Below are 42,475 nucleotides of genomic sequence, written 5' to 3' on the forward strand. Positions count from 1 at the left end.
AAATGCCCTTCGCTGTCTTGTACGCCATACTTCGCTGTTCCAATCTGGAACACAATGTCACAGCCACCTTCTAGATGGTAAGGGGATAAGCCACCCTCACCCGTGTTCATCCATACTCCTGCTTTAGCCGCGCCAATAGACAAGGCTCTCACCGCAGGCTCAGACAAGGCACCAAAACTCATCCCCGAGATATTAACAATCGAATTAGTGCTGTAAGGGTGTCGGGCTGTGTGCTCACCGAAGGTAATTGCTTTAGGCTCCACAGCTTCGCTGGCCAACTTTGGAAACGCGCTACTGACGAAAAATACATCGCCTTTTTGATTAAGTGCACGCGTTGAACCAAAGCCCTGGGTGGTATCTTCGTGTTTGGCGGCACGATATACCCAAGAACGCTCCGCTCGGTCAAAAGGCAGTTCATCGCGATCAAAAGCAAAAAAGTACTGGCGAAAGAACTCGCCCAGATGCTCAAGTGTATAGCGCATCCGCCCGATCAAAGGGTAATTACGACGAATGGTGTGTTTAGTTTGACGAATGTCGATCAAATACAAGATGCTAAAGTACACAAACACCAGTAGCAGCAGCGCAAAAACAATGATCGCGCCCCAATGTATTATCCAATTTGAAATAGTAAGAATCTGGTCCATAACGGTTCCGAATAGATTTTTTTATAAACGTGTTATTAGCGAAGAAAGTTATCTTTAAGCAGATCCGTTACTTCATCCATACGACCATTCAAGATCGCTTTAATACCAAACAAGGCCGTTGAAGCGACTTGTCCGGCTTCGATTTTAGGCGGCATCACCAGCTCCATTGGGCTGACTTTCACATCCAGTAGCGCCGGTTTATCCGAGGCCAACCATTGCGCCATGGCATTGTCGATGTCCTCTGGCGATTCCACGCGCCACGAATCCAATCCCATGGCTTTGGCCACTTCAGAGAAGTCTGGATTTTGCAATTTCGTAAAGCTGTCTAACTGCCCTTCTACACGTTGCTCCATTTCCACAAAGCCCAATGTTTCGTTGTTATAGATTAGCAACTTAACCGGTGTATTTTCTTGTATTAGAGTTAGTAAATCGCCCATCAACATGGTCATGCCGCCATCACCACATAGGGCGATAACAGGACGCTCGGGATACGCTTTGGCAATCCCCATCGCTTGCGGATACGCGTTCGCCATGGTGCCGTGGGATAAGCTGGTAAGAAAACGGCGTGAGCCTTTTGCCTCCAAATGACGCAGCAACCAAACCATGGGCGAACCACCATCCGCGGTGAAGATCGCGTCGTCACCCGCTAACTCATTTAACCGGCGAGTCACCGTTTGTGGGTGAATCAACGAATGATCCGAGACCTCTTCTTTACGATAGCCGTCTAAATCTTTCTGCCACTGTTTTAATGCCTTATTCAGATGCCCTTCATCGCTGCGTTGACTCAGTTTGGGAAGCAACTGCTGGATAGTGGCTTTAACATCGCCCGTTAACCCCAAATCAATCGGACAACGTTTGCCTAGATGTGTGGTTTCAACGTTTATCTGCGCGATTTTGGCGTGGGTTGGGTAAAATTGCGTGTAGGCAAAATCGGTTCCCAAGCAGATAAGCAGATCGCAGTCTAATACGGATTCCATACCGGCTTTGTTGCCTAAGATGCCCGTCATGCCCACCTGATAAGGGTTGTTAGGTTCAATGAATTCTTTGGAGCGAGAGCTGTGCACGATAGGGGCTTTTAAGTAATTTGCTAATTCCATCAACTCTTGATTGGCGCCTTTTGCGCCAATACCAGCGTAAAGGGTAATGTTATCAGCGTCATTAATCAGCTCTACCAAGGCGTCGAGTTCAGCCGGGTTAGGATGAATAACAGGCTGTGTGCGATGCACTGACCAACGGGTATCACTGTGTACCTTTTCTTTAAACATGTCGCCGTTTACGACGACAACCGCTACGCCTTGATGCGCCAGAGCGGCTTGAGCCGCTTGGGTGACGATTCGCTGAGCTTGATCAGGGTGAGAAATGCGTTCACAAAACACTGAGCATTGCTCGTAAAGCTTGGTTTGATCGACTTCTTGGGGGAAATTAAGTCCCTCTTCTTGGCGATCAACATTGGAAGCGATGAACACCATTGGGGAACCGTTTCGATGAGATTCAAAAATGCCATTGATGAAATGCAAGCTACCTGGGCCACAGGTACCCGCACACAAGGCGAGTTCTTGGGTCATATATGCCTCGGCACCTGCGGCAAATGCCCCCACCTCTTCGTGACGAACATGCACCCAATCAATATCGGAGGTCCGAATCTTATCCGTTAAGTGATTGATGGTATCGCCGACCACGCCATAGCAGCGTTTTGCGCCAGCATCAGCCAATGTTTCAACGATCACCTCAGCAACATCTTTACTCATCTTCCTTTACTCCTTTGTTAGCCTCTTCCGACATAATGGCGTAAGCGCTGCTCGGTGTCTCAATAATGGCGACACTTTCTCTAAATATGCAAAGAAGCATGTTTGCAACACAATGTTCAAGAAAAACGCTATCGTCGCTTTCAGCATGTTTTTTCAAAGTGAGCCTCTCGATTAAACGAGCACGCTCGATTAGAATTCGCCAAAAATCTGAAGTGATTGAAATGCATCTGACTAAAAAAGAGTTCTTTGAAGCCATTAACTTAGCTAGACCGTTACTGATAATTTTTATTTGTATTGCCCATATCCCAGAGGTAAAAGGCTACATTTCCACCTCAGATCAGTGGCTAGAATTTGGCAGCTTGGTACCCGTATTCATTTTGGATTTCTTGGCACGAGGCGCGGTGCCAATTTTGACCGCTATTTCTGGCTATCTCGCCTATCACTCCTATCAGAAACGGGCCTACGCTAATCTGGTCAGAGAAAAATCTATCCGCTTATTGTGGCCATACATTGTCTGGAACTTTATCGCGATCTGCGTCTATTGGCTGGTGTTTTATAATTTTGACCATGAAATCGCCAATGTTTCTCAGATCGTTGACAACGTTAATGCCTTCTCAACGGCGCTTTTGGGGCTAAATCTCAATATGCCCATTAACGTCTCGACCTACTTTGTACGTGACCTATTTGTCATTATTTTATTCATTCCATTCATCGATATTCTAACGCGCTATTGGAGCTTAACCGCTATTGTCTTGCTGTCCGTTGTGGCTGTTTTGTGGCAAGTGCCCAGTATTGTTCTCCATATCGGAGAGTTTCGAGAAACAATTCTGTTTCGAGTGGATATGATTTTTTTCTTTATCCTAGGGTACATACTTTCTAGGAATAAAATTTTGCCAAAGAATCTCTCAACAGCATTCCTTGTACTATCGATAACGCTCATAGTAGTCGTTGGCACGCTAGTCAGTATGTGCTTATCTTACTTTGAGCCATCAGCTTCAGTCTTCAATCGTTTAAGACTGTTGATGGGCTTGTTTTTCATTGTCATGATCCCAGCGATATTTAAGCTTCTATTATTGAGCCAAAAGACCAAGATTGGCTCAGTTTTAAACTTCTTATCTCCCTACTCCTTCACGCTATTTTTATCTCATATCGTGATTACACAATTATTCCAATATGTATTCTGGAACCTACTGGGTTGGAAGGAAAACGGAAAGCTCCCCTTTCTTACTGTTTATAAGCTATATATTTAGCTATATAGGTTTTCTGGTCATGGGAGCGATCTTGATTCGCAATGGCTGGCTTTGGTTACAGTCGAAACTGATCAGGCTTAAACTTACCGCCTTGGCAAGATCAAAACCTAAGGAATTGAACAAAGCTGGATAACCATTAAGCAACTGGTGTCCTAACCTATCAATGTGCCTTCGTCAACGACACGCATCGTATCCAACTTCCACTCTCAAAAGTGAGAATCTTTAAGATTTAAGCCGTCAGAATAAACGTCGATTTTATTCAATTATTCAGCAATCTTCGCACTTATACTGCCTTTCAAACCTAACGGAGAAAAGCAATGAAAAGAGCTGATTACGTCAATTTACCCTCTACTCTACTAAAACACCTTTTTGATCAAGAAGTATTAATCAAGCAAAATGTGGAAGAGACTTTTGGTCTCACGATTTGGGAGTTAGTTAAGCTGCGCTCATCACAAATAAATCAATGTGCCTACTGTATTGCAATGCACACTAAGCAAGCACGACAGTATGGGGAAAATGATAATAGAATTATTGGATTGAGTGCATGGCGTGATATGCCCTTTTACACCGCTAAAGAATGCCTAGCGCTTGAGTTGTGTGAAAAGCTAACGCAATCTGAAGCCATTGACGATATGTTTTATGCAAAACTGACCCAAGAATTCGATGATAAGGCTTTATTGACTCTAACGATTGCTATTAATGCGATCAATAGCTGGAACAGAGTCGTCAAAATGTTTAAGCCAAATGTGGATTTCAATGACTGAAGCGCTTTCTCTCGATATAGAAACACCTCAAGGTGATGCCAGTAAGTATGTGCAGGCCATATGGCTTGCACGTAGCGCTTCGGCTGGTGAGGTATGGCTTCCAAGTGATGCGGGGACAGGAGTCACATTTTTAATAAAGGGAAGCGCCCTCGTTGACGGTGCCCCAATCAAACACGGCTATGACATTCAACGACGCTCGATACAATCAAAAAAGCTTTGTTACTCATCCGAAATGTTGCTTTTTGGGCTTCGCTTTCAACCAGCGGGATTCACTCAATTAGAATCTTTTGAACATCCTTTAACTGATCCTATAAACCTAGCTTTTGTTGCGGAAAAAGTAAGATGTTGCTCCGATTTATCAGACTTTAAAAAAATCTTAGAGCCCTTTTTTGACTTTAGCCAAACGCATGATCATATCGCCGATTTCACGCGAGCTTTTATCCAACAACTCAATGAGCACACCTCGCTTGTTGACGCCCTTGAAAAAATCCCCCTCAGTCAGCGTCAACTAGAAAGACATATCAAACATCAGTGTGGCATTACACCAAAGCATTTGGAGCGGATATACCGTGTTCGCCACGCAATGAACGCAATCAAAACAAACACAGACAGGACTCTAACTCAAATCGCTTTGGAGTGCGGTTTCTCTGACCAGTCTCATTTAGTAAGAGAATTTAACAGCATCGTTAAGATCACACCTGCTAAGTATCGAACACTTATTGCGGCGCAGAAAAACAATATAGATCCAGTGCTCGCCCGCCATTAAGTCGGAAAATCTACGAAATAGCCCCCCTTTGCCAATTTAGAGAATAGGCCCGAGCTAATAAGAAGTTAGTTCAAGTCACTTTTTAAGGCGAGTGTCCTAAGTTACTCGATCACAACTCCAATAAAAATAATTAAAAAAATTTAATTATCAAATATATCTATAAACTTGGCTCTCTGACTAGTAAATACCCATATTGCCATTTCTCTTAGTTTATCCCTTTTCAACAAGACTAAGAAAATAATTAGATCTCTAACCATACTCAACTTACTTTAGTTGCCTTCCTGCGTCGCTTTTGTAAACTTTTAATAAAGGAGGATCGTCTATGAATCAAATAAAAAAGGCAGGGACGGGGGTAATGCTGCTACCAGTTTTTGTCCCAACCGCTGTTATCACATTACTTCTAATTATTGGTACTCTAAGCAATCCTGAGCTTGCAGGCAAAGCTTTTCAGGGTGCCTTGACTTGGATAACCAACACTTTTGGCTGGTTCTACATGTTAGCAACGGCAGTGTTTCTGGTGTTTCTTGTGTGCATCGGATTCAGTCGTTGGGGTAACATACGCTTAGGAGCCGATCACGGTGATCCTGATTACAGCTTCCCAGCTTGGTTCGCCATGCTATTTTCTGCTGGTTATGGTATTGCGTTGCTATTCTTTGGCGTCGCAGAGCCAGTCCTGCATTTTTCACAACCACCTAGCGCCACGCCTGAAACCATCAATGCAGCGCGAGAAGCGATGCAAATTGCCTATTTCCATTGGGGGCTGCACATTTGGGGAATCTACGGTCTAATGGGGCTAGTGTTAGCTTACTTCACCTTCCGCCATGGCTTACCATTATCCGTCCGCTCAGCCTTGTACCCTTTAATTGGCGATCGCATCCATGGACCTATTGGTCACACGGTTGATGTGTTTGCCATATTAGGCACACTATTTGGCTTAGCGACAACGCTTGGCCTATCCGTCACACAAATAAATGCCGGTTTACACTATCTATGGAACGATATTCCAATCAGCACAACCGTTCAAATTACCGCTATTGGTTTAATCACATTAGCAGCAATCGGTTCAGTAGTGGCTGGTATGGATAAAGGGGTTAAAAACCTATCCATTTTAAATATGGGCTTAGCCGTATTCATTATGACGATTGTGTTCTTTGTGGGACCAAGCATCCATATCCTTGATGCGTTTGTTCAAAACACAGGTGCCTACCTGAGCAACATTGTTGAACGTACTTTCAACCTACAAGCTTATACTCAAAGCGATTGGATCGGTAACTGGACACTGTTTATCTTCGCATGGACGATCGCTTGGGCACCTTTTGTTGGGCTGTTTATTGCCAAAATTAGTCGAGGAAGAACAATCCGCCAGTTTATTTTCGGCGTACTTGCGGTACCGACCATCTTTACTTTTCTTTGGTTCTCGATCTTTGGGGATACGGCCCTACACTTGATCATGGAAGAAGGTAAAAGCGTACTGATTGGCGAAGTTCAGGCGGATCACTCAGTCGCCCTATTCCAATTCTATGACTTACTACCAGGCTCAACATTCTTGTCTGTTGTGACAGTTTTCTTGATCATCACCTTTTTCGTCACCTCCTCCGACTCTGGTTCATTAGTCGTTGATTCATTGGCTTCTGGTGGAGCACTGGAAACTCCGATCTGGCAACGTGTTTTTTGGGCGTCACTAGAGGGTGTCATTGCCGCCACATTACTATTAGCGGGCGGTTTGAGCGCATTACAAACCATGAGCATTCTGGCTGCCTTGCCGTTTGCCATTATTATGCTGATCGCCGCAGCAGGCTTGTGGCGAGCGCTGGTAATTGAAGGACATCGAGGCGCGGCAGTTGAAGCCGCAGCAACACCTACTCGGGCCTTTAGCAATGAAGGCAACTGGCGTAAACGTCTAAGCACTCTGTTTAAATTCCCAGGTGAAGCCAAGGTCACGCACTTTATTAAAGAAGTGGTTGAGCCCGCCATGGTAGAAGTACAAAAAGAGCTTGCAGTTCATGGCTGGAATGCCAACATCACGCGTGAAGATAATGGCGTTACATTTCAATTGGAACGTGATGACAAATTAGACTTTTATTACCAAGTCCTCGCTACAGAGCATGAGATACCTGAAGCGCACAGCGAGAATTCAAAGTACGACACTCACTGGCAGGCCGATGTCTACATTAGAAATGGCGCTCTAGGTTATGAGCTGTTTGGCTGCAGTCAAGATGAAGTTATCCGTGATCTGATTGACCAGCTAGAGCAGTATTTCAACTTTGTGGATGCCGCACCAGGACACCTTCCTTGGAATACGGTTTCAGACTAACGTGAAACAAAATGGGAGCTAAATTAGCTCCCATTTTTTACATTACCGCTAGCACTTATAACGCCACTTATAGGTGAGTATCTTTTTAATGAGTCGGATGAAGCCGCACTCATGGCCTATGTTGACCGAAACCCAATCCGCGCCATGATCATCAGATGAACATTTACGTGTTTATGTCATTTGCCGCTTCGTTAGTGCTAGATCTAAATAAGCCTTCGAACCTTGTGTTGTAGGCCTCTAAAAATGCGTTACTCAAAGTATTTTTGATAGTCTGCCAAGTACCAATCTCAGGGTTATCAAGTTGCCCAGAAAAATCCAATCTCGTTGCCACTTTGTCACTATCGCTATTGGTCAGAATACCAGCCACACCGCCACCAATAGCCTCCCAAGCCATCTGAAATGGGTTGTCGTTCTGATCCTCAACATCTTGTTCCCAGTCAAAGATATCTACATCCTTAAAAAGGGGTTTTACATAGCCACTTAAAGCTCCATCCTTCGCTTGTATTTCACTCACTAACTGACCTGTACCACCGTTAAAATCTAGACCTGCATAAGCCCTAGACAGGTCGTTGAACATAGGCAAACTTAACTCTTCACAGCGTAAGGCGACAATAAAGTCATCATCTACAAATGGATCTAACTCCGCATTAACAATCACTTTGGCATCATTTAATGCATTGGCCGTCACATCTAAGGTAGCCACCCTACCGTTGCCTTGATCGACGTTCGTTAAATTATTCAGCGTTGCTTCGATATTGTTAATTTGAATGTTAACAGGTGGTGTTGATTGAAAGTTGCGAAAAGCAATCGTGCCACCATGAACCTCTACTTTATTAATAACGATAGGCGTTAGGTCATTGACCGCTTTGCGCCAATCAGCACCTTGGCCAGATTGGCTTTGCTGCTTGGACTCACCATCAACAAAATTAACCTCTGGCTCATTAAAGACAAAATCAGCAACCACAGCACCTTTAAATAACGCGCTCCAGCTCAACGAGATATCGACTTTATCCACCCTTACAAAAGGAACCTGCTTCGTACCATCGACCTTTACAATGGATAGCTCATGAAGCTGGTATGCCCCTCTGTATAATTGCAGTGAAACATGATCAATATGCCCCTTGTAGCCTTCCATATTCTCAAGCCGTTTATTCAAAAACTTGGTCAACCAGTAAGGTAATGTCAGGTGAATCATCAGCAAAACTAGAGCAATAACACCAACCCAAATCAGGGTTCCATTTATTCTTCGCTTAGTCATAAAAATCCCTCTTTTGCCACAACATTAGATGGATCGGGTGTATCCAAGCAACTAAGAAGGCTAAAACCCTCAATTAAGATGCATTATTTGCACATAACGGAGTCAATCAACTTCCAATTTTCGAGTGGGCAGATCAGAGCTAATACTGGACCAAAAACCATGACTGTATATTTATACAGATATGATTTAAACTTACCCAAACACCTCAAGGATAGAGGATTTGAGTATGCCAAAACCCAGAAAGCAACTGATCAGCATTGCTGATACCCCCTACTACCACTGCGTTTCCCGATGTGTACGCAGAGCCTTTTTATGTGGTGAAGACCCAGTTACAGGCCAAAGCTATGAGCATCGAAGGGATTGGGTCGAGAAACGATTGCTATTTCTAAGCCGTATCTTTGCCATCAAGGTCTGCGCTTACGCCGTAATGAGTAACCACACTCACCTAGTGTTGTTTATCGACCATGAAACCGTTGAAAGCTGGACAACCGAAGAAGTCTTAACCCGCTGGCACGCCATCCATAAAGGCACCATGATCACCCAGCAATATATGTTGCAAGGCCAAGTGCCCGACTACTTACAGCCATTACTGGATGCAACCGTTGAAACCTACCGACAGAGGCTAATGGATATCAGCTGGTTTCTGAGAGAATTGAATGAAAACATCGCAAGGCAAGCGAATTTCGAAGATTGCTGTACAGGTAGATTTTGGGAGGGACGCTTTAAATCCCAAGCATTGCTAGATGAGGCAGCGCTAATGGCCTGTATGGCATACGTTGATCTAAACCCAGTCCGCGCTATGATGGCAGACACACCCGAAATGTCAGATTACACCAGCATCAAAAAACGCATTCATAACGCAAAGCAAAACCAACAACCAAAAGTACTGCATCCGTTTGTTAGTAACCCACGAGCAGAACAACCCAAAGGCTTACCCTTTAAACTCGAAGATTATCTTGAACTTGTCGATCTGACTGGTCGAATTGTGCGACAAGATAAACGCGGCAGTATCGACCTATCCTTTGCACCGATACTGCAACGCCTCAACATCCCATCGGAAAACTGGCTCACCATCGCCACACAGTTTGAACAAGTTACACATTGCGCCGTTGGCACCGAAACCATCCTATCTAACTACTATCAAAATGCAGGCTACAAACGAAGGCCCAAGATCAGCAAAGCGAAACAGCTACTCGCCTAACTCCACTCCATTCTCTCCTTTCTATATTGCTTTCCTTGCAGGGTAATCACTCGCCTTTAATTCGTTAAAATCTACGAAATAACCCCCTTAAGTGTCAATTCAGACGTAAAAAAGCCAGTTTCGACTGAATCTGGCTAGGCGTTTGGCACTGGTTAGAATTGAAGTAACAGTCACTTTTTATGGTGGGTGTCTTGATTAACTTAAGGTGGGTGTCTTATTTAAACTTGTTTCGACTGAAACTGGCTGCTTGTTTGGTGCTGGTAAGAATTGAAGTGCCAATCACTTTTTAAGGTGGGTGTCTTGATTAAACAAGGGTGGGTGTCTCAATTAACTTTTACTGAATCTGGCTAGGCGTTTGGCACTGGTTAGAATTGAAGTAAGAGTCACTTTTTAAGGTGGGTGTCCTAATAACTTACTAATAACTTACTCGCCTAACTCCCTCCATTCTCTCCTTTCTATATTGCTTTCCTTGCAGGGTAATCACTCGCCTTTAATTCGTTAAAATCTACGAAATACCCCCCCTTAAGTGTCAATTCAGACGTAAAAAAGCCAGTTTCGACCGAATCTGGCTAGGCGTTTGGCACTGGTTAGAATTGAAGTAACAGTCACTTTTTAAGGTAGGTGTCTCAATTAATCGAGGAACTGATTAAAACTGAGCTGCGAGTCACTTTTTTAGGTGGGTATCTTAATAACCTATAAATTAACTCTTTTCTTATTATTTCCTATTTTCATAGCCTTTAATTTTTAGATTCCTGCACTATTAAAAAATAAAATCTTTGGAGAACAACTTTGAAACTTAATAATTTAGAATTACATGAATTTTTATCTAGTAAAAATATAACCCATTTTTTTCACGCTAACACAGTTGCTACTAGCTCTTTTTTTATTAAAGCTGGCGGATTATTGTCACGAGGTGATGTAGAAAAAATGGGGGGTAAGCAGACCGAACAAAGCTCTGATGACCTAGACAAGAATTTTGACGTCTGGTTCGACATTTTTCTTGATACAACTGATCTTCACAGTTTCTTTTCTAGACAGAATCACTATGGACCTGTTTTATTTAAAATCAATATAGACTTTCTGCTTGATTCTGACCTAGATGTGTATGTCACAAAAAACAATCCTATCTATTGGTCTAATAGCATGAAAGAGGAAGATAGATATTTTATAGATGTACAAGAACTTAGTGACAGCTGGGCTACCAGAAAGCGCCAAAGGATGATGTTTACTATAAGAAAACCAGGAGGTCCAATTCTATTTAACTCTGTAGAAGAGGTTATTATTGAAAATCCAAAAGTTCTGATAGGTGAAGAAAAAATAGACCCTCTTCATGAAGGCATTAAAATTCTAACAGCCTCTGGTCTTAATCGATACAGCATTAGAGATTGTTATAACTGCTTTTGTGAGAGCAACTACTTGAATCAGGTTACAGTGGAATCTATAGCCGACAAGTTTCTTGAAATAAACCACACCTTCTAGTTAGAGATGTATATGTACGATAATGAAGTAACTGAATTCGCTCAAGAACAAGAAAACCAAATATCCAAGCTTGAATACCGCTTTCATCAGCATAATGATGGCAGGTCGGATAACCGTAATGATTTAATGAGAGACTATGCTAGAGTTCTCTATTCTTCTTCATTTAGAAGATTGCAAGGAAAAATGCAGTTACTAGGCGTAGATGCAAATAAGTTTAATCGAAATCGATTAACTCATAGCTTGGAAGTCGCTCAAATCGCCCGCTCAATTGCTTTTGATTTAGGTTTAAAACATACCGTAGTAGCGGAAACAGCTTCATTAGCTCATGACATCGGAAACCCTCCGTTTGGCCATTATGGCGAGGTTGTTTTGAATGAGCTAAGCAATGGTTGTGGTGGTTTCGAAGAGAATGCGCAGGCATTTCGAATTTTACACACATTAGAGAAGAAAAGTCAGTCGTACTCAGGCTTAAATTTAAATATCCGCACACTCATGTCTGTAACCAAATACTTTTACAACAGGCAGCAGAACAATAAAAAGTTCCTATATGATTCTGATTACAAATTCCTAGAACAAGAACTTGAAAGACACAGCATTGATATTAAAAAAAGTATTGATGCCCAAATTATGGACCTTTCCGACGAGATTGCATATGCAGCTCACGATCTAGAGGATGCCTTAAGTTTTGGAATGATTAGCTTAGGCGAAATCGTCTATGAGTTCAGTATTAGTGATAAATTTAAGGATGCATACCAAACAATGTCTGATATTGCTAAAGAAGCTCAAACAGAAGCAATGCAATCTCACATTAGCTCAACTTCTGAAGAATACGCGATAGTACTTAAGAAGGAGCTTACTTCTCGAATAGTAAATATTTTATGCTCAGACATTGGCTTAGTTGACGGTCAACTCGGGTATAGAAATCACTCTAAGTTAGCTGAGGGGTTAAAAAAGCTTCTTTTCAAAGCAATTCTTAGAAAAAAAGACATTCAACTTTATGAGCGTCGAGGAGAACAAATCATACGAGGTCTTTTTGAAGTTTATTCTGACGAAAAATATAATAAAGATAATGTTTTACTACCACCAGAGCTAAGATCACTAAACGACTGCAAAACTAGGTTAGTTACAGATTATATATCAGGTATGATGGACTCATACGCTGCACAGGAATATGAGAAGTTCTTTGGTAAAGGAAGCGCAGAAAAACTCTACTTTAAGTAGTAAAGCGTAAAAAAACCCGCTACCTTTCAGCAGCGGGCCTTTCTAACTCTATCCAACCAAAAGCCAATCAGCCTTCAATCAGGATACGCAACATACGACGTAGTGGCTCTGCTGCACCCCATAGTAGTTGGTCGCCCACTGAGAAAGCGCTGATGTATTCAGGGCCCATGTTCAGTTTACGGATACGACCTACTGGGATGTTTAGTGTACCAGTAGTCACTGTAGGAGTTAGTTGCTCCATAGTGGCTTGTTTGTCGTTAGGTACAACGTTTACCCATTGGTTGTGCTCAGCCAGCAAGCCTTCGATGTCCGCTACTGGGATATCTTTGTTTAGCTTGATTGTGTACGCCTGGCTGTGACAACGCATCGCACCGATACGTACACATAGGCCGTCCACTGGGATTGGTTTGCCGTCGATGCCTAGGATCTTGTTACATTCAGCTTGTGCTTTCCACTCTTCACGGCTTTGGCCGTTATCAAGTTGGCTGTCGATGTAAGGAATCAAAGAGCCTGCTAGTGGTACACCGAATTGGTCTGTCGGAAGTGTACCAGAGCGCATTTTCTCTGCCACTTTACGGTCGATGTCTAGGATCGCACTCGCTGGGTCAGCTAGCTCAGACGCTACTTCTGCGTTTAGCAAACCGAATTGGTTTAGTAGCTCGCGCATGTGACGTGCACCGCCACCTGATGCCGCTTGGTATGTCATAGATGACATCCACTCGATGTGGCCTTTCTCGAACAGGCCACCAAGCGCTAGAAGCATCAATGAAACAGTACAGTTACCGCCCACATAGGTTTTCACGCCATCTTTTAGACCTTGCTTGATCACGTGTTGGTTAACTGGATCTAGGACGATGATGGCGTCTTTTTCCATACGAAGAGAAGACGCCGCGTCGATCCAGTAACCATTCCAACCAGCATTACGCAACTGTGGGTAAATCGCCTTGGTGTAATCGCCACCTTGACACGTAATAATGATGTCCATTTTTTTCAACGCTTCGATATCGTTCGCGTCTTGTAGAAGTGGTACATCTTTACCAATATTTGGGCCAGCTTGGCCTGTTTGGGACGTAGAGAAGAACACTGGATCGATATGATCGAAATCGTTCTCTTCACGCATACGTTGCATCAGCACAGAACCAACCATTCCGCGCCAGCCGACTAAACCTACAGTTTGTTTTGACATGGTTTTTTACCTTTTTTAGTGTGGGCCTACTCATACCAAGAGCAGTATCCCGAGTTAATGCTTAATTATTATGAATTAAGCGTTCAATGCAGCCAGTACAGCATCACCCATTTGTGAAGTACTAACTGTTTCGCTTCCCTTTGAAGCGATATCTGCTGTACGCAGACCTTGGTCAAGCACTGTGCTTACCGCGGCTTCGATCGCATCCGCTGCGTCTTTTGCGTCGAGCGAGTAGCGCAACATCATAGCAACAGAAAGGATCGTCGCCAATGGGTTTGCAATGCCTTTACCAGCAATATCTGGTGCCGAACCATGACATGGCTCGTACATACCACGACCTTCCGCATTTAGAGAAGCAGAAGGTAGCATACCGATAGAGCCTGTCAACATGGCTGCCGCATCTGACAAAATATCACCGAACATATTGCCAGTGACCATGACGTCAAATTGCTTCGGCGCGCGCACAAGTTGCATCGCTGCGTTGTCCACTAGCATGTGTGACAATTCAACATCTGGGTACTCTTTCGCTACTTCTTCCATGACTTCTTTCCATAGAACGGTCACTTCTAGTACGTTAGATTTGTCGATAGAACACACGCGTTTGCCACGCTGGCGTGCTGCTTCAAAGGCAGAACGGGCGATACGGCGGATTTCAGACTCGCTGTAAACATACGTGTTGAAACCTTCGCGCTCACCATTTTCAAGGGTACGGATACCACGTGGTTGACCGAAGTAAATACCGCCGGTCAATTCGCGCACGATAAGGATGTCTAAACCGGCAACGATTTCTGGCTTCAAGCTTGAAGCGTCTGCTAGTTGAGGGTAAAGAATCGCTGGTCGCAAATTGGCAAATAGCTCTAGGTTAGAACGTAGACCTAGTAGACCTTTCTCTGGGCGAACAGACATATCTAGGCCATCCCACTTAGGACCACCAACGGCACCTAGCAGGATTGCATCAGCAGCCTTTGCTTTCGTTAGTGTCACTTCTGGCAGTGGCGAACCTGTTTCATCGTAAGCAGAACCACCCACTAGGGCGTGCTCGTGTTCGATGTCTAGGTTGAATTTAGCGTTAACTGCGTCAAGTACGCGCACCGCTTGTTCTACGATCTCTGGGCCAATGCCGTCACCCGGCAATACTAATACTTTCTTAGACATGTTCTTTCCTTACAATGAGCGCGCTTCGAATAACCAAGGCGCTGTTTTCATTCGTTGTTCTTCGTAAGCGTTGATCGCATCAGACTCTTGTAGTGTCAAACCGATGTCGTCTAGGCCGTTTAGTAGGCAGTGCTTACGGAAAGCATCCACTTCGAAGCTGAATTCTGCGCCCGATGGCGAGATGACTTTTTGTGCTTCTAAGTCGATGGTTAATTCGTAACCTTCGTTTGCTGCCACTTCTTTAAATAGCTGATCCACTTCTTCTTCTGTCAAAACAATCGGTAGTAGACCGTTTTTGAAACAGTTATTGTAGAAGATGTCGGCAAAGCTTGGTGCGATGACAGAACGAAAACCGTAATCGTCTAGGGCCCAAGGTGCGTGTTCACGGCTTGAACCACAGCCGAAGTTTTTACGCGCCAACAAGATGCTGCTATCTTGGTAACGGTCTTGGTTTAGCACGAAATCTTTACGTAGTGGACGACCTGTGCACTCTTGGTCTGGTTGACCTTCATCTTCGTAACGCAATTCGTCAAAAAGGTTTTTACCAAAGCCAGTACGCTTGATGGATTTCAAGAACTGTTTTGGGATGATCATGTCGGTATCAACGTTGGCCAAGTCTAATGGCGCTGCGATACCTGTGTGTTTTGTAAATGGACGCATCGCTAACTCCTACTGTTTAACCAATTCGTTTACGTCAACAAAGTGACCGGCAATCGCTGCGGCAGCGGCCATCGCTGGGCTCACCAAGTGCGTACGACCGCCAAAGCCTTGGCGACCTTCAAAGTTACGGTTAGACGTTGATGCACAGTGCTCGCCTTGACCTAATTTGTCGGCGTTCATGGCTAGACACATTGAACAGCCTGGCTCGCGCCATTCAAGACCCGCTTCGGTGAAGATTTTATCCAAACCTTCTTCTTCCGCTTGCGCTTTAACCAAACCAGAACCTGGTACCACGATCGCTTGTTTCAAGGTAGACGCCACTTTGCGGCCTTTTACCACTTCTGCCGCAGCACGTAGGTCTTCGATACGAGAGTTGGTACAAGAGCCGATAAATACGCGGTCTAGGGTAATGTCAGCCAGGGTCTTCTTGCCTTCTAGGCCCATGTATTTCCATGCACGAGCGTAACCTTCGCGCGTCACAGGATCCGTTTGATCTTCTGGACGTGGGATGTCTTGGTCGATGGCAATCACCATCTCAGGCGACGTACCCCAAGTTACTTGTGGTTTGATGTCCGCACCATTTAGCACTACCACTTCGTCAAACTGTGCGTCTGCATCAGAAACAAGGTCGGACCATGCTTCGACCGCCATGTTCCAGTGATCACCTTTTGGTGCGTAAGGACGGTTGGCAACGTAATCAATCGTTGTTTGGTCAACCGCAATCAAGCCCACGCGAGCGCCCGCTTCGATGGCCATGTTACACACGGTCATACGACCTTCCATTGACAAAGACTGGATCGCTTCACCGCCGAATTCGATCGCAAAGCCTGTACCGCCCGCTGTACCGATTTTACCGATGATCGCTAGTACCACGTCTTTTGCCGTCACGTATGGCGACAATTGGCCGTCTACGCGCACCAACATGTTTTTCATTTTCTTCTGAACTAGACACTGGGTTGCTAGCACGTGTTCTACTTCAGAGGTACCGATACCGTGTGCTAAGGCACCGAAAGCACCGTGTGTAGACGTGTGCGAGTCACCACAAACGACGGTCATACCAGGTAGTGTTGCGCCCTGCTCCGGCCCAACAACGTGTACGATACCTTGGCGGATGTCGGTCATTTTGAATTCTGTGATGCCGAATTCGTCACAGTTATCGTCCAATGTCGTGACTTGGATTTTCGATACTGGATCGGCGATGCCGTTCACGCCACTCTTACGCTCTTCAACCGTGGTTGGAACGTTGTGGTCAGGTGTCGCAAGGCTTGAAGTCAAACGCCATGGCTTACGGCCGTGCATACGCAGGCCCTCAAACGCCTGTGGTGACGTTACTTCGTGTAGTAGTTGTAGATCGATGTAGATTAAGGCACTACCATCGTCACGTTGTTGAACAAGGTGGCTATCCCACAACTTGTCATAAAGAGTTTTACCTGCCATTGCTTTCTCTCCTACATAAGCATTGCTTTATAGTACTGGCTGAACTTAAATTACTCCAATTCATATTTTTCATGTTTTGGATAATTTTTTGGAATGATGGATATTTTAGAGCTATTAACCTTTATTAGAGTCGCCGAAACACAGTCGTTTTCCGATGCGGCAGACGCCTTATTCATCACACAACCGGCTGTCAGCAAGCGCATTGCTGCCCTTGAGTCACATCTAAATGTCAAACTGTTCGACCGCGTTGGTCGTAAAGTTCATTTGACCGAGGCTGGCCAGCGCTTATTACCTAAGGCTAAGCGCCTTTCCGAGGATTTGAACGATATCAAACGCAGCATGTCTTTGCAGATGGAAGATGTCTCTGGCGAATTACTCATTGCGACAAGTCATCATATTGGCTTACACCGACTGCCGAAAACCTTAAAAGCGTTTCAATTAGAGTACCCGCAAGCGGAAATTAAGATCGATTTTACCCAATCAGAAGACGCCCATCGACAGGTTTTAAAAGGCGAAGCGGAAATCGGCATCATCACCCTGTCGGCGCAATCCGAAAATATGCTCCACGCGATTCCGATTTGGTCTGATCCATTGCAGTGTGTGGTGAGCCTTGATCACCCTTTGGCACAGATGAAAGAAGTCGACGTGGTGGAGCTGTCAAAATACCCTTGCGTGTTACCCCATGAAAACACCTTTACTCGACAAATCGCGGAAAAAGTCTTTGCTGTTAACGGTGTGCGTCCGCAGGTAAAAATGAACACCAATAACTTAGATACCTTAGCCATGCTGGTAAGTATTGGTTGGGGCTGGTCATTGATTCCGTCTACCGTGGTGAATGATCAATTGGCGGTGGTGAATTTACCCGCTTTGAACGTAGAACGTAAATTAGGCGTTATTCATCATAAACAACGCACTTTGAGCCGCGCGGCGACGGCATTTATTGAGCTGTTACAAGAAATGGTTTAAACCGCATAGCAGGCAAGAGCCTACATCGGCTCTTGCCTGCTGAGTCAGTGCAAAGAATTATTTCAACTCTTGGCGTGCTTGCGATGCCAAGCGCACATAAGCATTGGATTCACCATAGTTATTGTAGCCCTCTACACGTTGAACTACTTCGAAAAATACGCCGCAGATTTCTTCCGTGTAACAGTGGAAAAACGCACCCGCTTCGTTTTCATCGTACATAATGTTGTGCTCTTTCAACTTCTTAACCAGTGCAGGCTCTAACCCTAAGCGGGCTTCAAGATCACGGTAGTAATTATCTGGAATAGGCAGCTGTTTCTCTTGGTCCATGTTTTTTACCGCAGCAAAGATGTCTTTACATGCAAAGGCAATCTGATGCACACCCGAACCACCGGCTTTTTTCATAAAACGTTCTGCGGATGCATCACGGGCGTTGGTCATATTAATCGGGATTCGCACAGACTTGTCTTTGTTCGTCGCCGTGCGACTGACCACTAAACCATGAATGTCTGGCAAATCCTGTCTCGGCTCAATTTCAAAGCCAAAAATGGATTTGTAGAAAAAGCCCGCAGATAGAAAATCCACGTTAGAAACCGTTTGCCCGACGTGATCAACGCGAGTCAAACCAACTCCTTGCTCCCCTTTGATGCCTTCAATTTCAACAAAATCCACATCAAAAAAGCGATATCGACTGTTAGCGCCAACAAGGTAAACCAAACTATCGCCAATACCTCGAATGGCTGGAATGTTTAATTCCCCTGGCCCCGCTTGATTAGCAAAGCGTTCCGCACGATAACGCTCTGCCATGCGTAAGGTTTCTTTCACGTTTTCCGTTAAGAAGCCCAACGCACAGACAGAGACACCATGCTTTTGAAAATGCTCATGAGCCTGACTAGCCGGCTCACGGTTTAGAATCAAGTTGATATTACCTTGGCGCATCAGGCTCACGTTTTTCGACACATGTTTGTGGGTTTCATGAAAACCCAACTGTGCCAACGTTTTGATCAACTCTTCGCCCGACTCACCTTCCACCGCAAACTCAATAAACTCAATATCTTTGACATCAGGTACGGTGACGGGCTGAGTTTTAGTTTCTTCTTTTGAAACGGTTTGATCGTCTAACCAAATCAGTGAACGCATGCCATCGATAGCTTTGGCAATGGGCGATGACGAACGGAATTCATCGTTAAATATTTCGTGAGACAAGTAATCGTCGAAGCCTTTGTCTTTCAATACTTGTAAAAATTCCACCACAGGCATATCCCCTTGACCGGGGAAACAACGCGAATGGCGACTGTAAGTAAGATAATCTTGGCGTGGCATAATCGGGGCATCGGCTATTTGAACCAAAGCAATTTTATCTACTGGAATTTCATCACGAAGGCAATCGAGCGTATTACCACGAGAATACATATGGAAGGTATCAAGGTTGATACCAAGATTAGGATGATCGGTACGCTTCACTAGATCCCAAGCATCCATATAATCGGCAATGTGGTAGCCCCATGCCAACGCTTCGTAGCCTAGCGTCATTCCCTCTTTTTCCGCCATTTCCGCTAGAAAACGAAGATCCGCCGCACACTGATCACGGTCACCCGAGGCATAAGATTGCACGTTGCTGCACATTAACAAGCGGCTGGTACCTAGCTCGTGCGCCACCTCCATTTTGCGCTTTAGCATTTCGCGTTTTTGTTGGCGCAAACGTTCTGGCATCCCTTCCATGTCACGAAAAGGTTGCAAGGCGATGATCTCAAGACCCAAGTCATCTGCCATCTTACGCACTTCGCGCGGCGAACGTTCGTATTGCGTCAGATCGTTTTCAAAAATTTCAACGCCATCAAAACCTGCTGCGGCAGCCGCTTCAAGCTTTTCTTTTAACGTGCCAGAGATGGTGACGGTTGCAAGTGCGGTCTTCATATGGAGCCCTCAATACATATTGTTTTAGTTATATAAAATCGACAGATTTTTATAAAAGCTAATGTTTTAGTGATGAATTTATGCTTTGAGAGGATATATCGACCGTTCAATGGAATGTAAATGAAATATAACGCAAAAAATAACACTAAAACGGAATACATAAAGTTTAGCTTTCCAGTCTCTACCGTTTAGATTTTCTACTGACAGAATTGGTGTCAAATAATGCTTGGATGAGACGACAACGATCGCTAGGAATGAGAGATGGGGTCGTCACAATTGCGGGCTTTGGATAGCAGGTTGTGCTTAAACGAGTCATAGCCCCTCAGTCAACGTTCGTGGAACACTGACTGAGAGCGCAACTCAGCGAAGTTGAAATGAAAGTTACGAGCCGGGGTTGTTCGCTCCTTGAGCGATATGATGTCTTAACATCGCTAATGCGCCCTCGACATCATCTTTCAAAATATTATCAAGCAGCTCTCTATGTTCGCCTTGCGAATTTTGACCACGAAATGGGCGTTTTTGCAGCGCCAATAGCTGATAACGCATGTATTGCTCAATGATGGAGCCATGATAACGAATCATCTGGTTCGAGCCACAATTCGCCACCATGGTCATGTGAAAGTCACGGTCCGCGCGCTCCCACGCCTGAACGTGAGCACGCTCATCTTGCAACATGAGCTCTTCCATACAACTCAAACGGTAATGGGCTGCAATTAGATCAGACTTCCACCCCATGATCCCTGTTGAGTTACACATAGATTTTTCTAGCCCAGTAAGCTCCAACATAGTTCTAAGCTCCAGTAGCTCATACAGGTCTTCTTTGGAAACCTGCTGAACACTAAAACCTTTTTGATCGATAAAACGCACAAAACCATCCGACACTAATCTCATCAGCGCTTCACGTAAGGTATTGACGCTCGCACCATAGCGAATTTTCAGTTGGTTCAGTTTTAACTTTGCACCCGGTGTAAGTTGCCCCGTCATAATGTCGCTACGAAGCTGTTCGTAAACGGACTGACCCACCAGTTTTTTCTCTACAATTTCTAGCATGCGCGGATTCGGGCTCTTATCTAATACGATACCCAAATATCAAAGGGACGATATTCAGTGGCCTCATTCTAAACAGGAATGAGGCCACTGTTAACTAGCAAGCACTATAAGAAGGATTAAATTAGGTCACTCACCACATCATACTGCTCACGAAACTGCTGCCAAACAGGCTCAATATTCTGAACTGGTTGACCAGTGAACAGCTCAAAAGCGTCGATCCCCTGATAGAAAAAAAGATCAAAACCGGACACAATTTTTAAACCGGCTTGATTGGCAGCGATCAAAAACTCAGTGTCCATCGGTGTGTAAACCGCATCAAAGGCCCACGACTGCCCCGCAAAATGCTCTACCGCCAAGGGAATCCCCGGTGTGCTGTAATGGCCAACAGGGGTACAATTCACCAAACCATCTGCTTGTTTGGAGGCTTCGCCAACCTCTTCTGCTGGCACATAACGTGCTTTGTAGCCCGCAGCATTGACTGCATCCACAAGAGATTGCGCCCCAGCGACATTCAAGTCGGTTACCATCAACTCGGTAGCCCCCACTTCAAATAGGGCAAAACCAATCGCTCGTCCCACACCGCCAGCGCCTATAAGTAAGACTTTGCCAGCTGGCAAATCTCCAACTCGACCGCGGTAACCACGAATGAAGCCGGTGTAATCTGTATTAAAGGCATAGATCTTGCCCTCTTTTATACAAAGAGTATTGCTCGCACCCGTTTTACGCACCGCTTCATTGACGACATCCGCTCGCTCAATGGCGATTTGCTTGTAGGGAAAGGTGACATTAGTGCCGGTAAAACCTTCTTTTCGCATTTCGTCTAATTTTTCACTAAATGCCTCTGCACTCTTATCCGATGGCACTTGAAGCTCATAGCTGACTGGCAAATGATTCAATGCCCCCAGCATTTTATGCAGTGCTGGTGCACGTGAAGCACTGATGTTTTGACCAATTAGGCCGAGTTTATACATTCTGATTACCCTCATTTATCGCATACGGCTCGTTGTCGATAACCGCCATAAAATATTGAACAATCGAGAAAGTATCCTATATTTTTTAGATTGGTCAAATAACGTTTTCGCCATGTATACACCATAAAAATTCAATCGTGGTTGCTTCTCTAGCGGCTCTTTTCGTAACGCCCGAGAGATCAAACCCAACTAGATACGCCGAATCAAAATCCATATTGAAGCGTCGCAATACTTATTTCTGAATACTTTAATGCGTTTTTAGAATAGCTTAAATAATTGTTTTAAATATATTTTTAACCTAAATCAATCGTACTTTAAAAAGCATGTATTCCATTTTCAATATACTGACACACTAAAAAATCACTTCTCTTAGGCTAAGCTTTAGGTCATTTTGAATAGAGTCTAGACCTGTTCGGCAGGCAGACAGCTCCGTCAACCAACTCAGCGGAGATTTTTTTAAACCCACGAAAAAATATAGGGTATTTTTATTATCTACCTATAGTATTTATTTTAGTGGGTATTAGAATGATTGAGTCTTTCTAAGTGACCTTCGCTGTGGGACTAAAAGCAAATACAAAAATAACGAAATCGGGTGGTTCCCGAGCTTGGAGAAATGATATGAAACTATCGAAAAAACTGATGCTTAGCCTTGTTGCCGCTGGCGTTGCTAGCTCTGTAAGTGCTGCAGATATTACCCTTACTCTAGGTCATGTTGACCCGCAAGAGTGGACCAATTCAAAAAAAGGCGCTGCGACAGAAGTCTTTAAAAACCTAGTGGAAGCTGAATCCGGCGGTCGCATTGAGGTCAATGTGTATCCAGCAGGCCAGCTTGGTGGTGAAACTGACCTTGTCCAGTCTGCCCAAGAAGGCATGATCAGTATGACGATGGTGTCAGGGGCGTTTGCCAAAGTCTGTAAAGAAGCTGCGGTTCTTGAAATTCCGTACCTTTTCCCTTCTGCTCCCGTGGCATGGGAAGTACTTGACGGCGAATTTGGTCAAGCCTTATCACAACACTGTTTGGAACAAACAGGCCTTCGTACCCTAGCCTACGGTGAAACTGGCTTCCGTAATTTCACAAACTCTAAACGTCCCGTTGCAGAGCCAGCCGATCTAGATGGTCTAAAAATCCGCGTTATGACACTGCCGTTGTACGTTGAGATGGTCAAAGCGATGGGCGCAGAACCAACACCTATTGCGTGGCCTGAAGTACCCTCTGCGTTAACAACTGGCGTAGTAGACGGCCAAGAAAACCCTGTCAGCGTGATTAACTCTAATAAGTTTTACGAATTCCAGAAGTATCTGACGTTAGATGGTCACGTATACGGCACTGACTTCTTACTTATCAATGATGATTTGTATACGTCTTTAAGTGATGCTGATCGTGCCATCATCGACCGAGCTGCCAAAGTAGCTGGCACCATGGGACGTGCTATTCAGCAGTTTAAATCTGCAGAGGGCCTGAAGTCTCTGGCTGAGAACGGCATGGAAATCACAACACCAACCGCCGAACAATTAGCGAAATTCCAACAAGCGGCGCAACCCGCTGTGCTTGAATGGCTCCGTGGTGAAGTAGATGGCGAATGGATTGATCGCGTTCAGGCTTCGGTTAAGGTCGCAGCAAACAAATAGCCCCGCCTTATCAACGTAAGTGAAATGATCGGGGAGCAATCACTCCCCGATTCCAATCTCCCTTAAAATCGGAATCTCCCATGAAGCGCCTTTATAAATACCTTCTGTCTTTGCTGACAGGCTCTTCTCTGTTTGTGGTGTTTGCTGTGGTGTTTGCCAGCAGCCTAAGCCGCTATTTGTTTAACTCCCCTATACAATGGGCCGAAGAAGCGGCTAAGTACGCCATGATCTATGGCACCATGTTTGGCATGGTTCTGTGTTACTTAGAAGGTATTCATATCCGCTTTACGTTCCTAGAGGATGTTGTTCCTGCCAAAATTCGCAGTATTTTACATGTTCTTTCCGACATCATTGCGCTCGTCGCAGGCAGTGTGCTGTGTTATTCCGGCTATCTGTTCATGATGAAACGTGGCGGCATCGAAGCCCCAGGTACAGGCATTGCCATGCATTACTTCCAAGCCGCAATGGTGATTGGCGGTGCAGGCTTAACCATTGCAGCCATTTTTAGGCTAATTGAGCGAATGACTCAGTTCAGCTCGTCATTGCAAGAGGATCAATAATGTTAGGTTTCGCTATATTACTGGTCTTGCTCGCCATCGGCAGCCCGATCGCTTTCGCAGTGTTATTGGCGGTTGTGGGACACGTTTCCACCCTGCCATTTAATGTCAGCTTGGTGGCCCAACGAATTTTTGCTGGGTTGGACTCCTTCTCAATCTTAGCTATCCCGCTGTTTGTACTGGCGGGTGAATTAATGAATGAAAGTGGTATTACTAGCCGTATTATTAACTTTGCCAACGCCTTGGTTGGACACATGCGCGCCGGTCTTGCACAAGTGAACATTTGGGCTTCTGTCATCTTTGCCGGCTTATCTGGTTCAGCCGTGGCGGATACCTCTGCCTTGGGTCGAGTGTTTATCCCAACCATGGAGAAAGAAGGCTACCCGCGCTCCTTCGCTGCCGCGTTAACCGCCGCTTCCTCTGTGATTGGGCCGATGATTCCTCCCAGTATTCCGGTGATTATCTATGCCTTAATTACCAGCGGCGTGTCTGTACCAGCATTATTTCTCGCTGGGGTGACGCCAGGTCTTTTCTTGGCTGTGGGCTTGTCTATTTACGTGTATTGCTTTGCTGGTCACTATGCGCCACTCAAAGAAAAACTCACGACAAAAGAGCGCCTTAAAGCATTTGTGGACGCTTGGATTCCGTTATTTATGCCCATCTTTATCGTCGGTTCAATTCTGACTGGTATTGTAACGCCTACCGAAGCTGCTGCCTTTGCCGCCGCCTATGCACTAGTGGCTGGCATGTTTATTCTTAAGAGCTTGAAGCTGACGCAACTACCAAGCATTTTCGTTCGAGCAATGCGTGATTCATCGGTCATTCTCATTGTCATCGCGGTCGTCGCAGCAGCCAACTGGTTACTAACCTTCTCTCGTGTACCGCAAACCGTGTCAGCGATGGTATTGGAGCAGGTATCAAGTCCTTGGATGTTCTTGCTACTGGTGAATGTCATTCTATTAGTGGTAGGTCTGTTCCTTGAAGGGATTGCGGCCATGTTGATCCTACTGCCAATCTTGCATCCGATTGCCATGAGCTTAGGCATTGATCCTGTTCACTTTGGCATTGTCGTGATATTCAACCTAATGATTGGCTTGGTGACTCCGCCAATGGGGATCTGTTTGTTTGTCTCGAATTCAATCGCTAACGTGGGGATTGCCTCTATCTCCCGTCAGATTATGCCGATGTTCTTGGTCGAACTGGCGGTTTTAATGCTGATTACCTTTGTACCCAGTACAGTCACTTTCTTACCAAGACTGTTCGGTTATTAACGATTCTAACTGCTATAAAATCCCCGTGGTCTACGGGGATTTTTTTTGCCTGTTCGCCATCAAAACCAGATATTCACCTTCTCTTAATGACGGCCACTTTGATCAAGCGCCCTTACAAAACAACAGCATATAAAGCATAAGATTTCGCTCTTCTTTTCGCCATTCCGTGCTAGTGTTGAAAGAGAAACATGTATTACTGCGATGAAAAGGACAGATCATGAGCAACACAAATACAGATTGGTGGCGCGGCGCCGTTATTTATCAGATTTACCCTCGCAGCTTTATGGACTCAAACGGTGATGGCATTGGCGACCTGAAAGGTGTGACCGAAAAAATGCCCTACATTGCCTCCCTAGGCGTGGACGCTATTTGGCTTTCCCCTTTCTTTACTTCTCCCATGAAAGATTTCGGTTACGACGTCTCCGATTATTGCGATGTCGATCCGATCTTCGGTGAGTTAGCGGATTTTGACGAATTGATTGAGAGTGCCCATCAACATAAGATCAAGGTCATTATCGACCAAGTATTAAATCATACCTCTGATCAGCACCCTTGGTTTAAAGAGTCACGCTCAAGCCGTGACAACGATAAGTCAGATTGGTACGTCTGGGCCGATGCAAAGCCTGACGGTACGGTACCAAACAATTGGTTGTCGGTATTTGGTGGCCCCGCTTGGCATTGGGACAGTCGCCGTCGCCAGTATTATTTGCACAACTTTTTAGACAGCCAGCCGGATTTGAATTTTCACAATCCAAAAGTCGTCGATACTTTGCTCGACAGCGTACGCTTCTGGCTGGAGCGTGGTGTTGATGGTTTTCGCTTAGATACCGCCAACTATTTCTTCCATGACGCCTTGTTGCGCGACAATCCACCTAAGAAAGAAATCATCGAAGGCAGCATTGGTGTGAGTTTAGATAACCCCTACGGCTACCAGTTACACCTTTACGATAAGTCACGACCTGAGAATATTCCATTTTTAGAGCGCTTACGCTCCCTATTGAATGAATACCCTGGCACTACGACTGTGGGTGAAGTGGGCTGTGACTTCTCCCTCAAAACCATGGCACAGTACACTCAAGGCAACGACAAACTGCACATGTGCTACTCGTTTGATTTACTCACCCACGATAGCTCCATGACCCATATCCATAAAACCATGAGCACCATCGAGGACGGTCTCGGCAGCGGTTGGCCATGCTGGTCTATGAGCAATCATGATGTGGAGCGTGTTGCCTCCCGTTGGAACCAAGGCAAAGCCTGTGCGGCTAAAAGCAAAGTGTATATGGCGATGCTGCTATCACTGCGCGGCAGCGTTTGCTTGTATCAGGGGGAAGAACTCGGCTTACCGGAAGCTGAGTTGACGTTCGAACAACTTGTGGATCCATTTGGGATTAATTTCTGGCCTGAGTTCAAAGGGCGCGATGGCTGTCGAACACCATTCCCTTGGAGCAATGAAGCCAAAGGCGGCTTCTCTAGCAGCGACAAGCCGTGGCTGCCGATCAGTGATAAACATTTGCCGTTGGCCGTTTCCGAGCAACAAGGGGATCGTCATTCGGTGTTGCACGCCTATCGGGACTTTTTGCATTTCCGTAAGCACCACCCAGCATTGATTTCAGGTGACATTGAGTTTTTATACAGCGATAAGGATATTTTACTGTTCACTCGCACTCATGCTGAAGAAACCTTAATCATAGGCATTAATACTGGCGATCAGGCACACTTTACCTCTCCTCTTAATTACGAAGTCAAAGATATTGTCATGCCTGAGGGTTTAAAAATTGGTCAATATGAACAACACAAAATGGTGTTGCCATCCAACTCCGTTTACATTGGCAAGATCGTGAAATCCCTATAAAACAAAAAAATACTGTATATAAACACAGTAATCAATAAAACCTCATAAAAAAGGGCTTCTTGAGTATTCAAGAAGCCCTTTTTCGTTAACGGCTGAACATTATCCAATCAATGCAATTTCAGCTTTGGCTTTACCACTTTGCCGATACGCTGCGCCGCTAGAATAATCATGGCTTTGAACCAACCGTGGATGGCAATCAGGTGTAGTCGGTACAATGAGACATACACAAAACGTGCTAAACGGCCTTCAACAAACATGGAGCCTTTCATCAAGTTACCCATCAGACTGCCCACGGTGCTGTAGCGGCTTAGGTTGACCAACGAGCCATAATCTTTGTATTCGTAATCTTTTAAAGGCTCGTTTTTAAAGCTCGCCAAGATATTCTCATGCACAAGAGAAGCCATTTGATGGGCAGACTGAGCACGCGGCGGTACAAAGTTACCATTGGCTTGCTTACAAGCACAACAATCACCGATGACATATAAATCTTCGTATAAAGTACTTTGTAAAGTGCTCTTCACCATGACTTGATTGCTACGGGTAGTTTCAAGGCCTTTGATGTTTTTAATAAACTCTGGCGCTTTAACGCCCGCTGCCCAAATCATCAGATCCGAGGCAATAACCTCTTCATCCGCAGTCACTAAACCTTCTTCACGGGCTTCGGTGATGCGCGTTGCTTCACGCACGTGAACACCTAATTTTTCTAGCTCTTTTTTCGCGTTAGTAGCAATGCGATCAGGCAAGGCTGGAAGGATTCGAGGTCCCGCTTCGACCAGCTCAACCTTGACCTTATCTTTTGACATTTCAGTCATGCCATAAGTTTTCAGCAGATCCGCCACATGGAAAAGCTCAGCAGAGAGCTCAACTCCTGTCGCGCCGCCACCCACAATGGAAATGTGCAGCTTTTCATCGCCCCCCAACTGATGCACACGCATAAATTGTTGTAACAAAGCTTGCTGAAAGCGCTCCGCTTGACGGTGGGAATCGAGGAAGTAACAGTGATCTGCGACACCCGGTGTGCCGAAGTCATTGCTGACACTACCGACAGCCAAAATTAAAATATCGTAGCTGACTTCACGGGAGGGAAGTACTTCGTGACCTTTATCATCATGGATAGATTCTAAACGAATGACCTTGTTATCAGGGTCGATGTCGTAGGCTGTACCCAGTTTGAATTTGTAGTAATGCTTGGTCGAATGGGCACGGTAGTTAATACCGTCGGTATTGATATCTAAAGACCCTGTCGCGACTTCGTGCAGCAAAGGCTTCCAGATGTGGGTTTGTGAGCGGTCAATCAGGGTAATCTCGGCGTGTTTACGCTTACCCAAGCTGTGCCCTAGACGCGTAACAAGCTCTAAGCCGCCGGCACCACCGCCGAGTACGACAATTTTTTTCATATAAATCCCCAAACTGTGAATGATTTGCTAAGCACTGGCATTGCTTAGCAAATCACTCCTCAAAGAGAGGAGCAAAGCAAAACCTAGATGATGTTATCTAGGTCGCTTGGCAAGAAGTCTATCTAAGGCATTGGCGAAGCTGGCTTTATCACGATCCCCATAGGGTGCGGAACCACCCGTGTCGAAACCGCTAGAACGCATTTGATCCATAAAATCACGCATTTGCAGTTTCTGTTTTATGTTCTCTAGAGTGTATTGCTCACCCTTTGACGTCATCACTAGACCACCGCGGGCAATACAATCGGCAGCAAGCGGAATATCCGATGTAATCACCAAATCACCTGGCACAACATTTTGTTCAATGTAGAGGTCCGCTTCATCGAAACCACTTGGCACGACTTTTCGAGTTAGCCATTTGTTGTTAGGTAACGCAACGGCGACATTGGCAACAAAGATACACATTACTTCGCAACGTTCGGCGGCTTTGAAAAGGATAGGTTTGATGGCGTTTGGACACGCATCGGCGTCAACCCAAATTTGCATTGAAAACTCCTTAAACTGGAGTTCCATTATTGCCGTAAGGAAAGGCTTTGGCTATAGAGAAAATTGCAACGATTAATAAAAATCCATTATTTTGATTAATGTTGAGTATGCGCTATACACACTCAACACCAATGAAAAAAAGATAAAAATATTAGTTTATTTATCTTTTAAGTAACTCCACTGACGGAATTACCCCTGCAGACGAAAATGACTTAACGGATGCCGCCAATGAATCAGCACGCACCAGAATGTGATCAAAATAAAACTTCACCTTGCTACGCCACACATCATCCGCGGCATCACTTTGTGCGCCTTTAAGAAGCAACCAGCCACCGATCACGTAACCGGACAACATCATAAAGTCGTAGGCAGCCTCACTCGACTCCACTTCTCCATCCAGCAACCACTGCTTAGCATCCTGCAAAAGGCTGATATAGCTTTTTAACACAACCACCTTATTCACATGTTGAGTAAAAGCAGACACATCGGTTTGCATTTCTTCAATCAAGGAAGACATGGCTGCACCTTTATCAGCAGCTAACTTACGCCCAACCAAATCCAAAGCTTGAATACCGTTGGTTCCTTCGTAGATTGGCAAGATACGCGCATCACGCAACAGCTGAGCCACCCCCGTTTCCTCGATATAGCCCATTCCTCCATGCACCTGCACTGCGAGCGAGGTGATTTCTTGCGCCATTTCAGTAAGCCAACCTTTAACGATTGGCGTATATAGCTCGGTCCGCGCAAGATGCTTTGTATCTGTCTTAGAGAGATCGCTTTCAACCGATGCCACATACATAAGGCTACGCATGGCCGCTAAACTACTGGACATCAGCCAGATCATTCGACGCACATCACCGTGCTCTGCTATGGCCACTTTCTCAGGGGAACCTTTGACCGATCCCTGCTTACGCTCCAAAGAATAGTCTAACGCCATTTGATAGGCCGCCTCAGCGACCGCTAAGCCTTGTAAGCCAACACTTTGACGCGCATTGTTCATCATGGTGAACATGGCCGCTAAGCCTTTATGTTCTTCACCAACCAAATAACCAATCGCGCCTTCAGTTTCACCATATTGCATGACACAAGTTGGCGAGCCATGAATCCCCATTTTATGCTCAAGCGACAATGGGTAAACATCGTTACGACGCCCCGCATGGCCGTTTTCATCAAGCAAGTATTTCGGCACTAGGAAAAGAGAGATGCCACGCACGCCTTCTGGCGCATCGGGTAAACGAGCAAGCACCAAATGAATGATATTTTCACTCATAAGGTGATCCCCCCAAGTAATGAAGATTTTCTGTCCAAAGATGCGATAGTGATCGCCGTCTGGGACGGCTTTGGTCTTAATTGCCGCCAAATCCGTACCCGCTGAAGGCTCTGTTAAGTTCATAGTACCGGTCCATTTACCCGACACCATATTCGGCAGATAGGCTTCTTTTAATTCTTGGCTGGCATGTGTTTCAATGGCGTCTACGGCTCCTTGGGTCAACAAAGGACACAGAGAGAAAGACAAGTTGGCCGATTGAATGCCTTCATTGAAAGCCACCTCTAAAGCTCTAGGCAAGCCTTGACCACCGAACTCTTCTGAAGCCGCTAAAGTTGTCCAAGCGGCTTCCTGAAGGAGCTCGTAAACATGTTTAAAATCTGGCGTTTCTTGCACACAGCGATCGACCATTTTCGGAGGCTGTTGATCACCTAACCTATTTGTAGGCGCAACACATTGCTCAGAGAATTTTGCAGCTTCAGAAAGGATCGGCTCAAGAATATCCGCACCGTAATTTGGAAAATGCGGCTCCAATCGAGAGATACCGGCAATATGCTCCAAACAGAATTGAATGTCTCTTGCGGGATAGCGATAACGGCTCATTGATCGACTCCTTGTAGATTCTTATTTTTCTATCGTAGTTTTTAATAGAAAGAGTGGTCAATTAGAGCATATTCGACAATGGCAAATGATCGCTAATTTGCTGACAAATATGCTCAAGCGCGGCGTTTATCACACTTGGAAATTACTTCAGCGTTTGGTAATCCGCATGTTTGCGATACTCACCCGGCGTCATCCCTGTCCACTTCTTAAAGGAGCGATAGAATGCGCTCGGCTCCTCAAATCCCATTAGTGCCGCAATTTCATTGAAAGAGAGTTGTGGTGCATTGATATAGGTAATCGCCGCTTCTTTACGACATTCATCTTTGATTTGCTGGAAAGAAGTATCTTCATCGGTCAAGCGACGGCGCATAGTCGACACACTCATATTCAACATCGAAGCAACCTCCTCGGCAGATAGCATTTCTTGAGAAAAATCCTTGCCAAGAATCGATATGATGCGCGACTTGAGGCTATTGTCATTATCCACCATCACCAACAACTGATAAGGCGCGGTTTTCAAAAAACTACGAAGACTGTCTTCACTTTGCACTAAAGGCATATCCAAGTAAGAGGATGGGAAGACCAAGGCATTACCATGTTGGGAGAATTTCACATCAGACTGAAATAAGGTCTGGTAATACTCCACATCATCAGGCCGCGGAGTGGTAAAGTAAGCGGCTTTAAGAACCAAGCGACGACCAATCAACCAACTGATAAAGTGATGCCACATGGACAAGGTTGTACGAACTCGCTCACGAGATTCAAACGCTTTATCCAGACTAATCTCAGCACTGCTTTCAAGAGACTCAACCGGAGCAAAAGTCACTTTGGCAAAACGTCCTTTCTTTACCGCAATGGGTTTGATCGTCGGCCCACGGCAGATTTCATAGAAGTCACTGCAACGCTTAAGCGCTTGCGCCAAGTTTTTCGAGTGCAAGATGCAAAGACACATCATCCGAAATGAGCCCTTCGGCATTTTCCCACCGCTCAAAATGCAAAAAGACTCGTCATCCATCATTTGCATAATACGCTGGTACAATAGACCATAACGGTAGACAGATATCCCCTGACTGCCCTCAACATCAGCTCGACTTAGCCCGACTTCTGACAGTAACGGGGTAATATCGCACCCTTGCTTCTCTACCGCACTCACAAGATAACGTACACTCTGAGCTGGAACAGTCGCTTTAGATTCCATGCAATCAAGCCCCCTCAACCCTTACTCATGATAAATTAGGCACAAAAAAAGGCCGCATGATTAATGCAGCCTTTTAGTTTTATTATTAGTTATGCTCTGTTAATGCATTGAGTAGATCATTCTTAATCGAGTCTTCAGACTTCGCTTGCTCTACTTTAGCACTTACAGAATCTTCCACCTTAGGAGTGAAAGTAAAGCGCTTTGGACGCACTTTAGGTTGCTCTGATTCTTTCTCAGGTAACAAACCTAAACGCTCAAGCTTACGATGAGCTTGGTCTTTGCGTTGTTTCGCTTTTTTTGCATCAAATTTAGAAGGAGACGCAGCTTTACGCGCCTTCTTCTGCTCTTTTAGCATTTCTTTGGTACCGGTTTTACCAAGTTTCCCTTTCATGCTACGGGATTTCTTTACGCGAGACATAGTTAACCTCTCTAACAAGTTGCCTATTGTATCAATCTAGTTCATGGAGGTCACGCTGATCGCTCAAAGATTAACAATCTACCTTAAATGCACGATGGCCTTTTTTACGCAGGTTACCGACTTCACCAAGAGCCGTCTTCGCCGCGTCAGCATCTTTGGCGATAACCGCCGCATCCAATGCTTCAAAAGCTGTAATAGTGTCATCGATCACAGATTGATAATCCGCTTTGCGATTTGCCAACTCTTCGCCCTCTAGAGCTTTTTCTTTAAACATATAAGGCGTTTCTTCACGCGCTTCACGCAAAGTGGCGATGATTGTATCAATACGCGCATCGGCAGCGGCAAAATCTTCCTTTTTCACCTCAAACGCTAAACTCTTCATCTCTGTCTTCAGGGTTTCCATGTCTTCATGCAGTGCTGAGTCGCCGCAGTGCTCGTGAGCAAAAGAAGCCATACTCAAACTTAACAATGCACTACCAATAACGATCTTAGATCCAATCATTAAACCTCTCCTAATTTAGTAAAATTCTATCTATTATTATTCAGTTTCTTCGTATTACATGATAACAGCTATAGATTATTTTTTATGCTGCAAGTTCCCATGATTTATACCTTAAATCGAGCGATTTGATGCTCTAAACGGTCTGCTAGTTGAGCAAGAGACTCAGCCCCCTCTGCCGTTTTATTCGCTTCATCAGATAGACGATTTGAAATATCCTGAATTGACAAACTATTTTTAGATATCTCTGTGGTAACAATGTTTTGCTCTTCTGCAGCGCTGGCAATTTGCATCGCCATATCACTGATCTTCTGTACCGCATCAAGAATCGAACTCAATGCAGACGCTGCGGCGGATGCCTCAGATACAGCGCCATCAGCGATACGAGTAGAGCGCTGCATTGAGCTGACAACATTCGACGTAACTGAATTAAGCCCTTCAATCTTTTCGCGTATTTCTTCGGTCGAACTCTGAGTACGCTGCGATAACAAACGAACTTCATCAGCCACCACGGCAAAACCTCGTCCTTGTTCACCTGCGCGAGCCGCCTCAATTGCAGCGTTCAACGCCAGCAAATTAGTTTTCTCAGCAATATCTTGGATAGTGAGCAAAATAGAGCTAATCCCCTGAACATGCACATCGAGATTAGTGATAATTTCAGAGGCATTGTGCACTTCAGCGGCTAGATTCTTAATCTCGTCCTGTGAGCCGTTCACAATACGACTACCCTCATTAGTGTTTTGTGCTGCCTCACGAGAGGCACCAGCTGTATTTTCAGCGTTCAAGGCTATTTCTTGCGTTGCAGTAGAAAGCTGATTTACCGCTGTGGCCACCATGGTAATTTCATCTAATTGGACATGCAGCTCTTTTCTAGACTGTTGCGAATGGGTTTTTGAGTTATGCGCTAGGCCATTTAAGCTAGCAGACATGGTTTTAATATCGCTGATCAAGCCAGACAAAGTACCCAAGAAACTATTGAAGTGAGCTGCAAGCTGACCTACTTCATCACGACTATCCACTTCAATACGCTTCGTTAAGTCACCTTCACCCTTACTGATTTCTTCAAGTGCCGAACTCACTTGACTGATGCCTGCTAACAACTTAGAGCTGATGACTGAAATAATCAAAGAGATGACTAAAGCAACAAAAATTGCCGCTGGAACTAATGTAAACAAAAGCTTAGTCAGCGGTGCCATGACGGCTTCTTTATCTAACTCAAATACAACCGTCCAGTTACTATTTGGCACATCAAATTTGGAAACTAGCTTGCCATTAATAGAAATTAACTCGCCATTGCTCAAATCTTGCAACGGGTAGCCGAAGACTTCTTTAACAGTCTTATTGTAGTTATCCTTGTTACTGTCAGCTAAAACAATACCGCTTTTATTTGCTAAATAGGCCTTGCCTTCCCCCGCCAATTTAACATCAAGCACCCCTTTGGTCACATCATCCAAGTTAATATCTGCACCAGCAACACCGATACGCTGACCGCCTTTCATCACTGATTGCGCGGCTGTAATCATTAGATTACCAGTTGAAGCGCCTACGTACGGTGAGGTGAAGATGACGTTATTGGACTGTTCAGCATCTTTGTACCATGGGCGTTTACGGGGATCATATCCAGGGGGGAGAATATCATTCGGATCACTTTGAAGCATATCTCCTTTGGCGGAACCGAAGTAGCCTAATTCGAAGCGGCCAGCCAGCGTCGCCTGTTGTAGAATTGCAACCGATGCATCGTTATTAGCCAAATAATTCGACAACGCATAAACCGCTGCCTCTTTACTCTTACGCCACTCGCCAATTTTTTCCACTTGCCCTGTACCGATAGCAACTATTTCGTTATCTATGCTGCGCTCAATCGAACTTTTCAATTGCATATAGCTGATTGAACAGACGACAAATGCCGTTAGTACTGCACAGCCAAATACCAGCATGGAAAATTTTCTTCTAAGTGTCATTCACTACCCCGATCTATTATGTAGTTATCGAATTATTGTTATGTTTTACTCTATGTTTATGAACATCATAAGAAACCCTGACTAGGGGCTCTAGGTGCATCTAACTCAAGTATTGTAATATCAAATATGAAATTAGGTATCAAAAAAGTATTTTATAAATCGTTATGTATATCTTTCAGCTTATTCATAGCGCATACCGGATATGCTAAGGAATGTGACGATCGTAGCGCAATGGCGGCAGCCATGGATGCCTCAAGCAGCATCATGGAAGGAAGTAGCTTTCAGCGCCCCAGAGTATTGAAACGTCACCACCCTAGTAAACGCAAAGAGGTCGCTACTTACTTTGAAAGTAGCGACCTCTATTACACCTTGTTTTGGATTGTTTCAGATGACTGTGAAGCCGGCTTCATAAAACGTACCAAAGGCAAGCATTAGTCTTTTTTATCATTAGCATCGTTAGACTCAGACTTAGCTTTACCCTCTTTGTCTTTATCTTCTTGCTCATCTTCGTCTTCACCAAGCTTAGAGATTTCCTCTAAACGCTTTAGAATACGAGCGGATAAAGTAACATCTGGGTAATTACCATCTTTATCTGCCACACCTGGCTCAATGCCAGTGAGTAGATGCAATGCCTCATCCGCTTTCTCAACTGCGTAAACATGGAATTTACCCGCTTCAACCGCCGCGATAACTTCGTCATTTAGCATCAAGTTGATGACGTTGGATTTTGGAATAATCACACCCTGCGTGCCAGTCAAACCTCGTGCGTTACAAACATTGAAGAAGCCTTCAATCTTTTCATTTACGCCACCGATCGCCTGAACTTGACCGTATTGGTTTAATGAGCCAGTAATGGCCAAATCTTGGCGTAATGGCACCTTGATTAAAGCCGACAAAAGGCAGCATAACTCTGCGGTCGAAGCGCTATCGCCATCTACATAACCATAGCTCTGTTCCATCGCGATGGAAGCACTGATATCCAGTGGATACTGTTGCGCATAACGGTGGCCCAAGTAACCAGACAGGATCAAGACGCCTTTTGAGTGAATGTTTTGACCAAGATTGGACTCGCGCTCAATATCGACAATCCCCTTGCCACCTGGGTAAACGGTTGTCGAAATACGCGCTGGTGCGCCAAAGCTGCTGTCACCAATCTGCATAACCGTTAGACCATTGATATTACCAATGGCTTCCCCTTCACTCTCAAGCAGGATAGTGCCATCCACTATTTCCTCAAGAATGCGCTCAGCCACTCGGCCCGTACGATGTTTTTTTGCCGCCAAAGCACGTTTGACATGAACATCCGTGATTACTTCATCCTTAGCTAATTGACGATTAAAGTCAGCTTCACCTAATAGCTCAAAGACATCGCCAATTTTAGCCGCCATTTCTTTTTGATGCTCAGCTAAACGGCTGCTGTATTCGATCAGCTCTGCAACGCCCTTATTCGTCACATCCGCGTAGCCTTCTTTGGCGACTCGGTCTTTCAGTAGACGAGCAAAAGCAAGCTCTGTTTCAGCATTGCGCTTAAGGGAGTCATCAAAATCTACCAATACACGAAACATTTCTTGAAAGTCTGGATCCGCATCTTGCAGCAAGTAATAGATCTCACGAGAGCCAATCAAGATCACCTTCACCTGCAGTGGCAGGTCTTGTGGCGACAAAGTTGTCGTATTGATTAAGCCCATATCGGCATAAGGATGCTCAATTTTAAGCGTCTTGCTCTTCAAGGCTCGTTTTAAGGCTTCCCATAAATAATGATCAGTCAGCAGCTTTTCTGCATCTAAAATCAAATATCCGCCATTAGCAGCATGCAAGCTACCAGAGCGAATCAAACGATAACTAGTAATCAACATCCCTTGATCTGAGCTGTATTCCACTTGACCAAACAAGTTGCGGTAAGTTGGATGCGGTTCATATACTACTGGCTGACCACCTTCTGGAGTATGAGTTACCGCCACATTTGGCAGATACAATTCCTCATACATCGCTCGACGGCTGGTTTCATCACGGTTATCCGAGCTCTTATCGTCTACAAATTGATCGATAATGACTTTATCTAAGTCTTCACGCATTTCTTTAAGAAACTTAACGACCACCTCTTCAGCGGCGTACTTCTCAAACAATGGTGCCATCAGAGGGTCTAGCGCTTCCTTCACCGTTTCTAGGTTTAGCTCACGCAATTGTTCGTATGAAATACGCTTCCACGTTGGCAGAGACAACAGTTCATCATTTAGCATGCCTTCCAGTTCAGACACACCCGCCTGAAAATCGTCACGCTCTTCATCGGTTAAAGTAGCAAAATCCGCTTCCTCTAGTGCCTTACCTTCGCGCATTGGTGCAAAGCTGACCGACGAAGCATCACGAAACATAGCCACACCTATTTTCGAGGCATAACGCTCAACTAGGTTAATGGCAGACTCGTATTGATCATTAAAAGCACGATCAATGGCACTTTTTTGTTGCTGATAGTTTGGGTTTTCAAACGCCGCTGGGAAAGTCGCCATTAGCCCATCAATCAAAACACGAATATCTGCTTCGAAAACTTTGGATTGACCAGGCTCAAATTCAATGGCTTTCGGTGCACGGTAATCTTTAAAGTTGTTAACGTAGACCCATTCGCTCGGGGCCGACTTACGCTTCGCTTCACTTTTAAGGTAGCTGGTCACATAAGATGAACGACCCGTACCCGAATCCCCCATGACAAAAATATTGTAGCCGGGACGGTGCATCGCTACACCGAATTGAATCGCTTCGACTGCGCGCTCTTGTCCCAAAATACCGGTAAGTGGCTCTAATTGGCTTAATGTTTTGAAGGGAAGTTTGTCGCTTTCTAGTTTGGCTGCAAGCGCGCTCGGCGCAAGAGATTGAACCATTTCTGACATCTAACAGGTCCTTTTGACAGCAGCACCTTGACCCACAAGGCACTGCATTCTTTTCGTTGTTATTAAAGTAATACGTCGCTTGGGTCTACCTTAGAGAATTTACGATGAAAGTTAGTCGAACTAATTTCCATCAACTCCTCTAAGCGAATTTGCTTAATATCTGCGACGAATTGAGCCACATCTCGTACATACTTCGGCTCATTTTTCTTGCCACGATGTGGAACAGGGGCTAAGTAAGGAGAGTCCGTTTCTACTATCAATGACTCTAATGGTAATTTGCGTACTGTGTCACGCAAATCCTCTGCATTTTTAAAGGTAACAATGCCGGAAATCGAAATTAAGTAATTCAAATCCAAAGCACTTCTTGCCATCGCATAGTCTTCAGTGAAGCAATGCAGTACACCACCGATCTCTAGACTGCCATGGGATTTAATTAACTCTAAGGTGTCTTGTTTGGCGTCGCGAGTATGAATAATCGTCGGCAATTTTAGCTGGTTCGACACATCCAAATGCACAGCAAAGCTCTCTCTTTGCGCAACGTGCAATTCAGGCTCTTTATCATAAAAGTAGTCTAAGCCAGTTTCACCGATGGCCACCACCTTATCTCGTGAAGCGAGATAAAATAGGCGCTCCGGCGAACTCAACAACCCTTCTTTATGTAGTGGATGCACGCCACAGCTTGCAATGACTCCAGCGCGCTCAGTAAACGCATAAACATTCTCGAAGCTGTCTAAATCAACAGAGATCGTTAAAATCTGATTTACGCCTACCTCTCTTGCAGCATCGATAGCGCCTTGCACACCATTTTCGTAAGCGCTGACATCGAGTTTATCTAAGTGACAGTGAGAATCTACTAACATTTACCTTACCAAGAATTTAATTCGCCAATAATTTGTATAGTGGGGTTTAAATGAGTTTTATCAAGTTGTGACTTCAAATGGGTTAATTGCTGAATAAAGCCCATCAACCGATAAATATCATAACGCGCCAATAATCCTGTCACCGCCCCATGGACGTGCGCATGACATTGGTTCGTCACCGTGTATTGCACCGCTTGAGTCAATAATGCCAATAGCCCATCAATAAAGTCCGCCGTGGTTTCTTTGCTAGCCTTGCTCCCCAACTCATCACTTCGAAGATTGCCATGCAGCCATTCAGCCAACCAAGTGGGCAACTGCTGCAACATGTCAAAGCTAGGGGATTGGGTTAAAGATAGTAAGTGGTATGGCGTTTGACTAAACCACAATAAATTTGACGCATCCACATTCGCCTCATTGAGCAACCATTGACTGACTTGATCCGCATTCGGTGTTGGTAATGTCATTCGCTGGCAGCGGCTGAGAATAGTGGGCATTAACGATCGCGACGTGTGAGTAGTCAGCACAAAAAAAGTAGAGGCTGGTGGCTCTTCAAGTGCTTTAAGAATGGCATTGGCAGCATTGACATTCATTTGATGAGCATCATGCAAAAGTACCACTTTGGAATATCCCAACTGTGGCTTGTTGGCCACTTTCGCCACCACCTGACGCACAGCGTCTACTCGAATACCGCCCTCTTGACCGTCTAACACCATTAAATCAGGATGTGTATCGGCTTTGGCAACTTGGCAACTGTGACATTGACCACACGGAGCATTATCTGTTTTTTCACACAACAATAGCTTAGCCACTGCCTCAGCAAAGGCATTTTGACCAACTCCATTTATGCCACTGATTAACAAAGCATGATGAAACTTACCTTGACGACGCCATTGTTGCGCTTGCTGGTAATCCTGCTCAAGCCAAGGCGCTAACGCACTCATGCACTTGGCTCCACGATCAGTTGATTCAACTGAGTAATGATCTGCTGCTCAACCGACTCGATGCTTTGGCTAGCATCAATCACCGCAAAGCGCGCAGCATCCTGTGCGGCACGCTTAAGAAAGCCATGACGAACTTTTTCATGGAACAGCAACGACTCACCATCCAAGCGATTGGTTTCGCCACGGGTTTGCACACGACGCATACCTATTTCAACTGGCACATCGAGCAGTAAGGTTTTGTCAGGCAGTTGTCCCTTCAAGAAGGTTGCCACAAGACCATCGATTATTGACTCATCAATGCCACGAGCAATGCCCTGATAGACATAGCTGGAATCCACAAAACGGTCACTGATCACCCATTTTCCCTGAGCCATTGCTGGCAAGATTTTTTCACTTAAATGCTGAACTCGAGAAGCAAACACTAGCAGTAGCTCCGTATTAGGAGCGACCGCTTCATCACGCGTTGACAACACCAATTTACGAATTTCTTCGGCCATTGGCGTGCCACCCGGCTCCCGGGTCAGCACATAATCAATACCTTGTTGCTCAAGCCAGTTTTGGATTACCTTAATGGCAGAACTTTTACCAGCACCTTCACCACCTTCCAGAGAAATGAATTTACCTGTCATTTGTAATGCCTCTAATTGGTTGGTGTGGAAGTGTAATCTTTTCGGCGTTGAAAACGCTGAAATTTTGCAACAGCAGCATTATGCTCAACCAATGTGTTGGAAAACACATGTGAACCATCCCCTTTAGCAACAAAGTACAAAGCCTTAGTTTCCCCAGGATTTAGCGCTGCATGTATCGCCTCTTTGCCTACGTTGGCGATAGGCGTAGGTGGCAATCCATTAATTTGATAGGTGTTATAAGGCGTTGGGCGGCGCAGATCTGCACGAGTGATATTGCCTTGATAACGATCTCCCATACCATATATCACCGTGGGATCTGTCTGTAAGCGCATGCCTTTTTCAAGACGGCTAATAAAGACACGAGCAATTAAAGGACGCTCAGCGGCAACCCCTGTTTCCTTTTCGATGATAGATGCCATAATTAAAGCCTCATAAGGCGTTTTGTAAGGCAGACCTTTGACCTTGTTAGCCCAAAGCTCATCAAGTGTTGCTTGAAGCAGTTGATTCGATTGCCTCAAAATATCTAAATCCGTATCGCCATCATGATAACGAAAAGTGTTAGCGAACAGCATGCCTTCTGGTGAATCCTGTTCTAACCCCAATTTTTCAGCAATTTGCTTATCGGTTAATTCCAGCAGGGTCATTTCGATATTGCCCTTAGCCTGCATGGTTTTTAAATATTCACGAAAAGTGTGACCTTCAAGAAGGGTCACTGGGTAGAATATTGTTTCGCCGGCATCGAATAAAGTAAGCGCCTCCATCAAATTCGTACCAGGCTGAATTTCATACTTGCCCACCTTCGGAACCAGTTGTGGGTTGAGCTGATAAGCTAGGCGAGCAAGAATGGGATGCTCAATCCAGCCCATTTCGGATAACTGATTGCCAAGCTTGATGATTGAAGCGCCACGCTCTACATCAAATTGCGTCGCTTCTGTCAGATTCATTGGTTTGGTTAAGGCATTGTATGCCCAACCAGCACCTAAAGCCGCAAGAGAGAGTGCAATCAAAGCAACTAGGGCTAAACGTTTAACTAGTTTCATTGTGTCTTAAACTTGATCCATTAATTTTTGCGTCAGCCGTCCAATCGGCAGCGATTTATCTTCAAATTGTGTGACGGGTAAAATGCCACTTAAGCCATTGGTGATGAAAATTTCATCCGCTTGATATAAAGCTTCTACACCGTAACTACCAATATTGACTACCCCTTCAAAGCTTAACAATACCTTGGCTCGAAAACTCCCCTGAACGCCAGATTGATGCAGTGCCGGAGTGAATAGTTGATTGTTTTTAAGCCAAAACAAATTACTTTGCACACATTCAACCAAATGCTTGTTAGCGTCCAGTAAAACCGCTTCAAATGCCTGATTCGATAAAGCTTGCTTGGCAAGCACATTTTCCAAACGACCTAAATGTTTCAAACCGCTTAAGGAACGATTAATTGAGGCTTGAATTGGCGAGAGCAACAAAGACACCCCTTCTTTCTGCTGAGCCTGATAATTTGGCATTTCAAAAACACCAACCAGAAACTCAAAATCAGGCTGTAACGGAGGTAAATAACCTCGCCCACCACTGCCACGCGTCACCATAACTTTGATACCACAATTAGGCATTTGTTCAGCCAGACTCTGTACAAATCCCCACCACTGTTGCCAAAGCTCTTTCGACACATCAAACCCTAAACGTTTGCAGCCACGAGCCAAACGAGCTTGATGAAACAATAGTGATGGAATAGTGCCAGAGACTGTTGCGATGGTTTCAAATAGACCGTCACCGTAGGCTAAACCACGATCTGAAATGGCAAGAGAAGTATTTGGCTTAAAGTTTCTGAACCACTGCATATGATTGATCTCAAACAGAAAGGTAAATCATATCAGATTAGAAGATGGCGTCCCATAGGGGGTTCGAACCCCTGTTACCGCCGTGAAAGGGCGGTGTCCTAGGCCTCTAGACGAATGGGACATAACTGAAGCGTACTTCA

Annotated in this window: 37 protein-coding genes and 1 tRNA gene (1 of these 38 running past the window's edge); 13 read left to right on the forward strand and 25 right to left on the reverse strand. The window is 45.0% G+C overall.

The features are described 5' to 3' along the window. The 3 genes in view from ASC49_RS06855 to ASC49_RS19875 are tightly spaced (at most 35 nt apart) and all read right to left on the reverse strand, a layout consistent with a single transcriptional unit that may run on beyond the window. Positions 1-644, reverse strand: the beginning of a protein-coding gene (locus ASC49_RS06855; RefSeq protein WP_055462485.1) for an FMN-binding glutamate synthase family protein. 868 nt of this gene lie to the left of the window's left edge; only the first 644 of its 1,512 coding nucleotides appear in the window; its start codon is at positions 642-644; its stop codon lies beyond the left edge, outside the window. Positions 645-679: 35 nt separating this feature from the next. Continuing rightward, a complete protein-coding gene (locus tag ASC49_RS06860; RefSeq protein ID WP_055462486.1) occupies positions 680-2,392 on the reverse strand; it encodes a thiamine pyrophosphate-dependent enzyme in 1,713 nt (570 codons plus the stop codon). After that, the gene (locus tag ASC49_RS19875) at positions 2,385-2,549 is read right to left on the reverse strand and encodes a hypothetical protein (RefSeq protein WP_162265202.1); all 165 of its coding nucleotides are present in this window, start codon (positions 2,547-2,549) and stop codon (positions 2,385-2,387) included. Before ASC49_RS19875 ends, ASC49_RS06860 begins: the two co-directional genes overlap by 8 nt. Positions 2,550-2,613: 64 nt before the next feature. On the opposite strand from ASC49_RS19875, the gene ASC49_RS06865 reads away from it, so the two are divergent. From ASC49_RS06865 to ASC49_RS06880, 4 genes are all read left to right on the forward strand, one after another. Further along, positions 2,614-3,642 carry an acyltransferase family protein gene (locus ASC49_RS06865; RefSeq protein WP_162265203.1) on the forward strand — a complete coding sequence of 343 codons (1,029 nt, stop codon included), beginning with the start codon at positions 2,614-2,616 and terminating at the stop codon, positions 3,640-3,642. 317 nt (positions 3,643-3,959) lie between these two features. Then, entirely contained in the window at positions 3,960-4,406 is a 447-nt protein-coding gene (locus tag ASC49_RS06870; RefSeq protein ID WP_055462488.1) for a carboxymuconolactone decarboxylase family protein, read from the forward strand. Continuing rightward, positions 4,399-5,172, forward strand: coding sequence for a helix-turn-helix domain-containing protein (locus tag ASC49_RS06875; RefSeq protein ID WP_055462489.1), 774 nt, complete (start codon positions 4,399-4,401; stop codon positions 5,170-5,172). The genes ASC49_RS06870 and ASC49_RS06875 overlap by 8 nt, the downstream gene beginning before the upstream one ends. Positions 5,173-5,494: 322 nt before the next feature. Continuing rightward, positions 5,495-7,486 carry a BCCT family transporter gene (locus tag ASC49_RS06880; RefSeq protein WP_055462490.1) on the forward strand — a complete coding sequence of 664 codons (1,992 nt, stop codon included), beginning with the start codon at positions 5,495-5,497 and terminating at the stop codon, positions 7,484-7,486. A 163-nt stretch (positions 7,487-7,649) separates the two neighbouring features. On the opposite strand, the gene ASC49_RS06885 is transcribed toward ASC49_RS06880, so the two are convergent. Continuing rightward, positions 7,650-8,744: a DUF748 domain-containing protein gene (locus ASC49_RS06885; protein WP_055462491.1), complete on the reverse strand. Its 1,095-nt coding sequence runs from the start codon at positions 8,742-8,744 to the stop codon at positions 7,650-7,652. 226 nt (positions 8,745-8,970) lie between these two features. On the opposite strand from ASC49_RS06885, the gene ASC49_RS06890 reads away from it, so the two are divergent. From ASC49_RS06890 to ASC49_RS06900, 3 genes are all read left to right on the forward strand, one after another. Beyond that, positions 8,971-9,945, forward strand: coding sequence for a hypothetical protein (locus ASC49_RS06890; RefSeq protein ID WP_055462492.1), 975 nt, complete (start codon positions 8,971-8,973; stop codon positions 9,943-9,945). A 789-nt stretch (positions 9,946-10,734) separates the two neighbouring features. Further along, positions 10,735-11,424 (forward strand): hypothetical protein, encoded by a 690-nt coding sequence (locus ASC49_RS06895; RefSeq protein ID WP_055462493.1) that lies wholly within the window; start codon positions 10,735-10,737, stop codon positions 11,422-11,424. Positions 11,425-11,436: 12 nt separating this feature from the next. After that, a complete protein-coding gene (locus tag ASC49_RS06900; protein ID WP_055462494.1) occupies positions 11,437-12,645 on the forward strand; it encodes a deoxyguanosinetriphosphate triphosphohydrolase family protein in 1,209 nt (402 codons plus the stop codon). A 67-nt stretch (positions 12,646-12,712) separates the two neighbouring features. Here the strand turns inward: ASC49_RS06900 and asd are convergent, their stop codons facing one another. From asd to leuC, 4 genes are all read right to left on the reverse strand, one after another. Next, the gene (gene asd / locus ASC49_RS06905) at positions 12,713-13,831 is read right to left on the reverse strand and encodes an aspartate-semialdehyde dehydrogenase (RefSeq protein ID WP_055462495.1); all 1,119 of its coding nucleotides are present in this window, start codon (positions 13,829-13,831) and stop codon (positions 12,713-12,715) included. Between the two features lie 75 nt (positions 13,832-13,906). Then, entirely contained in the window at positions 13,907-14,986 is a 1,080-nt protein-coding gene (gene leuB / locus ASC49_RS06910; RefSeq protein WP_055462496.1) for a 3-isopropylmalate dehydrogenase, read from the reverse strand. A gap of 9 nt (positions 14,987-14,995) precedes the next feature. Further along, positions 14,996-15,646 (reverse strand): 3-isopropylmalate dehydratase small subunit, encoded by a 651-nt coding sequence (gene leuD / locus ASC49_RS06915; protein ID WP_055462497.1) that lies wholly within the window; start codon positions 15,644-15,646, stop codon positions 14,996-14,998. Positions 15,647-15,655: 9 nt separating this feature from the next. After that, positions 15,656-17,083 carry a 3-isopropylmalate dehydratase large subunit gene (gene leuC / locus ASC49_RS06920; RefSeq protein ID WP_055462498.1) on the reverse strand — a complete coding sequence of 476 codons (1,428 nt, stop codon included), beginning with the start codon at positions 17,081-17,083 and terminating at the stop codon, positions 15,656-15,658. Between the two features lie 93 nt (positions 17,084-17,176). Here leuC and ASC49_RS06925 point away from each other — a divergent pair, with 93 nt between their 5' ends. Continuing rightward, a complete protein-coding gene (locus tag ASC49_RS06925; protein WP_055462499.1) occupies positions 17,177-18,049 on the forward strand; it encodes a LysR family transcriptional regulator in 873 nt (290 codons plus the stop codon). A 57-nt stretch (positions 18,050-18,106) separates the two neighbouring features. Here ASC49_RS06925 and ASC49_RS06930 read toward each other — a convergent pair whose 3' ends face one another. The 3 genes from ASC49_RS06930 to ASC49_RS06940 form a co-directional block, all read right to left on the reverse strand. Further along, a complete protein-coding gene (locus tag ASC49_RS06930) occupies positions 18,107-19,963 on the reverse strand; it encodes a bifunctional sugar phosphate isomerase/epimerase/4-hydroxyphenylpyruvate dioxygenase family protein (RefSeq protein WP_055462500.1) in 1,857 nt (618 codons plus the stop codon). A 381-nt stretch (positions 19,964-20,344) separates the two neighbouring features. Then, entirely contained in the window at positions 20,345-21,013 is a 669-nt protein-coding gene (locus ASC49_RS06935) for a GntR family transcriptional regulator (RefSeq protein WP_055462501.1), read from the reverse strand. Positions 21,014-21,129: 116 nt separating this feature from the next. Beyond that, a complete protein-coding gene (locus ASC49_RS06940; protein WP_055462502.1) occupies positions 21,130-21,984 on the reverse strand; it encodes a shikimate dehydrogenase family protein in 855 nt (284 codons plus the stop codon). 618 nt (positions 21,985-22,602) lie between these two features. On the opposite strand from ASC49_RS06940, the gene ASC49_RS06945 reads away from it, so the two are divergent. The 4 genes from ASC49_RS06945 (at position 22,603) to ASC49_RS06960 (ending at position 27,296) form a co-directional block, all read left to right on the forward strand. Next, on the forward strand, positions 22,603-23,613 hold the full coding sequence (locus ASC49_RS06945) for a DctP family TRAP transporter solute-binding subunit (protein ID WP_055462503.1): 1,011 nt from the start codon (positions 22,603-22,605) through the stop codon (positions 23,611-23,613). A gap of 80 nt (positions 23,614-23,693) precedes the next feature. Then, on the forward strand, positions 23,694-24,173 hold the full coding sequence (locus ASC49_RS06950) for a TRAP transporter small permease (RefSeq protein ID WP_055462504.1): 480 nt from the start codon (positions 23,694-23,696) through the stop codon (positions 24,171-24,173). After that, positions 24,173-25,441: a TRAP transporter large permease gene (locus ASC49_RS06955; RefSeq protein ID WP_055462505.1), complete on the forward strand. Its 1,269-nt coding sequence runs from the start codon at positions 24,173-24,175 to the stop codon at positions 25,439-25,441. The genes ASC49_RS06950 and ASC49_RS06955 overlap by 1 nt, the downstream gene beginning before the upstream one ends. A gap of 217 nt (positions 25,442-25,658) precedes the next feature. Next, positions 25,659-27,296, forward strand: coding sequence for an alpha-glucosidase (locus ASC49_RS06960; RefSeq protein WP_055462506.1), 1,638 nt, complete (start codon positions 25,659-25,661; stop codon positions 27,294-27,296). Between the two features lie 107 nt (positions 27,297-27,403). On the opposite strand, the gene ASC49_RS06965 is transcribed toward ASC49_RS06960, so the two are convergent. The 7 genes from ASC49_RS06965 to ASC49_RS06995 form a co-directional block, all read right to left on the reverse strand. Next, positions 27,404-28,693, reverse strand: a complete 1,290-nt coding sequence (locus tag ASC49_RS06965) for an NAD(P)/FAD-dependent oxidoreductase (RefSeq protein WP_055462507.1) — start codon at positions 28,691-28,693, stop codon at positions 27,404-27,406. 93 nt (positions 28,694-28,786) lie between these two features. Next, on the reverse strand, positions 28,787-29,236 hold the full coding sequence (locus ASC49_RS06970) for a YaiI/YqxD family protein (RefSeq protein ID WP_055462508.1): 450 nt from the start codon (positions 29,234-29,236) through the stop codon (positions 28,787-28,789). 160 nt (positions 29,237-29,396) lie between these two features. After that, on the reverse strand, positions 29,397-31,106 hold the full coding sequence (locus ASC49_RS06975; RefSeq protein ID WP_055462509.1) for an acyl-CoA dehydrogenase: 1,710 nt from the start codon (positions 31,104-31,106) through the stop codon (positions 29,397-29,399). A gap of 142 nt (positions 31,107-31,248) precedes the next feature. Beyond that, the gene (locus ASC49_RS06980; RefSeq protein ID WP_055462510.1) at positions 31,249-32,304 is read right to left on the reverse strand and encodes an AraC family transcriptional regulator; all 1,056 of its coding nucleotides are present in this window, start codon (positions 32,302-32,304) and stop codon (positions 31,249-31,251) included. Positions 32,305-32,389: 85 nt separating this feature from the next. After that, complete coding sequence (locus ASC49_RS06985; protein WP_055462511.1) at positions 32,390-32,722, reverse strand: hypothetical protein; 333 nt, start codon at positions 32,720-32,722, stop codon at positions 32,390-32,392. A gap of 70 nt (positions 32,723-32,792) precedes the next feature. After that, the gene (locus tag ASC49_RS06990) at positions 32,793-33,224 is read right to left on the reverse strand and encodes a cytochrome b562 (protein WP_055462512.1); all 432 of its coding nucleotides are present in this window, start codon (positions 33,222-33,224) and stop codon (positions 32,793-32,795) included. A 104-nt stretch (positions 33,225-33,328) separates the two neighbouring features. After that, the gene (locus tag ASC49_RS06995) at positions 33,329-35,182 is read right to left on the reverse strand and encodes a methyl-accepting chemotaxis protein (RefSeq protein WP_072242058.1); all 1,854 of its coding nucleotides are present in this window, start codon (positions 35,180-35,182) and stop codon (positions 33,329-33,331) included. Between the two features lie 243 nt (positions 35,183-35,425). Here ASC49_RS06995 and ASC49_RS07000 point away from each other — a divergent pair, with 243 nt between their 5' ends. Next, positions 35,426-35,617, forward strand: a complete 192-nt coding sequence (locus ASC49_RS07000; RefSeq protein ID WP_245624655.1) for a hypothetical protein — start codon at positions 35,426-35,428, stop codon at positions 35,615-35,617. Here the strand turns inward: ASC49_RS07000 and ASC49_RS07005 are convergent. The 7 genes from ASC49_RS07005 to ASC49_RS07035 form a co-directional block, all read right to left on the reverse strand. Beyond that, entirely contained in the window at positions 35,614-38,067 is a 2,454-nt protein-coding gene (locus tag ASC49_RS07005) for a Lon protease family protein (protein ID WP_055462514.1), read from the reverse strand. The two genes, ASC49_RS07000 and ASC49_RS07005, sit on opposite strands and share 4 nt — an antisense overlap. A gap of 62 nt (positions 38,068-38,129) precedes the next feature. After that, entirely contained in the window at positions 38,130-38,927 is a 798-nt protein-coding gene (locus ASC49_RS07010) for a TatD family hydrolase (protein ID WP_055462515.1), read from the reverse strand. A 5-nt stretch (positions 38,928-38,932) separates the two neighbouring features. Then, positions 38,933-39,868 carry a DNA polymerase III subunit delta' gene (gene holB / locus ASC49_RS07015; RefSeq protein ID WP_055462516.1) on the reverse strand — a complete coding sequence of 312 codons (936 nt, stop codon included), beginning with the start codon at positions 39,866-39,868 and terminating at the stop codon, positions 38,933-38,935. Then, entirely contained in the window at positions 39,865-40,497 is a 633-nt protein-coding gene (gene tmk, locus ASC49_RS07020) for a dTMP kinase (RefSeq protein WP_055462517.1), read from the reverse strand. Before tmk ends, holB begins: the two co-directional genes overlap by 4 nt. Positions 40,498-40,508: 11 nt before the next feature. Continuing rightward, positions 40,509-41,537 (reverse strand): endolytic transglycosylase MltG, encoded by a 1,029-nt coding sequence (gene mltG, locus ASC49_RS07025; RefSeq protein ID WP_055462518.1) that lies wholly within the window; start codon positions 41,535-41,537, stop codon positions 40,509-40,511. A 6-nt stretch (positions 41,538-41,543) separates the two neighbouring features. Beyond that, positions 41,544-42,335: an aminodeoxychorismate lyase gene (gene pabC / locus ASC49_RS07030; protein WP_055462519.1), complete on the reverse strand. Its 792-nt coding sequence runs from the start codon at positions 42,333-42,335 to the stop codon at positions 41,544-41,546. A gap of 45 nt (positions 42,336-42,380) precedes the next feature. Next, positions 42,381-42,456 (reverse strand) — tRNA-Glu (locus ASC49_RS07035). Positions 42,457-42,475 lie beyond the last annotated feature (19 nt).

The organism is Marinomonas fungiae, from assembly GCF_001418205.1.
Taxonomy (GTDB): Bacteria; Pseudomonadota; Gammaproteobacteria; order Pseudomonadales; family Marinomonadaceae; genus Marinomonas; species Marinomonas fungiae.

Coding starts and splice junctions, on each gene's coding strand:
- asd (WP_055462495.1), bottom strand. CDS start 13,831: ATGTCAAAACAAACTGTAGGTTTAGTCGGCTGGCGCGGAATGGTTGGT.
- ASC49_RS06860 (WP_055462486.1), bottom strand. CDS start 2,392: ATGAGTAAAGATGTTGCTGAGGTGATCGTTGAAACATTGGCTGATGCT.
- leuC (WP_055462498.1), bottom strand. CDS start 17,083: ATGGCAGGTAAAACTCTTTATGACAAGTTGTGGGATAGCCACCTTGTT.
- mltG (WP_055462518.1), bottom strand. CDS start 41,537: ATGAAACTAGTTAAACGTTTAGCCCTAGTTGCTTTGATTGCACTCTCT.
- ASC49_RS06925 (WP_055462499.1), top strand. CDS start 17,177: ATGATGGATATTTTAGAGCTATTAACCTTTATTAGAGTCGCCGAAACA.
- ASC49_RS06980 (WP_055462510.1), bottom strand. CDS start 32,304: ATGGAATCTAAAGCGACTGTTCCAGCTCAGAGTGTACGTTATCTTGTG.
- ASC49_RS06965 (WP_055462507.1), bottom strand. CDS start 28,693: ATGAAAAAAATTGTCGTACTCGGCGGTGGTGCCGGCGGCTTAGAGCTT.
- ASC49_RS06990 (WP_055462512.1), bottom strand. CDS start 33,224: ATGATTGGATCTAAGATCGTTATTGGTAGTGCATTGTTAAGTTTGAGT.
- ASC49_RS06995 (WP_072242058.1), bottom strand. CDS start 35,182: ATGACACTTAGAAGAAAATTTTCCATGCTGGTATTTGGCTGTGCAGTA.
- ASC49_RS06900 (WP_055462494.1), top strand. CDS start 11,437: ATGTACGATAATGAAGTAACTGAATTCGCTCAAGAACAAGAAAACCAA.
- ASC49_RS06960 (WP_055462506.1), top strand. CDS start 25,659: ATGAGCAACACAAATACAGATTGGTGGCGCGGCGCCGTTATTTATCAG.
- leuD (WP_055462497.1), bottom strand. CDS start 15,646: ATGCGTCCATTTACAAAACACACAGGTATCGCAGCGCCATTAGACTTG.
- pabC (WP_055462519.1), bottom strand. CDS start 42,335: ATGCAGTGGTTCAGAAACTTTAAGCCAAATACTTCTCTTGCCATTTCA.
- ASC49_RS06955 (WP_055462505.1), top strand. CDS start 24,173: ATGTTAGGTTTCGCTATATTACTGGTCTTGCTCGCCATCGGCAGCCCG.
- ASC49_RS06875 (WP_055462489.1), top strand. CDS start 4,399: ATGACTGAAGCGCTTTCTCTCGATATAGAAACACCTCAAGGTGATGCC.
- tmk (WP_055462517.1), bottom strand. CDS start 40,497: ATGACAGGTAAATTCATTTCTCTGGAAGGTGGTGAAGGTGCTGGTAAA.
- ASC49_RS06975 (WP_055462509.1), bottom strand. CDS start 31,106: ATGAGCCGTTATCGCTATCCCGCAAGAGACATTCAATTCTGTTTGGAG.
- ASC49_RS06930 (WP_055462500.1), bottom strand. CDS start 19,963: ATGAAGACCGCACTTGCAACCGTCACCATCTCTGGCACGTTAAAAGAA.
- ASC49_RS06970 (WP_055462508.1), bottom strand. CDS start 29,236: ATGCAAATTTGGGTTGACGCCGATGCGTGTCCAAACGCCATCAAACCT.
- ASC49_RS07010 (WP_055462515.1), bottom strand. CDS start 38,927: ATGTTAGTAGATTCTCACTGTCACTTAGATAAACTCGATGTCAGCGCT.
- ASC49_RS06865 (WP_162265203.1), top strand. CDS start 2,614: ATGCATCTGACTAAAAAAGAGTTCTTTGAAGCCATTAACTTAGCTAGA.
- holB (WP_055462516.1), bottom strand. CDS start 39,868: ATGAGTGCGTTAGCGCCTTGGCTTGAGCAGGATTACCAGCAAGCGCAA.
- ASC49_RS07005 (WP_055462514.1), bottom strand. CDS start 38,067: ATGTCAGAAATGGTTCAATCTCTTGCGCCGAGCGCGCTTGCAGCCAAA.
- ASC49_RS06940 (WP_055462502.1), bottom strand. CDS start 21,984: ATGTATAAACTCGGCCTAATTGGTCAAAACATCAGTGCTTCACGTGCA.
- ASC49_RS06950 (WP_055462504.1), top strand. CDS start 23,694: ATGAAGCGCCTTTATAAATACCTTCTGTCTTTGCTGACAGGCTCTTCT.
- ASC49_RS07000 (WP_245624655.1), top strand. CDS start 35,426: ATGGATGCCTCAAGCAGCATCATGGAAGGAAGTAGCTTTCAGCGCCCC.
- ASC49_RS06870 (WP_055462488.1), top strand. CDS start 3,960: ATGAAAAGAGCTGATTACGTCAATTTACCCTCTACTCTACTAAAACAC.
- ASC49_RS06985 (WP_055462511.1), bottom strand. CDS start 32,722: ATGTCTCGCGTAAAGAAATCCCGTAGCATGAAAGGGAAACTTGGTAAA.
- ASC49_RS06885 (WP_055462491.1), bottom strand. CDS start 8,744: ATGACTAAGCGAAGAATAAATGGAACCCTGATTTGGGTTGGTGTTATT.
- leuB (WP_055462496.1), bottom strand. CDS start 14,986: ATGTCTAAGAAAGTATTAGTATTGCCGGGTGACGGCATTGGCCCAGAG.
- ASC49_RS06880 (WP_055462490.1), top strand. CDS start 5,495: ATGAATCAAATAAAAAAGGCAGGGACGGGGGTAATGCTGCTACCAGTT.
- ASC49_RS06945 (WP_055462503.1), top strand. CDS start 22,603: ATGAAACTATCGAAAAAACTGATGCTTAGCCTTGTTGCCGCTGGCGTT.
- ASC49_RS06890 (WP_055462492.1), top strand. CDS start 8,971: ATGCCAAAACCCAGAAAGCAACTGATCAGCATTGCTGATACCCCCTAC.
- ASC49_RS06935 (WP_055462501.1), bottom strand. CDS start 21,013: ATGCTAGAAATTGTAGAGAAAAAACTGGTGGGTCAGTCCGTTTACGAA.